At 51.1% G+C, this 57,671-nt stretch carries 44 protein-coding genes and 1 pseudogene (1 of these 45 running past the window's edge); 21 read left to right on the forward strand and 24 right to left on the reverse strand.

Going from position 1 to position 57,671, the window contains the following annotated elements; all coding sequences use genetic code 11:
* The 4 genes and pseudogenes from VB741_RS16540 to VB741_RS16550 form a co-directional block, all read left to right on the forward strand.
* Positions 1-486 (forward strand): annotated as a pseudogene (locus VB741_RS16540) (IS1 family transposase); the annotation flags it as partial.
* 286 nt (positions 487-772) lie between these two features.
* Entirely contained in the window at positions 773-1,318 is a 546-nt protein-coding gene (locus tag VB741_RS26455; protein WP_442786381.1) for a prepilin-type N-terminal cleavage/methylation domain-containing protein, read from the forward strand.
* A gap of 38 nt (positions 1,319-1,356) precedes the next feature.
* A complete protein-coding gene (locus VB741_RS16545) occupies positions 1,357-2,001 on the forward strand; it encodes an HAD family hydrolase (protein ID WP_323366291.1) in 645 nt (214 codons plus the stop codon).
* A gap of 68 nt (positions 2,002-2,069) precedes the next feature.
* On the forward strand, positions 2,070-2,882 hold the full coding sequence (locus VB741_RS16550; RefSeq protein WP_323366292.1) for a sulfite exporter TauE/SafE family protein: 813 nt from the start codon (positions 2,070-2,072) through the stop codon (positions 2,880-2,882).
* Between the two features lie 25 nt (positions 2,883-2,907).
* Here the strand turns inward: VB741_RS16550 and VB741_RS16555 are convergent, their stop codons facing one another.
* From VB741_RS16555 to tmk, 10 genes are all read right to left on the reverse strand, one after another.
* Positions 2,908-3,483: a Uma2 family endonuclease gene (locus VB741_RS16555; RefSeq protein ID WP_323366293.1), complete on the reverse strand. Its 576-nt coding sequence runs from the start codon at positions 3,481-3,483 to the stop codon at positions 2,908-2,910.
* A 111-nt stretch (positions 3,484-3,594) separates the two neighbouring features.
* Positions 3,595-5,622 (reverse strand): elongation factor G, encoded by a 2,028-nt coding sequence (locus tag VB741_RS16560; protein WP_323366294.1) that lies wholly within the window; start codon positions 5,620-5,622, stop codon positions 3,595-3,597.
* 526 nt (positions 5,623-6,148) lie between these two features.
* Positions 6,149-6,619 carry a hypothetical protein gene (locus VB741_RS16565; protein WP_323366295.1) on the reverse strand — a complete coding sequence of 157 codons (471 nt, stop codon included), beginning with the start codon at positions 6,617-6,619 and terminating at the stop codon, positions 6,149-6,151.
* A gap of 19 nt (positions 6,620-6,638) precedes the next feature.
* A complete protein-coding gene (locus VB741_RS16570) occupies positions 6,639-7,427 on the reverse strand; it encodes an ATP-binding cassette domain-containing protein (protein ID WP_323366296.1) in 789 nt (262 codons plus the stop codon).
* A 9-nt stretch (positions 7,428-7,436) separates the two neighbouring features.
* The gene (locus VB741_RS16575; protein WP_323366297.1) at positions 7,437-7,580 is read right to left on the reverse strand and encodes a hypothetical protein; all 144 of its coding nucleotides are present in this window, start codon (positions 7,578-7,580) and stop codon (positions 7,437-7,439) included.
* Complete coding sequence (gene devC / locus VB741_RS16580) at positions 7,570-8,739, reverse strand: ABC transporter permease DevC (RefSeq protein ID WP_323366298.1); 1,170 nt, start codon at positions 8,737-8,739, stop codon at positions 7,570-7,572. The genes VB741_RS16575 and devC (VB741_RS16580) overlap by 11 nt, the downstream gene beginning before the upstream one ends.
* A gap of 12 nt (positions 8,740-8,751) precedes the next feature.
* Positions 8,752-9,897, reverse strand: coding sequence for an ABC transporter permease DevC (gene devC / locus VB741_RS16585; RefSeq protein WP_323366299.1), 1,146 nt, complete (start codon positions 9,895-9,897; stop codon positions 8,752-8,754).
* Between the two features lie 2 nt (positions 9,898-9,899).
* Entirely contained in the window at positions 9,900-11,114 is a 1,215-nt protein-coding gene (locus tag VB741_RS16590; RefSeq protein ID WP_323366300.1) for an efflux RND transporter periplasmic adaptor subunit, read from the reverse strand.
* A gap of 146 nt (positions 11,115-11,260) precedes the next feature.
* On the reverse strand, positions 11,261-12,229 hold the full coding sequence (locus tag VB741_RS16595; RefSeq protein ID WP_323366301.1) for a DNA polymerase III subunit delta': 969 nt from the start codon (positions 12,227-12,229) through the stop codon (positions 11,261-11,263).
* A gap of 44 nt (positions 12,230-12,273) precedes the next feature.
* A complete protein-coding gene (gene tmk / locus VB741_RS16600; protein ID WP_323366302.1) occupies positions 12,274-12,939 on the reverse strand; it encodes a dTMP kinase in 666 nt (221 codons plus the stop codon).
* A gap of 414 nt (positions 12,940-13,353) precedes the next feature.
* Here tmk and VB741_RS16605 point away from each other — a divergent pair, with 414 nt between their 5' ends.
* Positions 13,354-13,689 carry a hypothetical protein gene (locus VB741_RS16605; protein WP_323366303.1) on the forward strand — a complete coding sequence of 112 codons (336 nt, stop codon included), beginning with the start codon at positions 13,354-13,356 and terminating at the stop codon, positions 13,687-13,689.
* 257 nt (positions 13,690-13,946) lie between these two features.
* On the opposite strand, the gene VB741_RS16610 is transcribed toward VB741_RS16605, so the two are convergent.
* Both VB741_RS16610 and VB741_RS16615 read right to left on the reverse strand, forming a co-directional pair.
* A complete protein-coding gene (locus VB741_RS16610; protein WP_323366304.1) occupies positions 13,947-14,408 on the reverse strand; it encodes an FHA domain-containing protein in 462 nt (153 codons plus the stop codon).
* Between the two features lie 475 nt (positions 14,409-14,883).
* Complete coding sequence (locus VB741_RS16615) at positions 14,884-15,891, reverse strand: phosphoribulokinase (RefSeq protein WP_323366305.1); 1,008 nt, start codon at positions 15,889-15,891, stop codon at positions 14,884-14,886.
* Positions 15,892-16,368: 477 nt separating this feature from the next.
* On the opposite strand from VB741_RS16615, the gene VB741_RS16620 reads away from it, so the two are divergent.
* From VB741_RS16620 to ftsH, 4 genes are all read left to right on the forward strand, one after another.
* The gene (locus tag VB741_RS16620) at positions 16,369-16,950 is read left to right on the forward strand and encodes a photosystem I assembly protein Ycf4 (RefSeq protein ID WP_323366306.1); all 582 of its coding nucleotides are present in this window, start codon (positions 16,369-16,371) and stop codon (positions 16,948-16,950) included.
* A 129-nt stretch (positions 16,951-17,079) separates the two neighbouring features.
* A complete protein-coding gene (locus VB741_RS16625; RefSeq protein ID WP_323366307.1) occupies positions 17,080-17,832 on the forward strand; it encodes a peptidylprolyl isomerase in 753 nt (250 codons plus the stop codon).
* 53 nt (positions 17,833-17,885) lie between these two features.
* Positions 17,886-19,067 carry a beta-ketoacyl-ACP synthase gene (locus tag VB741_RS16630; RefSeq protein ID WP_323366308.1) on the forward strand — a complete coding sequence of 394 codons (1,182 nt, stop codon included), beginning with the start codon at positions 17,886-17,888 and terminating at the stop codon, positions 19,065-19,067.
* Positions 19,068-19,234: 167 nt separating this feature from the next.
* On the forward strand, positions 19,235-21,151 hold the full coding sequence (ftsH, locus tag VB741_RS16635; protein ID WP_323366309.1) for an ATP-dependent zinc metalloprotease FtsH: 1,917 nt from the start codon (positions 19,235-19,237) through the stop codon (positions 21,149-21,151).
* A 209-nt stretch (positions 21,152-21,360) separates the two neighbouring features.
* Here the strand turns inward: ftsH and VB741_RS16640 are convergent, their stop codons facing one another.
* Positions 21,361-21,651 carry a hypothetical protein gene (locus VB741_RS16640; protein WP_323366310.1) on the reverse strand — a complete coding sequence of 97 codons (291 nt, stop codon included), beginning with the start codon at positions 21,649-21,651 and terminating at the stop codon, positions 21,361-21,363.
* A gap of 240 nt (positions 21,652-21,891) precedes the next feature.
* Positions 21,892-22,542, reverse strand: coding sequence for a M23 family metallopeptidase (locus tag VB741_RS16645; RefSeq protein ID WP_323366311.1), 651 nt, complete (start codon positions 22,540-22,542; stop codon positions 21,892-21,894).
* 440 nt (positions 22,543-22,982) lie between these two features.
* Here VB741_RS16645 and VB741_RS16650 point away from each other — a divergent pair, with 440 nt between their 5' ends.
* The 3 genes from VB741_RS16650 (at position 22,983) to mnmH (ending at position 26,916) form a co-directional block, all read left to right on the forward strand.
* Positions 22,983-23,390 carry a tetratricopeptide repeat protein gene (locus VB741_RS16650; RefSeq protein WP_323366312.1) on the forward strand — a complete coding sequence of 136 codons (408 nt, stop codon included), beginning with the start codon at positions 22,983-22,985 and terminating at the stop codon, positions 23,388-23,390.
* 103 nt (positions 23,391-23,493) lie between these two features.
* Entirely contained in the window at positions 23,494-25,803 is a 2,310-nt protein-coding gene (selD, locus tag VB741_RS16655; protein WP_323366313.1) for a selenide, water dikinase SelD, read from the forward strand.
* Between the two features lie 75 nt (positions 25,804-25,878).
* Positions 25,879-26,916: a tRNA 2-selenouridine(34) synthase MnmH gene (mnmH, locus tag VB741_RS16660; protein WP_323366314.1), complete on the forward strand. Its 1,038-nt coding sequence runs from the start codon at positions 25,879-25,881 to the stop codon at positions 26,914-26,916.
* Between the two features lie 316 nt (positions 26,917-27,232).
* Here the strand turns inward: mnmH and VB741_RS16665 are convergent, their stop codons facing one another.
* Positions 27,233-28,900, reverse strand: a complete 1,668-nt coding sequence (locus VB741_RS16665) for a B12-binding domain-containing radical SAM protein (RefSeq protein WP_323366315.1) — start codon at positions 28,898-28,900, stop codon at positions 27,233-27,235.
* A gap of 143 nt (positions 28,901-29,043) precedes the next feature.
* A complete protein-coding gene (locus tag VB741_RS16670) occupies positions 29,044-30,060 on the reverse strand; it encodes a type I glyceraldehyde-3-phosphate dehydrogenase (RefSeq protein ID WP_323366316.1) in 1,017 nt (338 codons plus the stop codon).
* A gap of 443 nt (positions 30,061-30,503) precedes the next feature.
* On the opposite strand from VB741_RS16670, the gene murC reads away from it, so the two are divergent.
* The 4 genes from murC (at position 30,504) to VB741_RS16690 (ending at position 33,984) form a co-directional block, all read left to right on the forward strand.
* A complete protein-coding gene (gene murC / locus VB741_RS16675; protein WP_323366317.1) occupies positions 30,504-31,955 on the forward strand; it encodes a UDP-N-acetylmuramate--L-alanine ligase in 1,452 nt (483 codons plus the stop codon).
* A gap of 32 nt (positions 31,956-31,987) precedes the next feature.
* Positions 31,988-32,893, forward strand: coding sequence for a UDP-N-acetylmuramate dehydrogenase (gene murB / locus VB741_RS16680; protein ID WP_323366318.1), 906 nt, complete (start codon positions 31,988-31,990; stop codon positions 32,891-32,893).
* A 148-nt stretch (positions 32,894-33,041) separates the two neighbouring features.
* Positions 33,042-33,386, forward strand: coding sequence for a YbaB/EbfC family nucleoid-associated protein (locus VB741_RS16685; RefSeq protein ID WP_323366319.1), 345 nt, complete (start codon positions 33,042-33,044; stop codon positions 33,384-33,386).
* 130 nt (positions 33,387-33,516) lie between these two features.
* Positions 33,517-33,984: a low molecular weight protein-tyrosine-phosphatase gene (locus tag VB741_RS16690; protein WP_323366320.1), complete on the forward strand. Its 468-nt coding sequence runs from the start codon at positions 33,517-33,519 to the stop codon at positions 33,982-33,984.
* A gap of 163 nt (positions 33,985-34,147) precedes the next feature.
* Here the strand turns inward: VB741_RS16690 and VB741_RS16695 are convergent, their stop codons facing one another.
* Positions 34,148-34,687, reverse strand: coding sequence for a hypothetical protein (locus VB741_RS16695; protein ID WP_323366321.1), 540 nt, complete (start codon positions 34,685-34,687; stop codon positions 34,148-34,150).
* A 251-nt stretch (positions 34,688-34,938) separates the two neighbouring features.
* On the opposite strand from VB741_RS16695, the gene VB741_RS16700 reads away from it, so the two are divergent.
* The 5 genes from VB741_RS16700 (at position 34,939) to VB741_RS16720 (ending at position 44,503) form a co-directional block, all read left to right on the forward strand.
* Positions 34,939-36,579, forward strand: coding sequence for an FAD-binding domain-containing protein (locus tag VB741_RS16700; protein ID WP_323366322.1), 1,641 nt, complete (start codon positions 34,939-34,941; stop codon positions 36,577-36,579).
* Positions 36,580-36,677: 98 nt separating this feature from the next.
* The gene (locus tag VB741_RS16705; RefSeq protein ID WP_323366323.1) at positions 36,678-38,279 is read left to right on the forward strand and encodes a glycosyltransferase family 39 protein; all 1,602 of its coding nucleotides are present in this window, start codon (positions 36,678-36,680) and stop codon (positions 38,277-38,279) included.
* A 210-nt stretch (positions 38,280-38,489) separates the two neighbouring features.
* A complete protein-coding gene (locus VB741_RS16710) occupies positions 38,490-39,554 on the forward strand; it encodes a hypothetical protein (protein ID WP_323366324.1) in 1,065 nt (354 codons plus the stop codon).
* 1,129 nt (positions 39,555-40,683) lie between these two features.
* Entirely contained in the window at positions 40,684-43,119 is a 2,436-nt protein-coding gene (locus VB741_RS16715) for a phosphoketolase family protein (RefSeq protein ID WP_323366325.1), read from the forward strand.
* A 118-nt stretch (positions 43,120-43,237) separates the two neighbouring features.
* Positions 43,238-44,503 carry an acetate kinase gene (locus VB741_RS16720; protein WP_323366326.1) on the forward strand — a complete coding sequence of 422 codons (1,266 nt, stop codon included), beginning with the start codon at positions 43,238-43,240 and terminating at the stop codon, positions 44,501-44,503.
* On the opposite strand, the gene glsA is transcribed toward VB741_RS16720, so the two are convergent.
* The 7 genes from glsA to VB741_RS16755 form a co-directional block, all read right to left on the reverse strand.
* Positions 44,471-45,421 (reverse strand): glutaminase A, encoded by a 951-nt coding sequence (gene glsA, locus VB741_RS16725; protein ID WP_323366327.1) that lies wholly within the window; start codon positions 45,419-45,421, stop codon positions 44,471-44,473. The genes VB741_RS16720 and glsA overlap by 33 nt on opposite strands.
* A gap of 141 nt (positions 45,422-45,562) precedes the next feature.
* On the reverse strand, positions 45,563-47,314 hold the full coding sequence (locus VB741_RS16730; RefSeq protein WP_323366328.1) for a ShlB/FhaC/HecB family hemolysin secretion/activation protein: 1,752 nt from the start codon (positions 47,312-47,314) through the stop codon (positions 45,563-45,565).
* A 276-nt stretch (positions 47,315-47,590) separates the two neighbouring features.
* The gene (locus VB741_RS16735; RefSeq protein ID WP_323366329.1) at positions 47,591-49,009 is read right to left on the reverse strand and encodes a sensor histidine kinase; all 1,419 of its coding nucleotides are present in this window, start codon (positions 49,007-49,009) and stop codon (positions 47,591-47,593) included.
* Positions 49,006-51,741 carry a CHASE2 domain-containing protein gene (locus tag VB741_RS16740; protein ID WP_323366330.1) on the reverse strand — a complete coding sequence of 912 codons (2,736 nt, stop codon included), beginning with the start codon at positions 51,739-51,741 and terminating at the stop codon, positions 49,006-49,008. Before VB741_RS16740 ends, VB741_RS16735 begins: the two co-directional genes overlap by 4 nt.
* A gap of 225 nt (positions 51,742-51,966) precedes the next feature.
* On the reverse strand, positions 51,967-52,938 hold the full coding sequence (locus VB741_RS16745; protein WP_323366331.1) for a DUF928 domain-containing protein: 972 nt from the start codon (positions 52,936-52,938) through the stop codon (positions 51,967-51,969).
* 318 nt (positions 52,939-53,256) lie between these two features.
* Positions 53,257-55,845, reverse strand: a complete 2,589-nt coding sequence (locus VB741_RS16750; RefSeq protein ID WP_323366332.1) for a CHAT domain-containing protein — start codon at positions 55,843-55,845, stop codon at positions 53,257-53,259.
* Between the two features lie 85 nt (positions 55,846-55,930).
* A protein-coding gene (locus VB741_RS16755; RefSeq protein ID WP_323366333.1) for an S-layer family protein crosses the window boundary here: on the reverse strand, positions 55,931-57,671 show its 3' portion. It continues 935 nt past the right edge of the window; the window shows 1,741 of its 2,676 coding nt (coding positions 936-2,676); the start codon falls outside the window, past its right edge; its stop codon occupies positions 55,931-55,933.

Below are 57,671 nucleotides of genomic sequence, written 5' to 3' on the forward strand. Positions count from 1 at the left end.
ACGGGCAGCATCAGTCTCTTAACCGATGGAGAACGTCGCTATGGCAACCTCTTGTTTGAGATTTGTCATGACGTGATCCGCAATGGCAAACCCGGACGACCGTCGAAGCGATTACCCAAAGGTGTGAGAGTGCGATTGAAAAACAAAGGGTCCAAAAAACGCCCAGGTCGTCGTCGAAAAAAGTATCAAGCGCCAGTCCCTGAACACCCTCAAACAGAGCATCAGGTCAAAGACAGTAGCATCCATGCCAATCATGTTGAGGCCTTTAATGCCTCTATTAGAAGGCGCAATGCTGCCTTTCGACGCAAAACCAACACCTATGCTAAATCTCGAATACACTTACAAAGAACCCTTAATCTCTACTGGGTGGTGCACAACTTTGTTCGGGTTCATTTCACCACTAAACAGGTCCCTGCTGTGAAGTTAGGAATTTTGGAGGCAGGGATATCTTGGTCGCAGTTATTTTCTATTCGATATGCTGTCTAGCCCACTGAAGCCAAGTGTTTCAAGGCACCCAGTCGACGGAACCAGTGCCTCTTTTAACAAACTTGAATTAATCGAGGTGCCCTTAAGCCTACAGTAATTGAGGGCGTATTTTCAAGCCTGCAATCCTTGTGAAAAATGTTTTCCTCTTGCAGGTTGGAATCCTTATAGAAACTGGATTGTTGCTTAAGGCTTATATTGTCGGATTAATAATTGGTTTTATTAATAGCCAATTTAATGATTCTTCTGGGAATTTTAAAAGTGTTGCTGGCTGATATTTGACAAACCCATGAGAGCATTTAAGAGATTTTCAAAATCTGCTGTTAGAGAATCTGGTTTTACATTATTAGAAATAATAGTAGTTCTCGTTATTGTTGGGATTCTAAGTGCCTTAGTTTTACCAACCTGGAATGGGTCTCAGGAACGATGGCGAGTTTCTGAAGCTCAGAGTAAAGCCTATAGTGCGATCCGTAAGACTCAAGCTATGGCGATGCGTCATAACACGACCTGGCAATTTAGCATTCGTGAATCACTATCGGGTGAGGTAGAGTGGGCCATGCACCCAGTGTCAGGAGTACCTGCTGACTGGGAAACTTTGGGTGATAAAGCTCTAGATCTTGACTTGGCGGATACCACATTGCATAAGCACAATGGGAATTACTATATACGCTTCGACTATAAGGGACGATTGGCCTCACAGACGCGGACGCTTACATTCACTAGTACTAGAGTGCCATCAGTGAAAAACTGTATCGTAATGTCCACACTATTGGGAGCTATCCGTCAATCCCAGGGGCAACCAACACCTAACGCTAGAGGACGGTATTGTTATTAGGTAGGGTAATTTGTATTTAAGTTGCTGGGGAGATATCAATGGATCAATACTCTTATGCTCAAATTGACAGCATAGTTTTTGATCTAGGTGGTGTAATTGTCAATTTGGATTATGGTCTTACCATTCAAGCTTTTAGTAAGTTAGCTGGCTACGATATTACTCAGCAGTATAGTCAGCAGAGTCAAGCGGAGGTTTTTTCAAAGTTTGAGATAGGCAGTATCACTGCCAACGAATTTCGTCAAGGTTTAACACAGCTCTTGCGCTTTGAAGCGAAAGAGCATGATATCGATCAAGCTTGGAGTGCGCTGATTCTGGATTTTCCGCCAGAACGGGTGGAGCTGCTACGACAGCTGGGGCAACAAAAGCGAATATTTTTACTGTCCAATATTAATGAGCTGCATTTGGCGACGAGCGATCGCAAGTTCACCGAAGCCATGGGGACCGATATCGGCACCCTAGCCGATCAGTTTGAGCGGGCTTACTATTCACATTTAGTGGGCGATCGCAAACCCAACGCCAGCATTTTCCAACGGGTGATCGATGAAAATAACCTAGACCCAGCCCGCACCCTGTTCCTAGACGACACCGCCCATAACTTAGTGGGAGCGCAGCAGGTGGGGTTACAAACGATTCACGTGACCCAGGATCGCCCCATCGAAAGCCTGAATTTGCTCAATTTGTAGTGATTCCACACCCTTGGAGCACCATGAAAAAGATAAAATAAGTAAAGACCTTTGGACGTTGTGAGCCCATGAGCTATCTGGATTTTGCCCTGTTTGCCCTATTAGGCATTGGTGCTGGCACCATGTCCGGTATGCTGGGCATCGGCGGTGGCATGATCATTGTGCCTGGGTTGTTTTATCTATTTTCAGTCATAGATTTACCCAGCTATAGCCTGATGCATTTGGCGGCAGGTAGTGCCATGTGCATTATGATTTTTACCTCAGCATCCTCCACCTTTTCCCATCATGTACGGGGCGATGTGCAGTGGGGAATTTTTGGCCGCATTATCGCCGCCATTGGATTTGGCGTAGTGTTGGGAAATGTCCTATCCAACCACCTAGATACTGATTGGCTAGAGATTATTTTTGGTCTATTTCTGCTGGCCATCTCCGTCAAAATTTTGCTTGACTGGAAACCGGCCTTTGAAGAAACCACCATGCCACCCATCTGGGTATTTGCCACTGTGGGAACGCTGATTGGCTTCAAATCGGGCGTTTTAGGTATCGGCGGCGGTGCCATCAGTGTCCCGTTTTTGCTGTACTGCGGTTTACCCATGAGCAAAGCCAGTGGCACCTCCGCCTCATTTACCTTGCCCATTGCCATCGTCGGTACGCTGTCGTTTTTGCTATTGTCTCCAGGCTATGGGAATATCACCTGGTCCACGGGCTACATCTATTGGCCCGCCGTTGCGTTAGTTGCCCCATTCACCATGATCGGAGCCCCCATCGGTACCCAGCTGTCCCACATCATTTCCCCCCAGCAGCTCAGACGGATCTTTGGTTGGTTGCTGGTGGTGATTGGTTTACGCATGTTTAGCGGTGGCATTCAGTTTTTGGCCTAAATGGCCATATCTCCTGACAGTTTTACTACCAAGCTACAAGCATAGCGGCAGCCGTCATTGTCCAATCGCGAAATGTAGGCGACTTGATCAGCTCATCTCCCACAAAAATACCCTCTTCGTAACCACTGTCGCTTAAGGAGAGTACACTGACCTGCTCTTTAATGGGATCTAAAATCCAATATTCAGGAATGCCACGCCATTCGTACTGATTTCGTTTTTCGACATAATCTCGTCTGCTATTTTCTGCCCCAGGACTGACCACTTCCACTACTAGCAGGGGTGGCTCCATATCCAATTTGATCGCAGCTTGCCCCAGCAGACGCATCTGTTCTGGATGTTCTGGACGCAAAACGGTCAAGTCAGGATATCGGTTTTTGGGTTGTCCTGGCATAGCCAGAGCCAGACCCTGCAATCGAATCTGCCGCATATCCACCCATGCCTTGAGAGCTTCATAAAGCTTAAGGGCTCGGTACAGATTTTCATCTGACTCAGGCGGCATTTCAATCAGTTCCCCATTGGTAAGTTCGTAGGCAGCATCGGTACCATGGGCATAGGCAAGATAGTCCTCAAATGTATTTAGTTTTGGTTTTACCTGCACCATGGGGATGACCAATGGAGTTCAGAAACAATCAGATTATAACGCTGGGCAAATTCCTGTAGGGGCGAAACGCCCCGACAGGAATTTGAGCTCCCGCCCTTTGGCATCTCTTACCTAATGGCTGCCGACTTCAGCCACGATCTTTTGCTTGAGTTGTTCTGGCACAGTACTGAGATGGTCATACTGCCACCTAAAGAAGCCCACCCCCATGCTGAGGGAGCGCAACTCTAGAATTAGGGTTTGCATTTCCGCCACGGGTAGCTGGGCCGATACTTCATCCCAGCCGGGCCAGCCGGCTTTGCCGTCGTATCCCATCACCTGCCCCCGACGACCGTTGATCAGGGTGAGGATATTGGAGGTAAAGCGATTGGGTACGGATACCGATAGGGATGCGATGGGCTCCAACAGGGTGGGTTTGCACTCGGGTAGTCCGGTTTGCATTGCTATGCGGGCGGCCTGTTTAAAGGCCTGATCCGAACTATCCACGTGGTGATAGGACCCGTTTTTGAGGGTGACCGATACATCCACGACGGGGAATCCCAGGGGACCTTGCTTGAGGAATTCCCGCACGCCTGTTTCAACACTGGGAATATATTGTCTGGGCACTACGCCACCGACAATTTTTTGATCAAACTTAAAGCCTTCCCCTCGGGGGAGGGGCTGAATGTCGATGTATATATCGCCAAATTGGCCGTGGCCACCGGTTTGGTGCTTGTACCGGCCGCGAATGTCTTCCTTGGCATGGCGGATGGTTTCCTTGTAGGGCACCTGGGGTAGATGGGTGGTCATGGCCAGGTTGTACTTGCGGCTGAGCAAGTCCATGGCGATTTTGAGATGGACATCTCCCTGACCCCACAAAATGACTTCGTGGGTGTCGCCGTGCTGTTCCCAGTGCAGGGCGGGGTCTTCGTCCACTAGCTTATTTAGGGCACCGCTGAGTTTTACTTCGTCATCGCGCTTTTCGGCGGCAATGGCGAGGGAGTAAACCGCTGGCAGAATGTCAGCGGTGGGTAGGGTTTCAGAGGTGTCGACCGTGCTCAAGGTGTCGCCGGTTTTGGCATGTTCTAGGCGTGCGATCGCAACCACACTACCCGCCTCGGCTGCACTGAGGGCCTGCTGCTGATTGCCCATCAAAGAATAGAGACCACCTATGCGATCCCCCCCAAGGCTGGCCCCATCCTTGAGGGTGCCGCGCCACAGTCTTGCTAGGGAGAGCTTGCCCCCTTGGGGACTGTAATAGGTTTTGAGAATTTGGACTAACGGTTCGCTGGAACTGAGATCAATGCCGCGCCGTTCAGCGGTGACCTGGGGTTCGGGAGTTTCCCGCACTAAGGCATCTAACAAGGGCCGGACGCCATAGTCACTGGAGGCTACACCGAGAAAAACGGGTACCACCAGGTCTGCCCCCAGTTCCATTTTTAGATCCTGAATAATCTCCTCTTCTGGTGGCTCGATCTCTTCCAACAGTTCTTCTAATAGATGATCGTCAAAGTCCGCCAGGGTTTCTAACATTTCTCTCCGGGCTGCCTTTTCCTCTGCGGCCAGGCCCTCTGGCAGGGGCACCGGGTCGGCGGCGGCTCCATCGTGGTAGTGATAGGCCTGTTCACTCACCAAATCGATGAATCCCACCAGGTCTTCGCTAGCCCCAATGGGATACTGATGGGGCACCAGGGGACGGCTGGACACCGACTTGAGGGCCTCTAACACCTCGGCAAATGGGGCACTGGCCCGGTCCATTTTGTTGAGGTAGACCACGTGGGGAATTTCCCACTTATCGAGAAAGTGCAGTAATGGCGATACGGTAAGCACCCGACTGGGGTCCGGTTCGCACACCACAATGGCGGCATCTACCCCCATCAAGATATGGAGCGGTTCTTGCAGTAGCTCGATGGAACCAGGACAGTCAAGGAATGTAAAACGAATGCCGCCGTACTCAGTACAGGCGGCATTCGTTTCCACGGTCATTTGGCGATTGCGGGCTTCAGGCGTATGGTCCCCAACTGTACTTCCCTCAGCAATGGAACCTTTACGAGAGATGGTATTAGTGACCGAAAGCAGACTCTCAAGCAGGGTGGTTTTACCACTTGAGTATGGGCCTACAATCGCCACGTTTCGTGAACGAGATATAGCGGCTTTAGCCATAGGTTTACCCCTTTTTCTAAAGAGAAGAAAATTGGCCAAGTTCAGATTGGGGATTTTAGGTTGTAGGGCGTCTGAACTTATCGGTCAGGGGACGCTACCTCTTAACGAACATTGTGGGCGAAATCTTGGGTTAAGAAGGTCTGCTTCCCTGGGTTATATAGCTAGCGTAGCGTTGCTATAAACTCCTAACGACAAGGGGTTTGGAAAAATTTACGAGTTTAAGAAGGGTAAGGCAGGGTTAAGTTTTACGTTTTGACTGTTGAGTTTTGAATAAGGCGAAGTTTGGTTATTTAGGGGGCAATCGTGCTATGTGGGGGATGTCTTCATGGGGGTGATTAGCCCATACAACTCAACACTGCGAACTTAAAACTCAAAATTACGTAACTATTTCCAGTTGTCATTCACGCCAATGAGATTGCCAAACAGCATGATGAAACCACTGATCGTAATGATGATGGCTAGAACTACAAAAATGCCGTCGTAAGCTGCGATATCTTCCATGGAGCAAAAATTGTTTTTTCTACTTTTATAGTTTAGAGGTTAGGGCCCGTTGTCCGTCAAATTTATCGATCATCAGGTCACTGTATCGGGTGGCGATGACACCCACCGATAGCAAACATATTTCCAACTCCGTCGGATCCATGTGTTCCCCACCCAAAATACGATTGACAAAAAATACCGCGCCTGAATCATCGGTCTGAAACGAGCCAAATCGGATCTTTCGATTTTCATCCAGTAAAAATCGCAATAAATCTAACTCGGGGCCGCAACCAATGGCGACACAGCTACTGGCCCGCACGATGGCCAACTCCTTATCTGGGTAGGGATGGGTTTCCCAAGGCAATACCTGTAACTCAATAAATGTGGTGTCTTGGTATAGCAAGTCGAACTGGGGATGTTCTGGGTTGGTCCGTACGGTTTGCTTAAACAGGCTGCTGTTCAGATAATTTTGCACCCTGCCATAGGTCAGTTCCTGACTGCTGTTGGCAAATATCATAAGACTATGGGCATTGGACCTACATGATAAACATTTCGGCACTCACATTTGTGGGACCACTGTTCATTTTGCTTTGGGCAAATGCTTGGGGGCTGCTGTCCGACTCCAGTCGTCCATCCACTAAATTAATAATCCGGTCGGCCACGTCCAGAATGCGATTGTCATGGGTGACCATCAGGACGGTGCAGCCTTCTTCCCGAGATAGATTATGGAGATAGGTGACGACATCTCGACCCGACTTTTTATCTAGGGCAGCGGTGGGTTCGTCGGCCAAAATTAGTTTGGGATGGTTGACTAACGCTCGGGCGATGGCCACCCGCTGTTTTTGGCCACCGGAGAGGGATTTGGGTTTGTAGTCTACCCGGTCGGCCAGTCCCAGGGTACTGAGCATGGTTACGGCCTGGTCCCGTTTGGAGGAAAAATTGCCCGTTAGTTCTACGGCCATTTCCACATTTTGACTGGCGGTGAGGGATTCGAATAAATTGTGGGATTGAAAGATAAAACCGATGTTGCGGCGGACAGTGACTAACGCCCGATCGCCTAGGCCGACTAATTCGTTGCCCAATACCTGTAAACTGCCGTCTTGGAGGCGTCGTAACGCTCCGGCCAGGGTGAGTAGGGTGGTTTTGCCAGAGCCGGAGGGGCCGGTGAGAATGACGATCTGTCCCTTGAATAATTCGAGGGAAATATCAAACAGCACCTGCTTGCTCAGGTCCCCCTCACCAAAGAAGTAGTTGAGATTTTGGATGTGAACCGCGAGGTCATCCCTGGGGGGAGCAACGGTGGATTGTGGTTGAGGTTTAAACATGGTCCTACCCTAGCTCCACACCAGCATACAGTCGTTCGATGGCGGCGGTCGGTATTCGTGGCGCATGGGACTGGCTCGCTCGAGGGCGAAATAGTCTGCGGGGGTGAAGTAGGCGTAGTTGGCGATCATCGGTTTTTCGTTCCTAAAATACATCTGCCGGGTCGGTGGTTTGGACTTTGCGCACTGCGATCGCACCCGACACCAAACACATCAAAAAGGTGGCCATCAACAGGTTCACCACCCGTTCCGGCGTCATTTGAAAAAATAAACCCGTGGCATTTCCTGCTGCCCTATAGAGCAGCTGACTGACACAGACACCAGGGATAAAACCCAACACCGAAAGAATGACCGCTTCCTGCATAACCACCCCCAGCAGGTAGATATTTTTGTATCCCATGGCCTTGAGGGTGGCGTATTCGGCCCAATGGTCAGCCACATCGGTGTAGAGAATTTGGTAGACCAAAATGATACCGACAAAAAAGCCCATGCTGGTGAGCAGGGAAAACACAAAGCCAATGTTGGTGTTCTCCTGCCAATATTTACGCTCCCGAATCACAAAGCCATTGTCTCCATCACGAGCCATCACCAGCACATCATTGGGCAGATTCTGCTGCAGGGTGTTCACCATGCGCTCCACATTGGTACCGGGTTCCAGCTTCACCACCCCCACATCCACCGTGGCAAAGCTGCGCTGATCTTCCTCCGGTCCCCGATCGGCAAAGTAACGCAGAAAGTTCTGATCGCTCATGATCAAATTGCCATTGCCCGAGGCAAAGTCCGTCCCCATAGTAAAGGTGCCCACCAAGCGAATTTGGCGGTCGGCGAGTTCACTTTCCACTCCAGCTTCAATGGGACCCACCTCTGCACGAGACTGGCTATCCATTAGGGCGGTTTCCGGCAGCTTAAGGGCCTGACGATGGGTGACCAATTCAGGAATATTGAGCACCGGCTCATCGGGATTGATGGCAATCACCCGAACAACGCGAGACTTGCGACTGTCGGGATTTTTCCAGTTCACTTCGCTGATGTATAGGGCGTAGGCATCCTTTACTCCGTCGAAGGCACGGACCTGGTATAGCCGTCTGCGGGCAAAGGATCGGGGCACGAACATATTGGTGCGCAGCCGATTGACGATAATCACCTCGCCATTGAACCGATTCAGCAGCTGCAGCTGACTGTCGTACAGGGCATTCATAAACCCGTTAAACATAAACATCAGCAGCACCGCAAACCCTACGCCTGCCAGAGATGTGACAAATCGACGGCGGTCGTGGGTGAGGTTGAGCCAGGCTAGGGGAATACGTTTAATCAAACCCTGGACCTCCTAAAAGATTTCGGCGGGGTCAGCGGTGACGGCTTTTCTGACGGAAATCAGACCCGATAGGCTGCACATGAGCAGGGTGAGAATCAGAACAAAAATAACGCGACCGCCGTTCATGGCCACGGGTAAGGTGCCAGCGGTGGCCTTAGCAGTCAGGTGATAGAGTCCCAAGGCGGCGGCCAGACCAGGAATATAGCCCAGCACCGCCAGGAAAATGGCTTCTTGTAAGACAATTTTGAACAAATATTGGGAGCGGTATCCCATGGCCTTCATGGTGGCGTATTCGGGCAGATGCTCACGAATGTCGGTAAATAAAATTTGATAGACGATCACAGCCCCTACCACAAACGAGACGGCCACCCCCATGCTAAAGATAAAGCCGATGGAGGTGGATTCTAGCCAGTAGGCGGCATCGTGGTCGATGATGCCTGCTTTGGTATAGATTTCCACATCGGCGGGCAGCAGGTTGTCCATAGTTTCGGCTACTTTTTCGGGGGAGGTGCCGGGTTTCAGTTTGACCAGCCCCATATTGATCAAACTGAGGGGCCGAGGCTCTAAATACCGGACAAAATTTTGATCGCTCATGATCAGGGTGCCGTCGGCGGCAAACCCGCCCCCTAGAAAATAGGTACCGCCGATGGTGGCGCTGCGGCGGTCAGCTTCGGTGGTGGTGCCAATGGCCTGGGGACCAAATTCGGGTCGGGAAAATCGGTCGAAAAATACGGTATTGGGCTGACTGAGCAGACGGCGAGCTTCGTTGCCCTGGAATTCGGGCATTAGAAATACGGGGTCATGGGGGTTAATGCCGTAGGTGAAGATGGCCCGGCTTTCTCCGGTTTCTGGATTGCGCCACAGCAGATATTCGCTGTAGAGGGGCATGACGCGATCCACCCCGGCCACCCCAGCCACTTGGTACAGCCGTTCCCGAGGAAAGGCGGTGGAGGTGCTGATTTCTAGGGTTTCTGGTGAGATGATGAATAGCTCTGCGTTGAACTCATCGTAAAAGTTGGTGGCGGTGGCAATTAGCGCCCCCATAAAGCCCAGATTCATGAAAATGAGGATGACGGCGAAGGAGACGCCTGCGATCGCAACCATCAGCCGCGTCCGCTCATGCATCAAATTCGACCAAGCCACCGATACCCTAGCCATGGCTAGCTCTCCCCAGAGTTGTCATGGGATGGGTCCTGGGACTGGCCATCGGCCTTGATATCGATCAGCACATCCACCTGGAGATTGGTCAGCATTGCCACCGCTTCATCCTGGTCCACCGCGACCCGCACCTCCACAATGCGGGCATCGGCATTGGCCGCTGGGTCATCGTCCAACACGTCATTCTTAAAAATCTGCAGGCCGATGGTTTCGACGGTGCCGCTGAGGGAGCCTTCAAAGGCCCCATTGCGGCTGGTAATGGTCACTTTCTGCCCCGGTTTGACCAACCCCACATCGGTTTCATAGACCTCCGCCACCACGTACATTTCAGCCGTATTGCCCAGGGACAGCAGCCGATTATCTGATACGGCTTCTCCGGGGCGGACGTAAATATCCAGAATTTGCCCTGGGGACGGTGCTTTGATCACCGCGCGGTCAAGGCGGGCCTCCGCTAGGGCCAGATTCTGCTGGGCCGACTCTACGCCAGCTTCGACCGCCGATAGCTGTAAATCGGCCTCGGCCATGGATACCTGGGCCTGGGCATTATCCAGCCCCGTATTTCGGGCTAACTCTAGTTGGTTTTTGGTGGCTTCCCCACTGGCAATGTCGCTGAGCAGCTGATCCACCTGTGTTTGTTGACGGTCCAGCTCCTGACGGGTAATGGCACCCTGGCTAAACAGGTCCTGAAAGCGAGCTAAGTCTGTTTCGGCTAGGCTTAAACGGGCTTCGAGGCTGCGAATGGTAGCCGCTTGGGCCTCAATGGCCTGCAACTGGGGCTGATCGATCTGCCCTGCTTTGGTATTGGCTTCGGCAATGCGAGCCGAACCCAACCCCTGTTCCGCCGCCAGGGTTTGCTGGGCCTCCGCCAACTCACTGGCGGCAAAGTTCCGTTCCGCCTGGCGAATTTCGTACATGTCTAGCTCCGCTAGGACCTGCCCCTTCTGTACCTGGGTGCCTTCCTCCACCAGCAGTCGGGCTAAAACACCAGTTTCGGCAGCGGCAATGTCAATCACTTGATCCTTCGGTTCAATCCGCCCCAGTGCGGCCACATGGACGCGTTCGGGGGGTGGTTGGGCGGCCTCTTCCAGGGCGGCCTGTCGGGATTGCTGGGCAGAGCGGAGGGCTAGGAGCGATGCCCCACCAGCCGTTAAAAGCAGCGCCATGCCAATCCAAAAACGGGTCTTTTTCCAAGGGCTTTGGGCCGTTTGTGAAACCATGCTGTATCTATGGTGTGTCCGTAGTGCTGATGTCCGACTTAAACTGAATTAACCATATCTGTTTAGTTTAAGTCTTCTAGAGAGAACCATGGGTCGTAGGAATTGTGTTGACCATTTCCCGGGGTTCTCTACCCATTAGGTTAAATTCATCCAGCTAAATTCATCAACGTCACTTCCCACACCAAACGCGGTTGGACATAGCGAATCAGCTGCTTACGGGCCAGTTCTAGCTGCTCCATGCCTTGCCGATGGCCTTGCTGCCAGCGGCTTTGCTGCAGGTAGTCGAGGAGCCAGAGCTGGGATTCTGGTTCTAAGGTCTGGGCAATTTGACGGGCCAGGGCTAAGGCGCTGTACAGGTTAGGGATGGGTTGGTTAATTTGCTGCAGTAATTCAGTGGGAATGGTTTGAAGCTGTTGCCAACTTGCGATCGCACTGCCCGGACTACCCTGGGCCAAGGACAGAACTTCGGGATAGTTCAAAATTTCCCCCTGACCCAGCTGGGTCAGGACTTGGGCCATGTCAGTGGGGCCTAAGCGCCGAAAGGGAATGGTTTGACACCGGGAAATAAGGGTGGGCAGAAGAGCCTGTTGGTCGGGGACTAGCAGCACTAGGGTAGCCTTGCCGGGCTCTTCTAGGGTTTTTAATAGGCCGTTAGCGGCGGCCTCCGCAATCAGATCAGCGGCCTCGATGACCACAACGGCCCGGGTGGCTTCCAGGGGGGGACGACTGAGAAATCGGGCGATCTCGCGAATTTGCTCCAGCCGGACCTGGGGCCTGCCGCGCCGTTTAATGCCCGCCTCCTGGGCTTCTGCCATGGTCAGTAACTTACCCTGGTGCAGGTAGGTAGGCTCAACCCATAGCAAATCGGGGTGATTGCGAGACTGAATTCGCCGGTTGAGATTTTCTGGCGTTTCACGATTATTGTTCAACAGTATGCTGGCAAAGGTTTCTGCCACCAAGCTACGACCGATGCCAGGGGGACCTACAAATAGATAACCCGGGGCGATGCGCTGCCGGACAACAGCTTGAACCAGCAGCTCAATCGCCTGGGGCTGCCCAAGAATATGGTCAAAGCTTTGGGCAAAGTTCTGGCTGGTCTGCTGCTGGTCTGCCATGGAGTAGAGGATATATGTTCGGGGACGTACTAGGGTTGCCGTACCTAGGGGGCATACCACTGCTGCAAGTAGGTGGAGACGATGGCCTGAATTTGTTCCGCCACGACCGTTTCGGTGGGACTGCCATCCACTGCAATAAAGCCTTCCTGCTGTTGGGCCTGGGCGGCAAATCCGGCATGGACCCGGCGATGAAATTCAATGCCCGCCTGCTCAATGCGGTCAGCTTGCCCCCGGGCGGCCATGCGCCCTAAGCCTTGCTTCACATCCAACTTAATCCATAGGGTCAGATCACTGGTTAATCCTTGGGTAGCAATGGTGTTTAGGGTGTTGATCAAGCCTAGATCGAGTTTTCGGCCATAGCCTTGGTAGGCAACGGTGGAGGCAGTGTAGCGATCGCACAGAACCAAATGCCCGGTCTCAAGGGCTGGGAGTAGTATCCGCTCGACATGCTGGGCACGGTCGGCAGCATAGAGCAATAACTCCGATGTGCTAGTTAGACTCTCCATACCCGTGGATGGCTGCAGCAAAACCTGTCTAATCTGCTGACCCATAGTCGTGCCCCCCGGCTGGCGGGTCACGATCACCCCTGTTGGCCCGTTCCCCAGTCTCCCGTTAACAAGGGTATGCTCTAACCATTGGCGCAAATACTGGATTTGTGTGGTTTTACCAGAGCCCTCAATCCCTTCAAACACAATCAGCTTACCGCGCATCTTTATCCCCAATCGTTGTGAGCCTAATGCCTGGGTCTATGCTATCCCAGTCCCTTAAACCAAAGGAATAACAAACAATTGACCGCCGAACATCACCCTAAATAGGACGAAGTGAGTTACGGACAAACCTAAATAAAATGCACCTTTTCACTTAAATACGACCTGGGACGGTACTATTGACATTAAACTTAATGGTGTTTCCAGTTATCGATCTATTTATCCTGAAAACCCTATTGTTCCGTAGAAGGGTAAAAGCGGATGCAGATTTGTCCATAGGACTATTGAAATAATAACCCTATAAAAAATCCAACTTCCCAGCTTATGGTTTAGGCTGGGTCCATTGTTTCTCTCTTTCGCCACTGTAAACTTCAAACTGTAAATTCCAAACCTGTGTAGTAGCTCTAGCGTTTTTTTATGGCCCGCTATACCAATCTTTTCGTCAGCGTTCTTCCCGCCAATAACCTCCGAGAAGCACTGCCAGATATACTCCAGGATTGTGGTCTCCACCTGGTTTATCAGGATGGAGATTATATGATGGCAAAAGAGCCGCCTGGTATGGTTTCCTACAGTCAGTTAGCTACGGTTGAAGTGCTGATCGGCTCTACTGATGAAACCGAATTAATCGTTCAGTCCTCCGCTGCCACCGTCAATCTGGTGGTGAAGAATGAAGAGCTACCCTTGAAGACCAATAACCATTGCCATAGAGTTTTTCAACAGGTTAACCAGGCCATTGAACGTAAGGCGAGCTAATCAATGTTCGGCTACTTGCCTTCCAGCATCTACCATGGCCTGCTCCAGATATTGCAGCCTAAAACCTAGTTTAGCCTCGACATTGGCTCAGGTGACTTCAGGGGTTTTGGGCGCTGAAGAACCGCCGGAAGTGATGGATTAAACCAGCCTGCTCTACCTTCAAAGGGGGCATTTGGCTGTACTAGAACCCACCCCTTTCAACTTGGGGTCAACTTGGGTGTGGTGTAGATGTCATTTTTGACTCTTAAGCTTTTACCCTACGAGTTTTCTTTGTCCTGATCATTTTCTTCGTCCTGATCAATGTCGTCCTCATCAATCATGTTGGGGCTGATGAGGGTAATGTCAAATTCATCCGGGGGGACCGTGGATGTGGTATCCCGTTTCAGTTGGTAATAAATAGCCCGTGCCTGGGGGCCAAAAACGATTTCATCCTCGTTTTTCAAGTCATGGGCCTGGAGCTTGCGGCCGTTGATTAACATGCCATTGGCGCTGGGCTTACCCTTGAGATTACCGTCAACAATTCGGTAATAGTAGGTTTCATCGTCCTTAGGCAGTTGTACTAACGTGGCGTGATGCCTGGAAACAAACTGTGAAGCCAAACGAATGTCACACTTCACATCCCGACCCACTGAATAGACAGAACTATCTAGGACAATTTCCCGTCGACCTTGACTATCTTCGACGATAAGAATACTGCTAAGGTGAGAACCTGAAGCCATGCTAACCATGAAATGATAAATCTTGGAAAAAAATCAGGCCGTCAATAGATTGGTTATTGTCACTATTCTGTCAGTAACCAAGGCCTTCAGGATTTTCCCTTGCTATTCAGCTTTATGCAATGGGGCTAACCTCTTTTTCTAGAGCCTTTTTGCTCTCTGAGCAGAAGCCTAAACAACTGTAGCCACCATGGCCACTACATTAATTTCTATAAAGTCACGGCAGTCAATATAGCATTCCCACCTAAATACTAGAGCATTACAGTGTTCTGGGCACTGATCTACGCAGGGGTCTGTCAACCTGCCAACTCACTAATATATGGCCCACATAATGGCCCATATTAAAACTACTACCCTGATAAGTTCTGAAATATTTGCTTGACCAGCTTAAGCATGGGAGTCAAAAATCCGTTTTGCTACAAAGTAGCAAAACGGATTTTTGATTAATCCTACTATTTAATCGCCTTAATCGCCGTACTTAGGCTACGACGGCTACTTGGCCTGCTACTGAGCTGGTTAAGCGCTCATAGGCAGCCCTCATTTTGAGGCCTACCAGCACTTGAAACAATCCTGTACCGTTATTGGAGCCGGGATATTCCCGATGCTTCAACAGCAGTTCAGTCATTTCACCGTAACTGCGGGTAGAGATGTTACTGAGGTGCTCTTCAACATAGATCAGCTCCTCCAGCTTCTCGAACTGGCCATCAATTTCGAGAATTGAGACTTCGTTACCCATGTAGCTATCGGGACCGTAGGCCAAGCGAATGCCAGGGTAGGAGCAGGTGAGTTTCCGCCCACAGGGCACCCAGTTGATGGTGGAGCCCTCATCAAATAGGTAGGCAGGTTCTAGACCTTCTACACCTTCCTTCTGAATCATTTGAACCCGTAAAATCTTGCGATCTGTGTCGTCCTTGATTAGGTTAGTGGGCAGAACCTGTAGAACGATATCAGCGTACTGTCTCTGGACGTCGATATAAGCCTCAAAATCCGGCTTGCGGGCTTGGATAGAGGCCAAGATATCTTCGTAGGTGTGACCCCGCTCGGCCATATCGCGCTGAATTTTCCAGGCAATTTTGACTTCGTCGCTAATGTCGAGATAGACGCTGAAGTCCAGCAGTCCCCGTACACGCTCATCGTAGAGAGGATGTAGACCTTCAATCACAATGACGTGATTGGGCTCAATGCGTTCGGGTGGATCAAGTAAACCGGTTTCGTGGTTATAAATCGGCTTATCAATCGCATGCCCTGCTTTTAGATCTTTGATTTGTTCGTACATCAAATCAAAGTTGTTTGCTTTAGGGTTGAGAGCCGTCACCCCAGCTACTTTGCGCTGCTTACGATCTAAACTGTGGTAGTCATCTAGGCAGATGACAGTCATGAATTCTTCGCCGAAAAGATCGCTGAGGCGCTTCAAAAATGTAGATTTTCCACATCCTGAATCACCGGCAACACCAATTAGAACCACGCGGTCGGGCTGACTGGTCATGGAGTCCTCTTATTAAAACAGTTAACAGATATATGCGAAACCAATCAACGAGCCTATGAACCCTGGCTCAGTTGGGTATCAGCAGCGGGTTTTGAACGTTGCAAAAGTTAAAGTGATCCTATCAGAATCTGTAGACTTTTGAAAGACTGGGTACAGGGCTGTTTTTGCTTTTTGTTTAGATAAAATTATTAAGGTGAACAGCCAAGGTGAAGATATTTGTAGTAAAGAGGTTGATTGACCTAAAAAGCTTGATAGCCTGATAAAACATTGGGCTGTTAAAACGGAGAGGTGGGCGGCTAGCCCAGTCCTTGGTCACCGTTTGCCCCAAGGGGATAACTTTTACGGTTTAGAGTCATGCTGTTTGCTACTCTAATTGCCTAGGCTGATTTGATGTCCTCTGAATCTAAGTTGATGGCTGGGCCGTACTGACCATGGTTCAGTATGCCAGGCCTGTACAACACAATTTTTCTAATTAACATGGCTGTTTCCAAAGCAACTGTCTCTGACGCAACTGATCAAGATACTGTGCTGCGTCGTGAAATTTTAGGTTCACGCCGTTGGAGCAATTACTGGTGGGCGTTAGTGACGACCATTGGGGGCACCGGTTTTGTCCTAGCAGGCATCTCTAGCTATACAGGGATGAATCTGCTGCCCTTTGCTGACCCTACCCAGCTGATCTTTATTCCCCAGGGTATTGTGATGTGTTTCTATGGCACAGCGGCTCTGTTGCTGTCGCTGTACCTCTGGCTCATATCTTTTTGGAATGTGGGGGGTGGCTTCAACCAATTTGACAAGGAAGCTGAGGAAGCCCAGATCTTTCGCTGGGGATTTCCAGGTAAGAATCGCACGATTGACTTTAGATATCCACTGTCATCGATTACGGCGGTTCGGGTGGATATTCGAGAAGGCTTGAGTCCTAAACGGGCACTTTACCTGAAGGTTAAGGGCAAGGGCGATATCCCCCTGACCCGTGTTGGTCAACCGATGTCCCTGGCGGCTTTGGAAAACCAGGGAGCTGAACTGGCTCGTTTTTTGCAGGTTCCCCTAGAGGGCTTGTAGAGCAGGCCTTGCAGCGGGCGGCCGTCGAGCCGTCGTTATTATTTTGGTCTGGTGCTATCCCTCTTGAACGGGCCGTTTGCCTGTTACAAGATATGGTGCCTTTAAATAAAAATGAAGGGAGTAATCATCATGATTTTGGGTTTCCGCATCAGATGGGCCATTGGGTTGGTTGTGGGATTGTTGATGGTGAGCTGTACGGCTGGGGTGAGCGAGCCATCGGAGTCAGTCGCTGCGCCCACGGAAGCTGCTGCCCCCCCAGCCGAGCTGACGGCAACAGCCATACCGTCCGGCCTGGCACAGCTTCAGGGCAAGGCTACGGTGGAGTTTGTGATCAACGGAGAGCGGGTTGTGGTTGAGGTGGATGGGACCCAAGCACCGATTACGGCGGGTAATTTTGTGGATTTGGTAGAGCGGGGTGTCTACGATGGCACGGTGTTTCATCGGGTAGTTCGTGAACCTCAACCGTTTGTGGTGCAGGGGGGAGATCCCCAAAGTACGGATCCATCGGTGCCGGTTCAGCAGCTGGGAACCGGTGGTTTTGTTGATCCGGATACCCAGGAAAAGCGCTTTATTCCCTTAGAAATTACGCCAGCGGGCGCAGATCAGCCAATCTATAGTCAAACCTTTGAGGCTGCTGGTGAATCGGCTAAACCGGCCCTGCAGCATACCCATGGTGCCTTGGCGATGGCTCGGTCCCAATTTCCGGATTCGGCCTCAGCTCAGTTTTATTTTGCCCTGGCGGATCTACCTTTTTTGGATGGTAGCTATGCCGTCTTTGGGTACGTGACTGAAGGACTGGATGTGGTGGATGCGATTCAGCAAGGCGATGTGATTGAGTCAGCTACGGTGACTGAGGGGTTGGATAAGCTGGTGACCCAGTAGCTCTGGGTCTGGTTGCTGGGGTGGTGCTGTGATTTAGCCCATGGTTGATGCCGATGGTTGATGTCGTTGTGACCGGCATTGGTTTGCGGACGGCCTTGGGGGCTACGGCCCAGGCTACTTGGTCCGGTTTATTGGCGGGGAAAAGTGCGATCGCACTACGCCAACCCTTCCCCTCCCTGCCGCCAGTACCTCTGGCCATGACGGATAAACTGCCCGCCGATCCGGACAGCTTAATTTTGGCGGCGGTGGCTGCTGCCCTAGCCGATGCTGGGTTGATGTCACCGGTATCGGATGGTCTTAAGCCTGATCTTAAGGCCGCGCTTGAGCCTGGTCTTGACTGTGGGGTGGTGGTGGGTTCCAGCCGCAGCTATTTGAACCGTTGGGAGGCCATGGGCCGGGGAGATCTGTCCCTAGACCATTGGCTGACGGCGTTGCCCTGCAGTTTGTCGAGACAAGTGGCCCAGATGGTAGGCAGTCGGGGGCCGGTGCTGGCCCCGATGGCAGCCTGTGCCACAGGGCTCTGGGCGCTGTTTCAGGGCTACATGCTCTTGCAGGCGGGACAATGTGACCGGGTGGTGGTGGCGGCGGTGGATGCGCCCATTACTCCCCTAACGCTGACGGGCTTTCGGCGGATGGGGGCGATGGCGACCCAGGGGTGCTATCCGTTTGATTGCGATCGCAACGGTTTAGTCCTGGGGGAAGGCGCAGCGGCTGTAGTTCTAGAAACTAAGGCCATGGCCTCAGGTAGGACTTTTGGTAAGTCCGCCTATGGTCGAATACTGGGGTTTGGCCTCAGCAATGACGCCTATCACATTAGTTCTTCCCGTCCAGAAGATACCGTGGCCGTGGCCCGTCAATGTCTGCAGCGTAGCGGTTTACACCCAAAAGATATTGACTATGTCCATACCCATGGCACCGGCACCCGATTAAATGATGCCAACGAGGCCCACATGATCCAGCAGTTGTTTCCGGCGGCTGCCATTAGCTCCACCAAGGGAGCCACTGGCCATACCCTGGGCGCAGCGGGGCTCATCGGTACCGTTTTTAGTTTGCTCAGCCTGCAGCAGCAGTGTTTGCCCCCCAGTGTGGGACTGCATCAGCCGGAGTATGACCTCAATTTTGTCCTGAACTCTGCCCAAGGGAGCGGCCACCCCCCCAGGACCATAAACCATGTGCTATGCAGTAGCTTCGGGTTTGGCGGCCAAAATGCCGTTGTGGCACTTGGGGGTTGCTGACTAGCAGCCTAGGCACTAGAACGCCATTGCAGCGCTTGGGCATGTTAACAGGCACATGCCAACTAACAGACTAGGGCGCTAAACTGAGAACATTGATTTAGCAAATCTTGTCAAGCCGTTAGCAGCCATATCCCCTAAGTTAATTTCTAGTCGTACGTTTCTTTTGTATGAATAAATCCACCCACCCCTCCGCCACCCCATCCCTATTTAGTCGCCGGGCGACCCGCACCTTAGCCATTGGCTGGTTTGTGCTGCAAAGTCTAATAGCCGCTCCTTTGGTAGGGGCGCTGCCCGCATCGGCTCAGGAGGGGGAGGGGGAGGAGGTACCCCAAATTACCTATGGACAACTGCTAGAAAAGCTCGACCAGGGCGAGGTACAGCGGGTAGAGCTAGATAACCTGCGGAGGGTGGCTAATGTTCGACTGAAGGGGCAGGAAGACAGTGACCCCCTACAGCCTGTCACCCTGTTTGCCAACGATGTGGACAATCAGAACCTGTTACAAAAGCTGCGCAGTAGCGGTGTTGACTACGAAGTATTAGAAAGCTCAGACAATAGTGCCCTAACCGGTTTAGCCGTCAATGCTTTGCTGGCCCTGGTGGTAGTATTTGCCCTATTGATGATTCTGCGCCGATCTGCCAATTCCGCCAACGGTGCCATGAACTTTGGCCGTTCTCGAGCCCGCTTCCAGATGGATGCCAAAACCGGGGTGATGTTTGACGATGTGGCCGGGATTGAAGAGGCAAAGGAAGAATTGCAGGAAGTGGTTACATTTCTCAAAAATCCTGAAAAATTTACTGCCATTGGCGCCCGCATTCCTAAAGGGGTACTCCTGATTGGGCAGCCCGGAACGGGCAAAACCCTCCTAGCCAAGGCGATTGCCGGAGAAGCGGGGGTGCCGTTCTTTAGTATTTCGGGCTCTGAGTTTGTCGAAATGTTTGTCGGTGTGGGGGCTTCCCGGGTCCGTGACCTGTTTAAAAAAGCCAAGGAAAACTCCCCCTGTATCGTTTTTATTGATGAAATTGATGCAGTGGGTCGGCAGCGTGGCGCTGGCATTGGCGGTGGAAATGACGAACGGGAACAAACCCTGAACCAGTTGCTGACCGAAATGGATGGCTTTGAGGGGAACGGTGGCACCATTGTAATTGCCGCAACTAACCGCCCCGATGTCTTGGATGCTGCATTGTTACGCCCCGGCCGATTTGATCGTCAAATCACCGTTGATTTGCCCAGCTATAAAGGCCGTCTGGGTATTTTGGATGTCCATGCGCGGGATAAAAAAATAGCCGATGATGTGAATCTGGATGCCATTGCTCGGCGGACGCCGGGGTTCTCGGGGGCCCAGTTGGCTAACCTGCTGAATGAGGCGGCCATTCTAACGGCCCGTCGTCGTAAAGATGCTGTCACCATGGAGGAAATTGATGACGCCATCGATCGCCTCACCATTGGTCTGACCCTTACTCCTCTACTGGATACCAAGAAGAAACGGTTGATTGCCTACCACGAAGTGGGCCATGCCTTGGTGAGCACCATGTTGAAGCATTCGGACCCACTGGCCAAGGTGACCATTATTCCTCGCTCCGGCGGTATAGGAGGATTTGCCAGCTATCTGCCCAAGGAGGACCGGGTGGACGACGGGTTGATTTCCTATGGTGAGCTAATTGACCGCATTACCATGGCCCTGGGGGGGAGGGCGGCCGAAGAAATCGTGTTTGGTGCGGATGAAGTGACCCAGGGTGCGGCTAACGATATCCAACAGGTGACCAATATTGCCCGTCAGATGATTACCCGGTTTGGCATGTCGGAACTGGGGGTATTTGCGATGGAATCCCCCAGCAGTGCCGTGTTCCTTGGGCGTAGTGACCTGATGCAGCGCTCAGAATATTCGGAAGAGATGGCAGCCAAGATCGATCAGCAGGTGCGAGAGCTCGCCATGGCATCCTATGCCAAAGCCCGTTCAATGTTGAAAAATAACCGCCCGCTATTAGATCGCTTAGTAGATCGACTAGTGGAAAAAGAAACCATCGACGGTGAAGAGTTCCGTGGCATCGTGGGCGAGTATATCAATATCCCCTCGGCCAAGTAGTCGGTGGTTTTTGGGTGAGGTGCGTCGGTCCAGCGGTTTCGTTACCAAGTTAGCCAATGGTTTCCACTAAACGTTAAAACCAACAATATTGCCCTTGCTTTTGGCCGGGGCAATATTGTTGGTTTTAACGTTATTTAGCCACGTTAGTTAGCTACTAGTTTCCAGTCCTGGCTGCTGAACGGCCTGAGGACGATGATTATGGGTGGCGGCTATTCGAGGGGTTCACCATCCAGGAGTTCAATACTGCCGGAAGAACGCACGCATTCTAAGCGCCAGCGCTGACCTGAAACCCGGCCTGGTAAAAATCCTGAAATGGTCAAGTGATTCTCACCGTGGTCAGTTTGGACTTTGACCAGCAGATCACTCTTACTTTGACTGACAATGAGGGCTTCTATCTCGAACTCGCCTTCACGGTTCCAAGGAAGTTCGAACTGTGATTCTGGCTCTTGGGAGCGAAGAACAGCGCGAGTGTTTTCAGATTCAGACGTTGGAGCAGTCATAGGTAGTTAGGAGGTTGTCGAACAGGGGTACGGCTGTAATGTACTCAGCAAGCGTGTGGTTGTAATGTACCCAGCCACTCGCAAGGATGGCTTTACGTAGACGATAACATTTTGGCTGGCCCATGGATTGTGCTGCAGATCATAACGCCTAGACAGTTCAGATCATCACACTGGGCAGAGGCGAAACCCTGATGGGAAAGTCTATTGCCCCCGATGAACTGCGAGTAATCTGCTGGGGATCTATCGGATAGTCTGTTGGTCGTCATACATGGCTCGTAGCACCATGGCGGGATCTACCCAGCTACTCTCAAACTTGAGACCCCAGTGGAGATGGGGACCTGTGGTGCGTCCGGTCATACCCACCCGCCCAATGGGTTGGCCGGTGCTGATGCTGGCCCCTTCCCAAATGCGTATGTTGCCGTCGGGATCCACCATCACCCGTCTGCCGCTTTCTTGGGTGACATAGCCTTGCATGTGGCAGTAGATGTGGACCCAGTCACCCGATGCAATCACCACGGATGTTCCACAGGCGCTGTCATCTGAAACTTCGATCACTTCGCCTTCCCACCAGTTGCGGATATAGCTACCGAGGGGAGCAGCAATGTCTAACCCGTAATGAAACTGTTCTCCACCGTAGGGGGATTGGCGATAGCCAAAGGGAGAGGTGTAGGCTTGGAAATTTTCTACTGGAAATGAGGCAAAACTCCAGGGACTGGTCGCTCTAGCTAGCTGAATCTCAGCTGCTTTGGCGGATTTACGCTGGGCGGGTAGGACCAGACCTGTGATCGTCCATAGGGATAGCCCCCCTAGCAACAAGCACCTGACATAGATGCTTGAACGGTTCCCTGGACGTTGCCGACGGGACTGCCGACCACGTTGCCAATAATCCATGAGAGCCCGGGTAAACCCTCTGATAGAAGTGGATTTTGCAGAACTCTGATGCATATATCTACTGTCTAGAAAACTAAAAAGGGTGGGTGGTTTAAACTTTTTCTAGCCTGGTGGCAATAGTCGGGGAGATTGATGTAATTGGAGCTGTGATTGGCTGGGCTGTGGGACAGCGGAGATAAGAGGGCCATTCTTAGAGCCATTTGCCAATGACTGGTACGGTGAACGACGAATTTGTAGCCTTCTGAACTGATGGTTCCCTGGGGCGCTTGGGTGGCGCTGGGGGCCTGGTTGCGACATTGCTCGATAATGTACATCAATTTGTTTAGATTGCCTATAACTTCTCTAAAGTAAACACAACGTTATTTTTTGTTGACTGTAATAAATAGAGATGGCAGTCTGGGGTGTCTTGGCTATGGAGGCGTTTGGTTTGGATGGGACCGATGAATGAACAGTTGCAGGATCCGGATCAGTGGTATCGCCAGGGGATGGCGTTTGATGAGCAGGGACAGTCGCAAAACGCGATCGCATGTTACGACAAAGTAATTGAGCTACAGGCAGATTATTGCGCAGCCTGGGTGCGGCGAGGATTGGCGCTGATGATGTTGGCGGATTTTCAGCCTGCGATCGCAAATTTTAACCAAGCCGTGGCCCTCAACATGGAGCTGGATTTAGCCTGGTATCTCAAGGCTTACTGCCATGCCCAGATGCAGGTGGATGAATTTGCCCTGCTGGCATTGCAAAAAGCGGTGGCCCTCAACCCTGATCAATGGATTGCCATGGCCAGTCAGGAAGTGACCTTTAACCACTTAAAGGACGATCCACGCTTTCAAGAACTGGTGACGGGATAAATTTCTCAGGAAAAAATCACCCATCCTCCAGGGTTTTCTGTTATCTCTAATGGGCGCGGCTGGTACCGTTGAGAATTGCCCCGTTATAGACATCCCAGGTAGCATGCAGGCCGCAAGATCGATTCATACGGATTTATTTTTTGTCGGGGGCGGACACACCCATGCCATTGTGCTACGGAAAATTGGCATGGGGGGGCTGCCCCCAGGGGTAAGGCTGACGCTGATTACTAACCTGGTGGATACCCCCTATTCAGGTATGTTGCCCTGTCATATCTCGGGGCTGTACGACTTTGACCAGTCCCACATCGATCTGCGGCCCCTCACCCGGTTTGCCAACTGCCGGTTGATCATGGATGAGGTGGTGAATATTGATGCGGATCAGCAGCTCATCCACTGCCGCCACCATCCGCCCATGGGTTACGATGCCCTTTCAATTGATATTGGGAGTACGCCGGGAACGGTGGCGGTGCCAGGGGCTAAGGAGTATGCCATTGCAGCCAAGCCGGTGCCCCATTTACTGCGGGCTTGGCACACCTATTTGCAAAGCCTAGAGGGGGCGGAATCCGCCACCATTGGCATTGTGGGCGGCGGGGTGGGGGGAGTGGAACTGGCCCTCAATATGCAGGTGCGGCTGCAGCAGCTGGTGGGGCAGGGGACGGAGGTACATATATTCCATCGGCGGGGCCAGTTGGCCACGGGGCGTAGCCGTGCCACCCAGCGTCAGTTGGCTCAGATTTTTCGCGATCGCAATATCCACACCCACCTGTCAGAATCCGTCTGTGCCCTGGAGCCCTTGGCCCCTGACTTGGCAGCTGCACCGGGCCTAGGCCCCTGCCCAGAAAAAGTTCAGGTGTGCTGTGAGTCAGGGTTGCGGGTGCAGTGCGATCGCGTGTTCTGGGTGACCAATGCCAGCGCGGCCCCCTGGCTGGCCCACACCGGTCTGACCACGGACAAAGACGGCTTCATTTTGGTCGGAGATACCCTCCAAACCCTTTCCCATGCCAACGTATTTGCCGTGGGGGATGTGGCCACCATGGCGAACCATCCCCGACCCAAGGCTGGGGTGTTTGCCGTGCGTCAGGGGCCTCCCCTCTATCACAACCTGCAGCGCTACCTGTCGGGGCAGCCCCTCAAGCCCTTTAAGCCCCAGCGTCAGTTCCTCAACATTATCGATCTTGGCACCGGGGGGGCCATTGCCTCCCGAGGGCGGTGGTCGGCCGAGTCCATCTGGTTTCGCCGCTGGAAACATAAAATCGACGCCAATTTTATGGCGCTGTTTGAGCGATTTCCAGCCATGGAGAGCAGCGGCCCCCAATCATCGCCAAAATTATCGGCCTCGGCCCCATCCCAGGGAACCATGGCCCCCCCCTGTGCGGGATGTGGGTCAAAAGTCAGTAGCTCGGTGCTGAGCCGTGCCTTAGGTCGGGCTAGGGCAGATTTTCCCCAGATGGATCAGTGGCCTAACCCAGTGCAGGTGGGGCTGGAGACCCCCGATGATGCGGCGGTGGTGGCGTTACCGGCAGGTAAGTTGGCAGTCCACACCGTAGATCAGTTTCGCGCCCTAGTGGACGACCCCTATGTCTTCGCCCAAATCTGTGTCAATCACTGCCTGAGTGACCTCTATGCCATGGGGGCCACCCCCCAAACCGTGCTGGCCCTGGCCACCTTACCCTATGGCACAGATGCCATCCAAACCGAGACCCTGTATCAGCTGATGTCCGGGACCTACCGCGCCTTGGCCCCGTCCCAAACCTGGCTGGTGGGAGGCCATACCACCGAAGGGCCAGAGCTGTCCCTAGGCTTTGCCTGCAACGGATGGGTGGCTCCGGACCAGGTGTTAACCAAGCAAAATCTGCGCCCTGGCCTCAGTCTGATTTTGACCAAGCCCCTAGGGACTGGAGTGCTGTTCACTGCGGATATGCAGCGGGCGGCCAAGGGCCGTTGGATCGACACTGCCGTTGCCAGTATGGTGCAGTCCAACCATTTGGCCGCCCAGTGTTTCCGTGCCCATGGTGTCGTGGCCTGTACTGATGTCACGGGGTTTGGTCTGTTGGGCCATTTGAATGAAATGCTGCCTCCGGGGCAGGGTCTGGGGATGACCCTGAGTCTAGACACCTTACCCGTGCTACCGGGAGTTGAGGCTTGTTTGGGATGGGGCTATCGCAGTTCCCTCCACCAGCGTAATCAACAGATCGAACGCCAACTACACAATGCCCAGGCCCATGGGACCCACCCCCTCTATCCCCTATTATTTGACCCCCAAACGTCGGGCGGTCTGTTGGCGGCCATTCCCCAATCAAATGCCAGTCACTGTTTAGCGGCCCTACAGCGCCAGGGATATGTCCATAGCTGTGCCATTGGCGATGTGGTCCCTGTGGTCGGGGGGCAAGGACCTTTTACAATCAAAGGGTGATATAACTAGGCGTTAAGCCCCGTGGGGATGCCCTGGTTTTTAGGGTTTTGAGTTTTTTCTTTACGCAATACCACGGTGACCCAGCTACTCCCTATTGATGATTTCTGGCAGGCCCAGGGGCCAATTTTGGATGTCCGTAGTCCGGGAGAGTATGGCCAAGGCCATTTGCCCAGTGCCGTGAGCTTTCCCCTGTTTTCTGATGCAGAACGGGCGCAAGTCGGGACCTGTTACAAACAGCAGGGTAAGGAGACGGCCATTGAGCTGGGTCTGGAGCTGGTGGGGCCTAAAATGGTCAAGCTGGTAAAGCAGGCCAAGGCCTTAGCGCCTGAACGCCAGGTGCGGGTCCACTGCTGGCGGGGGGGGATGCGCAGTGGGTCCGTAGGCTGGCTGTTGGAGACCAGTGGTTTGGAGGTCAGCCTGCTGGCCGGGGGGTACAAGTCTTTTCGGCAATGGGTGAGGACCACCCTGGCCACCCCTCGATCGGTGATTGTAGTCGGGGGCATGACTGGCACCGGTAAAACCGATATTCTCCATGCCCTTAAAGGCTTAGGGGAACAGGTTTTAGACTTGGAAGGCTTGGCGAACCATCGCGGCAGCAGCTATGGTGCCCTCATGATGCCTCCCCAGCCCAGTACGGAGCACTATGAAAATCTGATTGCTGAGCAGTGGGTGGGGTTTGACCCGCACCGCACCGTGTGGATTGAAGCGGAAAGCTCTCAGGTGGGGACCTGTCGGGTGCCGCCGGAAACCATGGCCCAGATGGAAGCGGCCCCTACCCTGGAGGTGATTCGTTCCAAGGCCGAGCGTTTAGAGATCTTGGTGGATGTTTATGGTCAGGCTATGCCAGCGGAGCTAATTGCCGCTACGGAGCGCCTACAAAAGCGCTTAGGGGGGCTGCGTACCCAGGAAGCTGTGGAACATATTAAGAGGGGTGAACTTGCCGCCGCTGCCGCCATTATCTTGATGTACTATGATCAGACCTATCGTCATGACTTAGTTCGTCGCGGCAAAGACATCCTTACCATTGATGTATCCCAGATGTCAGCTTTACAGGCGGCACAGTCTTTGAGATATAAAGTAAGAACATGGAATTGGCTCCCAGCTCCTCCTTAATTAGGTCTGGAAAGTGTGATGTAAGAAGCCTTTTTACGTTTGTGTGTTTGAACTCTTGATCTTTATCTAGGCTTTGGGCTGATTGATTATGAGCTACCTCTACTACGTATTGCCTGCTGCTGCAACCTTTTTAATTGCAATTTCCGCGTTTTTTAGGGATACAGCTGCTTCAAAGACGAGTGTCATCAATTGGGTATTTATCGTTGTGACTACCGTCTTGTGGCCCATTACCCTGCCATTTATCCTTTGGAAAAAGATATCGTCGGTGCTTTTTACTCAAAGCGTCTATGCTGGGCTGCATTCAAGCGAAGCCACATCATTTAGTCGATGAGCCACTGAGTCTGGGCTCGTCCATGTGATGTTCAGCATCTTGTAAATGCTTGATTAGGGTGGCCTTGGGCAGGGGGCCTTCTAGGTGGTCCCAAGGTAGTGGCTGATCTGTCGGCCAGTCTGCATGGACATAAAAGTCTAGGGGGGGCAGTTTCCCCTTCAGTTCTTTGAAGGCACGGCGATAGCTGCCTAGGGAGTCGCCGTAGTAACGGGTGAGTTCTAAGAGCTGGCTAATGCGGCGATCGCCTCGGGAAATTAGGGTTTGAATAACAGACCAGCTATAGCTTTCGGGTCTAAAGTCGATGCCCTGCGATCGCAAAGCCTTTTGCAAAAATTTTAGGCGTTTTTCAGCCTTTGAATTTACGCCGTACCACTGAAATGGCGTATGGGCCTTGGGCACAAAGGTGCTGCAGCCGAGGGTGAGGCGTAGACCCTGAGCCGCTTTTTTAAGCTGTAACATCATGGCGGCGGTGGCCTCCAGGTCCGCCTCAGTTTCGCCAGGGATTCCCGCCATGCCATAGAGCTTGACGCTGCTCAACCCGCCTGCTTTAGCATTGACCACAGCCTTTTCGATATCAGCGGTGGCCAGTTTTTTATTAATGGTTTCCCGCACCCGTTCCGAGCCACTTTCCACCGCAATGGTGATGGATTTGGTGCCATGGTGGACCAGGGTTTTGGCCAGTTTTTCATGCACAGTGTTAGTGCGGACAGAGGCAATGCTCAAGCGCACATCGTCGTAGGCCGGTTGGTTGATGTAGTCTAATAGGTCATCAAATTCTGGGTGTTGGGTGACCGATGCCCCGAGTAACCCCAAGCGTTTGGTCACCCGTAGCCCCCGCTCGATGGCGGGAATCAGGGATTCATCCAGGCTAGCGGTACGAAACGGCAGGGTCAGGTAGCTGGCCAGGCAAAAGCGACACATTTCTGGGCAACTGCGCACCACTTCCACCATAAAAATATTTTCCCAGGCGGCTTTTTCGGTGACCACGGTGGAGGCCAGTAGCACATTGCCCCGGTAGGTTTGTTTTTTCACTAGGGCCGGTACGCCGTTGGCGGGTTCCACCCGGCTCAGGGGACCGGTGGGGGTGTCGTACACCGGCTGATACAGGCTAGGGATGTAGATGCCGGGGACTTGGGCCAGGGCCAATAGCTGGGCCGGGCGGCTGGCGGACCGGACCGACTGATAGGTGTCAATAAAGGTGGGAATCAGATCTTCCCCATCCCCTAGCAGCACCACATCGAAGAAGTCGGCGAAGGGTTCGGGGTTAGCGGTGAGGACGGGGCCGCCGCCAAAGATGAGGGGGTGATGCTGGGTGCGATCGCAACTCCGGATGGGAATCTGCTGCTGCTCTAGCAGATTCAAAATATTGATATAGTCCAATTCCCACGACACCGAGAACCCCATCAGCTCAGGATCGGCGGGCAGGCTATCGGCAGTATCAGTAAACAAACGACCCACGGCCAGATCCCGACGCTGGGCCAGCATCGCCCAAATTACCTGGTAGCCCAAGCTAGTAATGCCAACCGTATATTCATTGGGAAAGGCAAACACCACCGGAGTAGCATCGGCATTGGATGCAGTGGGGGTAAAAAGCAGGCGTTCTGCTGAAAAGACAGAGGAGGCGGTCAAAGTATAGATTTGGCCCCATGGCATAGGGCAATGACTAAAATCACGGATATTTCTGGCCGAGTATGCCCATATCCTAATGTATTAAGCAGACAGATTAAAAAAGCTCCCAGGCACCTCAGTCCCTGGGAGCTTGTTAGCGAGTGAAGAGACTCACTTACCCACGTCACTTAGCCAGGCCACTTAGCCGCAACAAGCTCAGCTAGGTCAACAACACGCTGGCTGTAACCCCACTCGTTGTCATACCAAGCAACAATCTTAACCATGTCACCATCCATCACCAAGGTGAGGCTGGAGTCAACGATGGAAGAATCATCGGTTTTCCGATAGTCAATGGACACTAGGGGCTCTTCGGTATAGCCTAGAACACCCTTCATGTGCCCCGCAGCAGCGGACTTCAGGACCTCATTGACTTCTTCTTGGATGGTCTTTTTCTCCACCTGAACCACTAAGTCCACAACAGATACGTTGGGGGTGGGTACACGCATGGCAATACCGTTCAGCTTGCCCTTCATGGCAGGGATCACCAAGGCAACAGCCTTGGCCGCACCGGTGGAGGTGGGAACGATGTTAATGGCAGCGGCCCGGGCACGACGCAGGTCGCGGTGGCTAGCATCTAGAATGCGCTGGTCGCCAGTGTAGCTGTGGGTGGTGGTCATGGTGCCTTTGATGATGCCAAAGGAATCGTGAATCACCTTAACCACTGGGGCTAAGCAGTTGGTTGTGCAGCTAGCGTTGCTAATAATGGGGTTCTTCCCATGAACATAATCGTCGGAATTAACGCCGATAACATAGGTATCGATGTTGGCACCCTTTCCGGGGGCCGTAATCAGCACCTGCTTAGCACCCGCTTCGAGATGACGACCAGCGCCTTCTTGGCTGACAAAAACACCTGTAGATTCAATCACTAGGTCAATGTCCCAAGCACCCCAGGGAAGATTGCTGGGGTTACGGTCAGAACAACACTTGATAGTCTTATTACCGACGGTAATTGTGTCGTCGGTAAAGGTTACATCTTCATCCAGACGACCCAGCAAGGAGTCATACTTGAGCAAATGACAGGCTGTTTTAGGATCGGAAGTGTTGTTGATAGCAACAATATCGAAGCCTGAATTTTCTCTGGTCAACCAACACCGTAGGAAGTTACGTCCAATACGTCCAAAACCGTTGATAGCTACTCTAATCACTGCGCTTACCCTCTGTCGTACAACTGCGTCAAACTAGCGTTTGCATGTGCAAACCCAATGATATCCCATTGCCTGGACCACCTGAGGTCAGAAGTGCCACAGTCAAATCTGTGGGATCAGTTAACCCCGAAGCCCAAACAATTGGATGATCGTCCTACTGTTGAGATTAAGTATAATTGCTCACGGTATTGGCTTACAAGTCCGTCTTGGGAATACCTGAATAAAATTCTGATAAACCCTACAGGGGGCTGATCCCCAGGGAAAGATCCGGCGGGCTGAGGGATTTTGAGTTGATTGTTGGGTAGGAATACGCGATTAGCTACGTGAAAGGTTCAGTTCAGCTGCGCAAAACGATGGAGGCTGATGGTCGGATGTATAGCCATCCCATAAATTCCTGGTATTATACGCCTGAAATATCTGTATGTGGTGTGTGAGGTGAGTTTATGCCAAGGGCAGTAGATTTTAGTGGCAGGCAATTTCACTTTATTGGTATTGGTGGTATTGGGATGTCAGCCTTGGCCTATGTCTTGGCAAAGCGGCAACTCCCAGTGTCTGGGTCTGACCGGCGCTTAACCCACATTACCCGACGCCTTCAGGACCATGGGGTGCGCATTTTTTGGAGCCAAGAGGCGGAAAATATTGCCCAGGTAACCCGCTCCAATTCTGAAAACACTCGGATTTTGCCTCAGGTGGTCTGTTCTACGGCCATTGGTCCGAGCAATCCTGAATATAAGGCGGCCCTGGATGCGGGCTGTCCCATGTTCCATCGATCTGACATTTTGGCGGCGTTGATGAATGACGCCCAGGGGATTGCGGTGGCGGGGACCCATGGCAAGACCACCACCAGCAGCATGGTGGGCTATTTATTGCTGAAGGCCGGGATTGATCCATCCATTGTGATCGGCGGTGAGGTGGCGGCTTGGCAGGGGAATGCCTATGTGGGTACGAGTGACTATATGGTGGCCGAGGCGGATGAGTCCGATGGCTCCCTGGTCAAGCTGTCAGCTGCCATTGGCATCATTACTAATATTGAGCTCGATCATCCCGATCACTACAGCACCTTGGAGGAAGTCGTTGGAATTTTCCAGCACTTTGCCACCCAGTGTGATGTGGTGATTGGCAGTGCAGATTGTGAGACGGTGCTGCGGCAAATTCAGCCTAAGGTGACCTATAGCCTGCGCCAGGAGTCGGGGGCTGACTACATTGCCACGGATATATGTGAAACGGCCCAATGCACCACCGCTGAAATTTGGGAGCGGGGGGAGCGGCTGGGGACGTTACGCCTGCCTATTTTGGGGCGACACAATCTGAGTAATGCCCTGGCGGCCATTGCTGTGGCTCGTCGGTTAGGGGTAGAATTTGGTGCGATCGCAACCATCATGACCACCTTTGGCGGTGCTAAACGCCGGTTTGACCATCGCGGCTATCACAACAATATTCTGTTTGTCGATGACTATGCCCACCACCCCAGCGAAATTAAAGTTACCTTAGCAGCGGCCAAGATCAAAAGCTCCGAGGTGTTGCCTAATGTCAGCCAACGGCGGGTGGTGGCTGTGTTCCAGCCCCATCGCTACAGTCGCATTACCACCCTGCTCCAGGAGTTTGCCACGGCCTTTGCCGATGCGGATCAGGTAATTGTCACCGATGTCTACAGTGCCGGAGAGGCCAATGCCTCGGGTATTACAGGGGAAGATATCACCAGTACCATTGGCGAGCACCATACCCAGGTGACCTATGGAGCCACCCTAGACGACGTGAAATCTAAACTGGCGGACATTTTGCAACCCGGCGATCTGGTGATTTTCCTCACGGCGGGCAACTTAAATCAGGTGATTCCAGAGGCCATGGAGTACCAAGCCCACCAGGCTGAAAAAGCTGCCCTGACCAGTGTTTAGGATGACCCCACACCACCGTTCAAATGTCCTCAATGGAAATACAACTCACCAGTACAGGCTGTGTCGCTAAGGCTCAGTTTTCCCTGGCCAATCTGACCACATTTAAGGTGGGTGGCCCCGCCGAGTGGTTTGCTGCCCCCAAAAGCATCGATGAGCTTCAGGCCTGTGTCCAATGGGCCGGGGCTGAAGGGTTACCCATCACCCGGTTGGGGGCGGGGTCTAATTTACTGATTAGCGATCGCGGGTTACCGGGGCTAGTAATCTGTACCCGCTATTTACGGCACATAGAGTTTGACGAAACGGGGGGAGTGACCGTTGCTGCAGGCATGCCCATGGCCACCTTGGCCTGGAAAGTGGCCAAGCGCGGTTGGGCCGGTCTCGTTTGGAGCGTGGGAATTCCGGGGACCGTGGGAGGGGCCGTCGTGATGAATGCCGGTGCCCACGGCAGTGATACCCAGACCATTTTAGTCAGCACCCAAGTTCTCAATCCCGATGGGTCTTTAGAAACCCTCACCCCCGACCAGCTGCAGTTTAAGTACCGCACCTCGATCCTGCAAGCAGATTCACGGATCGTCACCCAAGCCACTTTCCAGTTAGAACCCGGTCATGATCCAGCGGAGGTGCGGGCCGAGACCGCTGCAGATTTAGAACAGCGTCGCACCACCCAGCCCTATCATCTACCCAGCTGCGGCAGTGTGTTTCGCAACCCCCAACCGAAAAGTGCTGGCTGGCTGATCGAACAATCTGGCCTGAAGGGATATAAAGTGGGCCAAGCCCAAGTGGCGGAGCGCCATGCCAACTTTATTCTGAACTGCGGTGGGGCCACCGCTAGCGATATTTTCAACCTAATTCGTCATATCCAAGGCATTGTGGAAGACAAGTGGTCCCTACAGCTGAGACCCGAAGTGCAAATTTTAGGAGACTTTCAAATGGTTTAAGCAAAGGCCTTGGGGGAGTCGATCCTGGGCCATGGCCGCCATACTCCAAATCGAGTGCCCAGCATCAGTACCTCTGACCAATGATTGCAATTCCTGTCAAGGCGACGTATAGTTTGACAGTTAATTTAGTAAAATCAGGCCGCCAGTTATGAACAAAGGGCAAGGTTTTGGCTTCGGTCTTGGAAAAATGAAAGAGCTGAGCGAAGCGTTTAAAAAGGCTCAGCAGGTTCAAGAGGGAGCGAAGAAACTCCAGGAAGAGCTTGAACTGATGGAAATTGAAGGCCAGTCAGGTGGTGGCTTGGTTAAGGTCGTTCTAAGTGGAAACCAGGAACCCAAGCGGGTTTCCATTTCCCCTGAGGCGATGAATGAAGGTCCCGAGGTGCTTTCTGACCTGGTGTCAGCCGCCATGCGCGATGCTTATCTGAAGTCGACGGAGACCATGCGTGAGCGGATGGAGGAGTTGACCGGTGGCCTACAGCTGCCAGGGTTGTAACTCGCTCGAACTGAGGTTGACCTGAAGGCGATTAGCGGATTAGCCGCTGATCGCCTTTGACATGGCTGCTTTTTGTGCTCTAGGTTGCTGTATTTCTGTGTTCCGTTTTTCTGCTGAGTGAGTTTCTGCGATGACAACCCGACTGTTGTTTGTGTGCCTAGGAAATATCTGCCGTTCTCCATCAGCGGAGAACATCATGAACTATTTGCTAGAACAGCGAGGTCTGCAAACACAGGTGAGTTGTGACTCCGCAGGGACATCCAGCTATCACATCGGTAGCCCCCCCGACAGTCGCATGGCAGCGGCGGCTAAAAAGCGGGGCATTAAGCTGGTTGGTCGGGCGCGGCAGTTTACCGTCGATGACTTTGAGCAGTTCGATTTGATTTTGGCGATGGATGATAGCAACTATCGCAATATTTTGGCCCTAGCCCCATCGGAACAGTACGCAGCCAAGGTGAAACGCATGTGCGATTTTAGCCATGATTATCCCGACCGCGAGGTGCCCGATCCTTACTATGGGGGCACCGATGGGTTTGACTATGTGATTGGTTTACTGATGGATGCCTGTGATGGGCTACTTCAGGAGATTGCAGTTTGAGGTTAAGGGGGCAGGTCATCAAGGCATCAGACATTGAACCCTGGGTCTGGGGAAATTAGATCTGGAGTGAAGTCTCAATTTTGGGTTTTGTTTGGGTTTTGAAGGTTGAGTCTGGGGATGCTCAAACCGCAAAACTGAGACTTCAAGCTCAATGGCATCTGAGCTATTTTCGAAAAACAAAGTCATAGCCTTGGTAACTCTCCCCATCGTAATTGACAACAAACCAAGTATCTGGGTCGAAGGCCAGGGGATAGGCTTCGTCTTGTTTGGGTTGATGGGCTTTGGACAGGGTGCAATAGGGCGGAGCGATGGCTTCGTGGATGGCGGCCCGGGAAGTCTCCTGGGGGATGGATAGAAATTGAGTCAGCTGGTCGCGGGAAAGACGCTGGTCGGCATTGAGCATCGATTGACAGGTGGGGGCGATGGCAGCGGTTCGGTTAAAGAGCCCTGGCTGGATGGACTCTTGCTGGGTGGGTTGGGGGGATAGGGACATGGAGAAGCGGGGCCATAGATCTTTGGGGACGAGGGCTATGGCCGATAGGGCGATACTGCTCAGGATCCAGGCTAGGGGTGGCTGAGAACGATGTGTCCTGGGCCTTCTGGGGGGATGGGCTGGGGGTGGCTGAGGGGAAACTGGCTGATGGGTTGGAGCATGTTGGGTTCGAGCATGTTGGCTGGGAACACCCAGAGGGGAATGAGTCATGGTACAAACGTTCTAGAGACTGTGGATTTATGATAGTACAAATTTAGTTCATATGTACTATTTATTTGATGGATTTGTACTGATTTTGTACTAAATTTGGTCAGCTGTTAGGCCAGCCAGTCAGAAACTTTCTATGATTGAACAGGAATTGATTGAAGTGGGGATTGCCATGGCTGGAGCTCCTGGTGTTGCTCCTGGCAGTGTTTTTTCCGGTGGTCTGTATGGAACTTAAGAGAAGGGTCCGGTGAGTGATGGTGGGCCTAACGCTGGTGTGGTTTCGCCGCGATTTGCGGACCTCTGATCATGAGCCTCTATATCGGGCGGCCAAGCGTGGAGCCGTTATCCCAGTTTTTGTGTTTGATCGGGCGTTGCTGCTGCATCCTGAGACGGGGGCGGCTCGGGTGGCGTTTATGGTGGACTGTCTACGCCATCTTGACCAAGACCTGCGGCGTCTGGGGGGACGATTAATTTTGCGCCAGGGGGATCCGGTGGAGGTGTTGCCCCAGCTGATTGTTGCTACCCAGGCTGATGGTATTTATTGCCATACCGACTGTGAGCGCATTTATGGTCGGGTGCGCGATGCCAAGCTGACTCAGGTGTTAGCTGAGCGGCAGATGAAAATTCGTTGGTTTGAGCCCGCCGCTAGCAGTTCTGAGCTGATGGCCTATCCCCAGTATCGTCAGTGGTGGTACCAGGAGATGGTGACCCCGATGGTACCGGCACCCCCTCGGGTGGAGGTGCCGACCGACTTGGTGAGTGATCCTCTGCCTGACTTGGCTCAGTTGGGGCATCGGGCCGATGGAAAACCGTTGCCTACGGGGAGTACCCAGGCGGCGCGTCAATTGCTGCAGCGATTTCTGGTGGAAAAGGCCGAGCGCTATTATTGGCAGCTGTCTTATCCCAGTGCTGAAGTGACCACCGGGCTGAGTCCCCATATTAAATTTGGTGTTATTTCCGTGCGCGATTGCGTACAGACTATCCAACGGGCGGAGGATCGGGGTGATCAGCGGGTGCAGCGGAGTTTTTATCAGCTGATTTCCCGACTGCGGTGGGGGAATGGGTTTACTCAGCGCTTTCGCTATTTGCCTCAGCTGGAGTTGCGATCGCTCTATTGCCTGTTTGACGAAGACGGCTGGGAGTTTGACGACGGGTTGTACCAGGCTTGGCAGCAAGGGGAAACCGGCTTTCCCATAGTGGATGCGGCGGCCCGCTGTCTTCAAGCCACAGGCGGTTACCTAGCCCTTAACTTTCGGACCAGGGCCATCTATGCCAGCTTTCTGAGCAATCTGATGGGTATGGATTGGCGCTATGGGGCGTTACACTTTATGCGCCACCTGATTGACGGAGACTGTCCGATTGATCATTATCAGTGGGCAATGCAGGCTGGGGTGACCCATTGTTTGAATAAAACCTGGACTAGGATTTATAACCCCCAGCAGGTGGCGGTGGACCGCTGTGATCCGGAGGGGGCATTTATTAAACGCTGGGTGCCGGAGCTGGCCCATCTGTCTCCAGGACAGCTAGGGACACCGCCGCCCACCCCAGGCTATCCAGCTCCGATTTTGAACTATCAGCAGATGCGATCGCAGCGGGTACGCCAGCTGGAGCAGCAACGGAGTCAGTTGTTGACCAGCGATAATGTTGTGCCCTACCTGGGACGGTTACCGGACGACGTGACGCCTTTCGGTGCTGAGCGCTATGGTAGTGACGTCGGCTGGGCAGCGGTTAAATCTCCCAAGTTATTCCCAGCCCCGCTAGATCTAGACAGTCTGGAGCCCAAGCAACATCTCGACTTGCGTACATGGTTTGTGGCCCATGGCAGGATAATATCGGCCAAAAATCGTCAACCAAAAACGTTATCGTCAGATGTGGACCAGTTGAGTTTGTTATAGAGCCAGAAATGGCATCCCTGTACCTGCATGCCCCGGAAAAGTAGCGTATGCTTAATAACTTGATTATTAATGGTTGCAGCCAACTGCATAACTAAGCCGTGGTTAGCTCTCGTTCGATTGCAGCAGTTAAAAAGCGATTACAAATTTTGTTGATTGTCTGTTTGCTAGTGGGCATCGGCCTACGCTGCACCAATGTTGCCCATAAAGTTTACTGGCACGACGAAGTGTTTACCACTATTCGGGTGCTGGGACATTCTGGCCCCAACCTTGAACAACAATTAATTCAGGAGACCGTGGTGGTGTCCGCGGCCGATCTACAGGCATTTCAGCAGTTTCCCCAGCCTAGGCGTTGGAGCGATACCTGGGCCGCCCTGGTGGATCATCCTGAACATCCACCGTTGTTTTACCTGTTAGAGCGACTGTGGGTAGGAGTTTTTTCCCCTTCAGTTACCTCGTTTCGAGCCTTGGCGGTGGTGTTTGGCCTAGGGCTATTGCCCTTGACCTATTGGATGTCTCAGCAGCTATGGCAAGATCGCTGGGCCAGCGTGATTGCCACCTGTTTAATGGCCCTTTCTCCGGTCCAGTTACTCTATGCTCAAGAAGCTCGGGAGTATAGCTTATGGACCTGTTTGATTCTGTTGAGCAGTGGCTGTTTACTAGGAGCAATGCGGAGTTCTGTCCGATATTCTAGCGATGCTGTGGTGGTGCGTTCTCCCCGGGAGAGGGCCCTGCGCCAGTGGGGGCTCTACAGTGCGGGACTGACGCTGATGCTATACACTACGCTCCTAAGTGTTTTGGTGGTGATCGCCCATGGACTCTATGTGTTGATCAGTGGTTCTCGTCAACATTGGCAACGGTGGGCCATAGCGTTGGGGGGGGCGCTGGTGCTCTTTTCTCCTTGGATGTTTGTCATTCTGAACAACCAGGCCAATCTAAATTCAGCCACTGAGTGGACGTCATTTCGTCAGCCCCTGGGGCAGCTGATTCAGTTTTGGGGACTGCATCTTAGCTCAGCGGTGATTGATCTAGGATTGCCTCTGGAAACCCTGTATACCTATCTCGTGCCGCTTGGCGTTTTGGCATTGTTGTTGGTTGGCCTGTGGCAGTTGTTATTGGTGACTCCCCCGACCACCCTGGCTTTTTGTATTGTGCTGCTGATGGTGCCTGGGTTAGGGCTGATTATACCTGACTTGATCAATGGTGGGCAGTTATCGATCAGCACCCGTTACTTTATGCCGTCATTGCTGATGGTGACGGTCATCCTAGCCGGATGGCTGCGACAGCTAGTACTTTCGGATCGGGGTGTTTATCGCTTTTGGGGCCAGGGAATTTTGGCGATCCTGTTGGCGGTGGGGTTGGTGTCTGGAACCCTCAGCGCCGCGTCATTTACTTGGTGGAATAAGAACATTAGCTATCACGTCAACACCATGGGTGAGGTGATTCGTCGAGCCGAGCGTCCTTTGGTGATGGCTGAAATTGATCCAACAGGGTTGGGAAATACTATTTCCCTAAGCTATGCGGTGGCTCCTGATACTGCATTTATGTTGTTTAAGTCTGACAAAATGCCTGAGATTCCTACAGGCTATAGCGATTACTTTATTGCCAATGCGAATGGAGAGCTTTTAGATGCGATCGCATCTAAAACCGGTCGATCCACTGTCTTGGCTGGTGGAGACTATCCCCTATGGCGACTAGATTAGCAGTGGGGTAGAGAATGAATTTTGCGTAAACTCGGACCACCCAATTTGAAAAATGGACTATATTAAGACTTGTTTCTAACCAAAACAGTCGCTTTACCGTAAGAGCATCAGCAGGTTTCAACTAGGGTTTGACTCCATCCGTTGGCTTACCTTCTGCTCCGTTTCCAATGCTGAGTACCTTTAAAGCACTTTAAGGCTGCACAATTTCCTATGGTGAACCGCTTCCAGACATCCGAACTCCCTATTTCTGAGCATCTGGTTAACGTTTGGACCGCTCGTTACCTATCTAACAGTGTCATTTATTCCCACAACAGCTCCCCTGGCAACACGGCTAATCCCAGCTCCTATGCCCTAGAGGACTTCGCTTCAGCCCAGGGACGACGCCAGACCTGTGGGAGCTTTAGTGGCTATGTAACTCAGCAATCTTGTAAACGAGCTGCCCTTAGAACAAAGGAGTTGTATACCAACCACGCAGACTTAGACCTCACGAATGTGGCTGATTTAGCCAAGTTTTCCATCGAGGTTTATCCGGTGCTCTTGAGTTTTTATCAAGCCCACACACCGATTGTTGTAACTACCCAGGTCAGTCAACCAACTCTACGTAATCAGCAGACAAAAGTTTTTGCCATTCCCGAGATTACTAAGTTAGCCCAGACACTGGACCCATTTTTATCTGCATTCAAAACCCAGCATGCCATTGATACTGACTGGCAAACGCGGAGTTTTCTTTCCACCCAGCTTAACCTAGGTAATGGACTGTTGCTTGAAACCCTGAGCATTGCAGAAAAAATATTGCTGGCACCCTATTTCTACTTTCTAGAAGAATATGCGGCCATTCCCTGGTCGCAGTTCTTTGCCACCGTTGCAAACCATGAACCAGCATCGCCAACCTTGAGAGTGGTGGAGCGACTTTTACCCAAAGTGACAGAGATATCCCATGCGGTTTATGATCAATGGAGTCGTCTGTTTAAGCTCTATTACAGCCGTCGGGGGTCGTTGGATAATCCAGCTGTGAAGCATTCTTCAGTCAGAGACTTTAGCATGTTTCAGGTTTATCTATGGCTGTGTGTATTGCAAGGTAATCTAGGAGCCATGGAGCGGGAGCTACTGGTTTTATCGCGCCTGATGTACGGAGGCATAGGTATTCCCTGGGAGATGACGGTTAAAGGCACTAAGCTGTTGGCGAAGGAGATAATCGATGCTCTGGAACCCCATGAGCAAGCCTTAGTCTCTCCCTATACTGACGGGATGGTTCAGCTTTTTGCAAGTCAGTAACATTCTCTTTGAGAAGACCTTACATTGCTAATCAACTAGAAGCATGTTTCTCAGAGTTTAAATCACAACATTTGGCGTCAGAAAATTGGTTGGTTCAATGTTTTTTGACGACTCAAATTAACATGACGACTACTTCTCCGTTGGCTGTTTTAGATCCTGTGGAACGAGCCATGATCAAGCCCTATGATGAATGCTTTTCTGGAAGCAGGCTGACCTATTGATCGCTATAGGCGATTATATGGGTGAACTATGGGTACAAAGCAAGATTACGGTGGCACGAGAGTGGGTTTGATCTGTGTGGGCCGGTCACATTGTGTGGGACCGGCCCATAATGTTGATTCGTGGCTGTAGTCTCGATTACTTTCTGTAAATGAACGCTCATCATAGCATTTGGTATTAAAAGAGACTGCTTTTATCACTAATGTAAGTGTATCGCTGCACACTTTCGAAAAGTGGATAGGAACAGACCCTAGGATAAATTTTGGGGATATTAAATCATTGAAAAGCCTAATGGGTAACCATATTTATAGCTATACTCGATAATTCAAAGCGCCTCTCCTCCTGATAAACATTGATTTCCCATCACATCTAAGTTCAGCCAATGAATAGTATTAAACGTATTCATAAGCTAAAAACCAGATCAATTTTAAGAGGTTGAACTAAGATAAAGAAAGAGTTAGTCAATCTTCTCAGATTTTACTAGGGAGAGGTTCGATGGTGTTCATTCGTCATAGGATTGTCCAATGTCATACCCCAAAGAGCCTCAGTTCAAAGGCTCTTGAGACTTTATTCCTTGTGTATTACTAGCTAGTTTTTGGTTCATAAACCACTTCTTTTTGGGCTTTTATTAGATTCGTTGCGATACAAGCATCAATTACATTTAAGAACTTGGTCAATCATAGAGTCCAAACATTTCTTGAAAATCTAAATCCACTGTTATCGAAGGGATAGAGCTATGTTGTTTCCTCTATTCCCAAAACCTCTATCAAGTCTGAGTTCCTGCTAATTAACATGGATTTTAAAGACTCAACTTTGGAATTCTAAAAGAAGTAAAAGAGAATTTTAGAAATATCCAAATACCAGATCTGAAGCACTTATTGGTTGATTCACTTTAAGAAGGAGTGTCATTATGGTTCAGGCCCCGATTCAATCAACGGTTTCCCCCTCCTTTGTCCTGACAGACGATGAAATTTTCGCCATAGATGCTTACTGGCGAGCGTGTAATTACCTTGCTGTCGGCATGATTTATCTGCGTGACAACCCCCTGCTCAAAACACCTCTCAAAGCAGAACACATTAAGCACCGTTTGCTAGGGCACTGGGGAGCATCTCCCGCCCTTAGCTTTATCTACATTCACTGCAATCGACTAATTAAAAAGTTTGATCTAGACATGATATTTGTCGCTGGGCCCGGTCATGGCGCCCCTGGCGTACTAGGACCCGTTTATTTAGAGGGAACTTACTCAGAATTCTATCCTGACAAAAGTGAAGATGCTGAAGGGATGCAGCTCTTTTTTAAGCAGTTTTCTTTTCCTGGCTTTATTGGTAGTCATGTGACACCTGAAACGCCGGGATCAATCCACGAAGGGGGTGAATTAGGCTACAGTGTTGCCCATGCCTACGGTGCTGTGTTAGATAACCCGGACCTAATTGTCACCTGTGTTGTGGGCGATGGTGAAGCAGAGACTGGCCCCCTGGCTACAGCTTGGCATTCCAATAAGTTTATTAACCCTGCCCGTGACGGAGCTGTACTACCGGTTTTGAACCTGAATGGTTATAAAATTGCCAATCCCACCATTCTGGCTCGTATTTCCCATGAGGAGCTGGAGTGTTTATTCCGAGGTTATGGCTATATTCCCTACTTTGTTGAGGGCCGAGATCCTAAAGAGATGCACCAGCGGATGGCCTCAACAATGGAAGAGTGTATCCTGAAAATCCGAGAAATTCAGCAAGCAGCTCGAGCGGGGGGTAAGATTGAGCGCCCCCGGTGGCCCATGATCGTGCTGCGTACGCCCAAGGGCTGGACTGGTCCAGTTGAAGTGGATGGGAAAAAGGTCGAAGCCTTTTGGCGGTCTCACCAGGTACCCATAGGGGGCATGCACGACAATGCCGATCACCTGCGCCAGCTAGAAGTATGGATGCGTAGCTACAAGCCTGAGGAACTGTTTGATCAGACGGGAGCCTTAATACCAGAACTTAAAGCACTGGCTCCAACGGGGAACCGTCGCATGGGGGCTAATCCCCACGCTAACGGTGGGTTACTACGTAAGGCCCTGAAGATGCCTGATTTCCGTGACTACGCCATTGAGATGACGCACCGTGGCACCGAAGAGTTCGAAAATACTAAGGCGCTAGGCCTGTTGATGCGAGACATCATGCGCAATAACCCCAATAATTTTCGCTTAATGGGGCCAGATGAAACGGCCTCTAACCGCCTGCAAGACGTCTACCAAGTGACTAAAAAGGTGTGGATGGCAGACATCTACCCTGAAGATGAGGGGGGCACTGAACTGTCCCGCGATGGTCGGGTGATGGAGATGCTTAGTGAGCACACCCTACAGGGCTGGCTAGAGGCCTATTTGCTTACCGGACGTCATGGTCTTTTCCATACCTATGAAGCCTTTGCCCATGTTGTGGACTCCATGTTCAACCAACATGCTAAATGGCTCGATATCTCTCGTAACCATGTGCCCTGGCGACAGTCGGTATCTTCCCTAAATATTTTGCTGTCATCCCTAGTGTGGCGACAGGACCACAACGGTTTTAGCCATCAAGATCCTGGCTATGTGGATTTGGTCACCAATAAAAGCCCTGATGTGGTGAGGGTTTACTTTCCGCCGGATGCTAACTGTTTACTGTCCGTGGCCGATCATTGCTTCCGCAGTGTGGATTACATCAATGTAATCATTGCAGATAAACAAAATCATCTACAGTATCTGCCCATGGCTGAGGCTATTGTCCATTGTACTAAGGGCATTGGTATTTGGGCCTGGGCCAGTAACGATGCCAGTAATAATGATTCTGGCACAGCCCTTAATGAACCAGATGTGGTGATGGCGTCCTGTGGAGATATTCCTACCATGGAGTCGTTGGCGGCTACCTCAATCTTGCGGGAAGAATTTCCTGAGTTGAAGGTGCGTTTTATTAATGTTGTGGATTTGTTTAAGTTGGTGTCAGCAGGGGAGCACCCCCACGGTCTATCAGATTGGGATTTTGATACGCTGTTTACATCGGACAAGCCAGTGATCTTTAACTTCCACGGTTATCCCTGGCTAATTCATAAACTGGTTTACCGCCGCTCTAACCAAGACCGCATCCATGTGCGGGGTTACAAGGAGAAGGGTAATATCAACACGCCACTGGAGTTGGCAATTAACAATGAGGTAGATCGCTTCAACTTGGTGATTGATGTGATTAATCGAGTGCCTAAGCTGGGGGCTGCTGCAGGCCATGTAAAAGAACGTATGAAAAATCACATTATCGAATGTCTTGCCTATGCCCATGAGCATGGTCGAGATGATGATGCGATTGTCGACTGGACATGGCCCTACAAAACTGAGGGCTAGGATCTAGGGTCTTCAGCGCTCGCCTTTGGTGTGAATTCTGTGCGCCAAAGGCGAGTGCCGAACTTGTGCGCCAAACTATAGTTTCGCACTGAGGTAGTGGAACAGAACTTGTATCCCTATGAAAATTCTCGTCCTTAATGCCGGCTCTAGCAGCCACAAGCTCTGTCTGTATATCTTAGATAATGGTTTGCCCAAGCAGGCACCGACGCCTGCTTGGGCAGCACAGATTGATTGGTATCCTGACCAAGCTGCCCTAACGGTCGAGGCCCAGACCGGTGTATCCTTGAATCGCACATTAGAGTTTACCTCACGTCGAGAAATTCTCTCCAAGACGCTGAGTACCCTATGGCAGGGGGCAACCCAAGTGCTCCATAACCCAGATGAGATTGACATCGTTGGCCACCGGGTTGTCCATGGTGGTCAGATTTATCAAGCTAGCACCGTTGTTACCCCTGGAGTAAAAGCAGACATTGAGCGGTTGCGCCAGTTAGCCCCAAACCACAATCCGGCCAACCTTGAAGGTATTGAACTGATGGAAGAGCTGCTGGGAGAAGTGCCCCAAGTAGCGGTATTCGATACGGCTTTCCATAGTTCTATGCCCGATGTCGCAGCAGTTTATCCTGGCCCCTACGCCTGGGTGCAGCAGGGTATTCGTCGCTACGGGTTCCACGGCATTAGTCATCAGTACTGCAGTCAGCGAGCGGCTCAAATTTTGAGTCGTGATGATCTACGCCTCATCATCTGCCATCTGGGTAATGGGGGTTCCCTGTGTGCCGTACACCATGGTCGCAGTATTGACACCACCATGGGGTTTACTCCCCTAGATGGATTGATGATGGGCACCCGTTCGGGAGCTGTTGATCCCGGCATTTTGATTTATCTGATGCGGCAAGGATACAGCGTCGATCAGTTAGACCACCTGCTCAATCAAGAATCTGGTCTCAAGGGTATTTCTGGGATCTCCCATGATCTACGTCAGATTAGACAGGCTATTGCTGTTGGAAATCAACAGGCTCAACTGGCCCAAGATATTTATCTTCACCGCCTCAAAGCCATGATTGGCAGTATGCTGATGGCTTTAGGTGGCGTAGATGCCATCGTTTTTACCGGTGGGATTGGGGAACATGCAGTATCGATCAGGGCCACTACATGTGAAGCAATGAACTTTTTAGGTTTAACCCTGGACCATAGTCAAAATGCCAACAATCCGATCGATCAGGATGTTGCCACCGCCGATTCTAAAATTCGAGTGTTGGTCATCCATACCCAGGAAGATTGGGCCATTGCCCAAGACTGTTGGCGCTATCTACAGAAGCATCAGACCATTGAAGCAAGAAGTATTGACGACGGATCAAATACAAAAATTGCATCGTCCCAGGGATAGGTCAAACATGTGCAGGTTATATTCCTGGGACAGGGCCTCAAACACCTGCAACCCCCTCACGCTGTTGCCATTGGCATCAATTGGTGGCGAAAAAGTAGCAATGCCTGCTTTTCCTGGAATCACCGCTAGAATACCGCCAGACACGCCACTTTTGGCCGGAATTCCCACCCGATAGGCCCATTCCCCAGCTCGGTTATACATGCCACAGGTGTACATAATACTCAGGATGTCCCGCACATAGTCTTCATTCACCGCCTGAACCTGGGTAATGGGATTTTTGCCGCGGTTGGCGAGGGTTGCGGCCATGGTGGCTAGATCGCCGTTGGTGACCATGACGGAACATTGTTGAAAATATAAATCGAGGGCGGCATCAATATCTTTGTCAATCATGCCAAAATTGAGCATGAGATGGGCCATGGCCCGATTGCGATGGCCCGTGATTCGTTCTGACATAAACGTGGGCATATCGATAAACACATCCTGCCCGGTATAGCGCTTAAACATTTTTAATAGGCGGTGGAGCCTCTCGGTGGAGCCATCGCCTTTAAGTAGGCTGGTGGTGGCAATGGCCCCCGCATTAATCATCGGGTTATAGGGGCGGTGGGAGCCTTCATCTAAACGGATGATGGAGTTAAATGGATCACCAGTGGGTTCTACGCCCACTTTTTCTAATAAGACCTCACGGCCATGATCCTCTAGAGCTAAGCCATAGGAAAAGATTTTAGAAATTGATTGGATCGTAAATTTCTGAGCTGTATCACCGACGTTAAATACCTGGCCATCGATGGTAACAACACTAATGCCAAACCAGTCTGGGTTAGCCTTCGATAACTCAGGGATATAGGAGGCCACCTGGCCCTCATCCATTGGCCCATAGGTGTGGTGCAGTTTTTCAATAAAGGCCTGTAATTGCGTCATAATTGATGGTTACCCAACGCCTGCTCGATAGCATCATAACGCTGGAAGTAGTCTTGGCAGATCGGATTCTCAGGTTTACTAGAGAACAATCCCATCAGATCATCCAGGACGTTCTGCACCACTAATGACATTTTAAGGGCATTAAAACGGGGTGTATTGGACTGAAAAATGTAGCCCACTGTCCTGCAGACCACCATCATCCGTCTCCAGATCCACCAAGGGGATGCCCCAGTCTAACCGAGCTGAAAAGTTGTTGCTTTGCTGCCACAGGAGACCAAAACCAGTGCCCACTAGGGTGTCTGGCCCAGGATTGTCGCCATTGTGATTCCACACGGTGCCCACATCAATAAAAGGTGTGACCTGTAATACTCCATCCAGTTCAGGCACCCTGGCGATGGGCCAGCGCAACTCCGCTGAGAGCATGGCTCCACTATCTCTTCGCAGGGCATCCTGGCGATAGCCGCGAATGCTTTGCCCCCCGCCGAGGCTAAATTCCTCCTGGGAGAGTAGATCATCCGCTGCGATCTGTATATCTCCCCGCAGGAAAAATAGCTGATCGGCTTTGCCTAAAAGCTTTACCCACTGCCCCTGACCACGCCAGGAAAAGAATTGACTATCGGGGCCATCGTCATTGACGGTGGCATTCAGCAGGTCTAAGCCGAGGTTAAACTGCGATCGCAACGCAAACACATGGCTCCGACTCCGCTGGGTCCATTCCTGGGAAAACCGCAACGCACTGATGCGGGTCCGACCATTCTCATCCGCTCCGGGGGAAAGGGGAAACGGACCAATGTCATCGAGTCCTAAGCGGGTCTGGCTAGACTGATGGGACAGGACAAGCCCCAGGGCAGCGGCCTGGGTAGTAGTTTCAATCAGGGGTCGGTGATAGCCCAGCTCATAATAAACACTGTCAGAAGAAATATCCAACACCGAAAAATCAGAATTAATCACCCGGCTGTCGGCGTAGCCAGCGCTAATCCGGAGGGTGTCATTGTTGGGACTCACCGGTAGCGTATAGCTAAAATCCACCCCATCGCTACCTTCGGTATGTTTATAGTTCACCGTGATGCGGTCACCGATGCCCAAAAGGTTACCTTCATCCACCCCGAGGGCGACCTGGGTGCCACCAATATTGGGGGAGCGATCATTGGCTAGACCAGTGGTGACGGCAAAGGAATCAGCCTCAACCACATCCACCACCAGCAGGCTAGTGCCCGGCTCTACCCCCGCCTGCAAATCCGCCGACACCGTTTCAATCAGTGGATTTAACTGTAGTCGCTGTAATGCTGCTAAAAGCGTTTCGACATGGAGGGGGGGCTGGGCTCCTAAACCGATGCGGCTGCGAATATAGGCCGAGTCTAAACGTCGATTGCCTTTAACAACAATATCCTCCAGCCGACCCTCTATGATTTGAATAGTCACAGTATCATCAATCACCGTCTGGGGAGGGATCAGCGCCCCCGATGTGACATAGCCTGCGTCTACGTAAAGCTGGGTGATAGCCGAGCGCAGCTGTAAAAGGTCATTAAAACTAATCTGGCGATTGCGATATTGATCCAGTAATTCAGCTAAATCCTCTTCGTCAAAAATGGTACTTCCTATCACCTCAATATTCGCCACATAAAATGCGGCGTCTCCCTCACCGACTCCATCCTCTGGTAACAGTGGCTCATCAGGGGAAAGGAGAAGTTCATCGGGAGAGGGCAAGGATGGTGGCAAGGGTTCATCCGGCAAGGGTATCTCTGGCCGATTATCGGGGGGGAGCGGCGAAGACTGCGCCATGAGAGCGCTTACAGACATTAGGCCCATGGCTGGATAAACCAGCAAAAAGCCACATTGCCCTAGACCAACCAATAACTTTGCAAATACATAGGATTCATCTATCAATGCCATAATTTTGACTAATATTCCACACGGCCAAGTTGGAAACGATAAGCTGTCCCAGGATGCCCCTAAATTCAGAAAAACCTAACTTTTTCAGCGGTATAAGTACGTAATGACGCGGTCTAGGATAACAGAAAAGCCGTATCAACACATTTCTTCACATAATGTGTAATATTGTCGACCAACGGCGGCAAGTAGGAGATTGTATGCCAAAAGTCTCCAGCAAGAACGATGGCTGAGCAGATGGGGGAATGAGTTGGCGGGAAGTCATGTAGCCGCAAAGACTTAATGTCTGGTGTCCATTGGCAAATCCGTTACAGTTTGAATCGGCAGCGTAATGGTAAAAGAGGTTCCTTTGCCTAGGGTAGATGCCACCTCAATAGACCCACGGTGCTTGTCAACTATAATTTGTTGCACAATGGTCAACCCTAACCCCGTCCCCCGTCCCACCTCTTTAGTGGTAAATAAATAGTCAAAAATACGTGCTCTAACCGACTCATCAATACCGGCACCGTTATCCTCAATCTTAATCACAATGTTTGCCCCATCTGCCGCTAAACCAGTGCTAACAGTTATGACATTTGAACTAGCTTGGAGCGATTCAAAGCTCGATGACTGACTAACGTCATCGAGAGTATCAATCGCATTGGCCAACAGATTCATAAAAACCTGATTGAGCTGGCCAGCAAAGCAGGCAATTTCTGGAATATCTTGATAATGTTTCAGAACTGTGATTTCTGGTCTATTTTCATTTGCCTTGAGCCGATGCTTTAAAATCAGCAACGTACTGTCAAGACCATCACGCACATCAAACAACACCTTGTGTTCTTTATCTGCCCGTGAAAATGTGCGAAGACTATCGCTAATATTGTAAATACGCTCCATGGCCGTGGACCAAGAAGACAAAATCTTTTCTAAATCTTGACTTAAAAAATCCAAATCAATGGCATTAATTTGGTTCTGAATGGCTTGTCCGGGATCTGGGAAAGTCTTTTGGTATGATTTAACCAACCCTAACAGCTCCTGAATATACTCCCGGAGGGGTTCTAAATTACCTTGCAAAAAACTAATGGGATTATTCAGTTCATGGGCTACGCCTGCCACCAAATTTCCCAATGCCGACATTTTTTCGCTTTGCACTAGCTGTAGCTGAGTCTGTTGCAATTGTTCTAAAGAATGTGATAACTCAGCCGTACGTTGCTCAACTCTATGTTCAAGTTCTTGGGCTAATTGTTGCAGCCGAGATTCCGCCGCAGTTTTCTCAGCAATCTCCTGGGTTAGCAATTCATTCTTTTCTGCTAACTCTTGCGCTAGAAATTTCAAATGTAAATGAAGTTTGACGCGGGCGATAACTTCTTTTTGTTGAAAGGGTTTAGTGATATAGTCCACAGCTCCCATCTCTAAACCACGCACCTTATATTCAGCATCCGAGAGGGCGGTCATAAAAATAATCGGTATTGCCTGGGTGTTGCCATGGGCTTTTAGCCTTTGGCAGGTCTCAAAACCATCAATACCTGGCATCATTACATCCAACAAAATCAGGCTGGGTTGAGCATATTGAGCCTGTTCAATAGCCGATACTCCATCGGTAGCAACCAGCATCGTCCAACCATGGCCTTTAAGGGTGTCAGACAGTACTTTTAAGTTTGTGGGATTGTCATCCACTAGCAATATTCGGACTGGCTGATCAAAGGAACTAGTCATAGGGATTTTTGGGATTTTCGCAATGAAGCATGGGCCTGTAACAGTTGCTTGATTTCGGCAATCTGAAAATTTGCAGCCAGTGCCTGCAATGAATTGACCAGCTGTTGTGATTGAGCATCGGCCACTACAATTGTCTCGAGCTTAGTTTCGATGTCCTGAATATTCCCCATCATCGCCCAGTGGTAAAGCTCATCCAATATAGTATCAGCTATTAAAACAGGTGTATCCGTCATTAAATTAATGGGTGGATTTAGGTCAATTTCAGCATGATTAACATCGTTTTGATCGTATAGCCACTCAAGCTGAAGGAGTGTTTCCAAAGCTTTGGCTAGGTTTTTTAAATCAATGGGTTTAGGCAAAAAGACATTAGCTCCAGCGGCTAAACTTTGTTGACGATCCGTTTCAAAAGCACTAGCACTAATCACAATGGTGGGGGTATCTTTAATCCCTTCTGTCTGCCGTAGCCGCTGAAGCAACTCAATGCCATTGAGTGTGGGCATGACTAAGTCAGTAATAATCAGATCTGACTGATATTGTGCGGCCCACTCTAAACCAGCCAGCCCATCCTTGGTACTATGGACATGAAATCCTATGGAGCCGAGAAAATCTAATAGCAGTTTAGAATCTTCTGCACTGTCGTCGATGACTAAAATACTGGGAGTTTTCTCTTTGATGCCAACAATTATTTGGTCTGAGGGTATCGGACGAGAGCTATGGCCATATTCCAGCACAGGAATTTCCAAATCCATCCAAAATAGGCTGCCCTCTCCAAGGGTGCTGCGTACTTGGATTTGACTACCGATTAAATTGACAATTTGTTGGCTAATGGCTAAGCCTAAACCTGTGCCCTCTGACTTACGCTGACGATTACCAACCTGTTCAAATGGGTTGAAAATTCGTTCCAATTGGTGTTCAGCAATGCCCATTCCCGTATCTTTAACCGATATGCGCAATCGACAACAGGGGTTTGGCTGAGAGAGTCCATTCGATGGATTCTGTTCTAGCCGCTTCACACTAAAAGTTATGCTACCTTGATCGGTGAATTTTACCGCGTTGCCAATTAGGTTAATTAAGACTTGACGAAAGCGTTTTTCGTCAAGCTTCACTATCTGAGGTAGAGAATTATCAAAGTCAAGATTTAAAGCCAGGCCTTTGGCATTAGCCCGCATCTGGCACATCTCAGCCACCCCCAACAGTAAGGGTTCCAGCACAACATCTTGGGGAAACAGTTCCAGCTTACGGGCTTCAATTTTAGCCAGGTCCAAAACATCATTGATCAGTGTGAGCAGATGATCACCACATTGATGAATAACTGATACTTTATTGTGTTCGTCGTCATTTAATGTGCGTGAGTTTTGCAAAATTTGGGCATATCCTAAAATGCCATTCAGGGGGGTGCGCAGCTCATGGCTCATGTTAGCTAAAAACTCACTTTTGGCCTGATTAGCACTATCGGCCGCCTGTTTTGCTTGGGCCAACTCTTGGGTGCGCTCTTGTACCCTGGTCTCCAGGGTAAGGGTATAGTCTAAAAGTTGTTGGTTAGAAAATTCTAACTGCTGATTGGTTAGCTTTAATCGATGTTTTTTAAAGCAGCTGGTGGTTGCGATCGCACTTCCCACCAAGGCCACCATAGGTGGCACCACAGGGACTACCCACCCCATCAACAAGCTGACATAGCCTCCCCCCAGCAGCACCACAGCAGCCGTGCCGGTAACAAAACTAGGCATTAACAGCCACCGTTTCCGACGGTTTTCCTGATGGTTATGATTTTCCAAACACCAATTAGCCACGGTCCCAAACAAGGTCCATAGGATAATCCATCCCCATTGATACTCCCAGGTCCAGCCCTTTAATACAGGCTGCTGTCCCAGAGCAGTACTCAACACATAGCTGGTAATGTTGGCATGGACGAATACACCCGCCATACGTTGGTCTGTGGGCCTCAAACCACCACTGTAGGGCGTGGCGAAAAAGTCCTTGGTACTGACGGCGCTAGACCCAATATAGACAATGCGATCGCGCATCAAATTGTCAGGAATCTCACCTGCCAGCACATCCCTAATGGAAATTTGCGGATAACGGTGCTCCGGACCATACCAACCCATTAAAATTTGATAGCCCCCCAGGGCATCATTAGCATAGCCCGCCGCCCGCCGCACCATCGGCAGAAACAGCGCCTGGCCCAACCGATACTTTTGCCGGTCAGGGTTTACAGATTCGAGGACAATGCCGTCCTGCTCCAAATAATCCAGGGCAACCTGAGTACCCAAACCCGTTTTAATCGTAGAGGTCCGCTGATCTTCAGCAACGATTAAAATACGCCGGATGTTTTGATCGTTGTCTAACAAAAGATCAGCAACAGCAACTTGGCCAGTGTCTGCCAAAACCGGAGGAGGGGCTACCTGTGGATTAGTCACCGTTTCAACGCCAATCAGTTGGGGTGTGGTTTCAAACACCTCCAATAATTGTTGGTGGCCCGGTTCTTCCGGTAAATCCCGATAAAGATCTACCCCAATCACCCGAGGCTTTTGTGCCCGAATCTCAGTCAATGCCTGGGCCAGCGTTTCATCCGTAATTGGCCAATTACCTAATGCCTGAATATCAGACTCATCAATGGTGACTACCACTATCCGCTCATCAACAGGTGCTAACCCCCTACGACGAAAAAACTCATCACGGAGCGACCATTCCAGTAAGTTGAGTAGCCCAAACCCATTAGCAATAATCACCATAGCAGCCACACTAGGTACAACAAGCCAAACGGGTCTAGCTTGTTGAAGAAACTGTTTTATAGCAACTAAAAACACGTACTGACTACTCTATATGCAAATGATACCCATCTAAAAATACAAACTACCTAGGGACTTCCCAGCTAAGTCAGCCAGAAATAGAATCACCTGTACCATTTAAAAAAGCAGTTTAGAGGCATGCCTAACAACTCATTGAACGGGCTTTACTCAAAGGAAAGACTGCTCTATGAGCCCAGCTAAGCCCGCGGATGTCAGAAATTCAGCCCAATCAGCTGTCGTATCCCGTTGCGTCTGAGGATCGATGTGTAGCTCAGCCAACCGCTCAGCCGCATCGTACCAAATACCCGCCTGGGCCAATACTGTGGCCTGAGTTAAACCATCTTGAGCAGAAAAATCTGCTCGATCGATTACTGAGGCTACATCAACTCGCTTAATCCAGGCAGTCACATAGGGACTACCTGGGGTCATGTAATCCTCAGCTTGTAATGTTATGAACCATTGATAATATTCGCCAACAGTTAATTCCGGAGCATCTGCTGGCAGACTAATCTTTAAAATGCCAGCAGCTCCCTCCAAAGGAACTAATTGTTGATAAACCACTGATTGGCTCTCATCCTTCAGGGTAAAAATAGCCGTGTGAGCCCTTGTTTCCGGCAAATAAGCCATAATTGAAGGCCGGGCTGAAACAGTCAAACCATAGAGATCTGAAGGCACCACTGCCGTCATAACAGGGGCGTTGCCAGCCATAACCGGATCAATACCATCAGTATCGGCCAAAAGCAGGGTAATATCTCCAGCCCCCCCTTCCCGGGACCCTCCATTGGCCGATTGATTAGGCGTAGGGCTCTCGGGTGGTGGAGTAAAGCCAATACGAGACCCACCCCCTGTGGCCCTCTGGGGCATGGGATTCTCTGGTGGTGGAGTAAAGCCAATGCGAGACCCGCCCCCTGTGGCCCTCTGGGGCATGGGATTCTTGGGTGGTGGAGTAAAGCCAATACGAGACCCACCCCCTGTGGCCCTCTGGGGCGCAGTATTATCCCTCGGAGGAACAAAACTTACCCCCCGGCGGGATGCACCACCATCGCTTCGAGCAGGGGTTGCATTATCCTCTGGAGGGACAAACATCACGGCTGGGCTGGGCAATAGTGTGGCTAGCCACACCCCTAGGGAAGCAGACATAAATCCAACTAGATTGAGCCACAAGCCATGCTTCATAAAAATCAGCCTCACTAAACCCTAAGGAAACTTTTTGCATGCAGTAGCCAGGGACAAATAATGGAAAAATACCACCGCTGCTATGGGCATAAAACAAGCTTCTGCTAATTCTAGTAGAAAAACAATCAGCCAGTTCTCTTTAAATTAATTCACAACTTTATAGGGTTCAGCAGCCAGCAATCAGCCAATATTATTTTTATCTTGGTTTTTACCGTAGTTTTACGGAGATTTTTTTGCGAGCCTCTGAGGCCTGTTGCGTAATTTCACGGAAGTTTTTTGAGCTTAGAGCCAATTGCCAATGAGTACATAGGCTGACCAGAAAAAGGGATCAGCGAAGTCTTTACTGTTTAATAGCTCTAGTTGTGCCTGACGAAGAGCTTTCGCCTTAGTCATTCCAGCCTGTCCTAAGTTTGTATAAACATCCGTCATCAGCTGCTTGGCAACTTCATCCTTAACAGACCAAAGGGTGGCCAGTGTCGATCGGGCCCCCGAACGAACGGCTAATCCGGCCAAGCCGAGCCAAGCCCGATCATCCCCTGTGGCAGTTTCACAGGCACTCAGGGTTAGCAGCTCAATCGCCTCACTCTGATTCGTTTCTCTCTGTTTCAGCAATTCTGATAGCTCATTGATATTCATCGCCCCATCCCAGGTCAGAAAAAAGGTCTGGCTAAAGTCAGAACTAAACTGACCATGACTGGCCAGATGGAGTATGTTGACTCGCTGATCGCTCAAGCCGTTACGTAGAGCTTGACGCGTAAACTGCTGATCTAATAATCGGGAGGAAGGAAACAGCTTACTGATACTGTTTACTTCTTCTTTCACGGCAGGCAACGCCATAAAATTGCCCCGAGCTTGACTAATACCAGCCACAATAGCTCTAGTATTTTGCTGAGTTAAGGCCTTGGCTGGGAGCAACTGTAGGCCAGGGGATAGGGCAACAGCATATTTTTCTATTAGGTACCGCTGGCCATCGTGCAGAGCGGCCATGGGTAAATTGCGCAGTAACCCATCCAGCACAAATACTAAGGTTTGATCCGGCTGGAGCAGACCGGCCACTTCCGCCGGACGGATGAGCCAATCGTATAGGGTTTGAGCATAGTTTAACTGTTGCCGACGATCAGTAGATGGATGCAAACTAGCCAGAAAAGAACGGAGTGTGGTGTTTAAGGTGGCAGCTTCAATCGGGGTTTCGTACGCTTGCAGCGATTGATCTGGCTGAGAATAAATCACCGCTAGGCGATCATCTAGCACGATGGCGTAGATGACCGTAGCGTTGGGATCAATTTGATCAACTTTGTCACTCTCAAGGTCTATACAAGCGGCCCGAAAGAAATTATCTAATTCGGCTATTTGTAGGTTTTCTAAGACCACACGGGCTTTTTTGAGGGAATCCTGGCTCCCCTCTCGCAATAGCTGTGAAACAAGGTCTCGATAAACCGGCTCTACCTGTTCTCGATAGGAAAACTGCACGTCCTGGTTGATCGCCAACAGATCCCCCCGCAAACTCTGAAGCGCATCCACGGACTTCGTATAGGCATCAATCGATGGTTGTAATTTTCCCTGTTGCTCTAATAAATTTCCCAACTGCCAGGCTGCCTGGGAAATAATGTCTGCTGACTGGATTGATTCGGCCAGAGTCAGGGATTGTTGAGTCAGGGTAAGGGCGTCATGGGGTTGTTGGTTATGACGATAGAGTTGCCCTAGTTGATAGAGGGCGTAAGCCTCTGCTCGCTGATCGTTGAGCGTTTTTGCTGCGTTCACTCCCTGGACCAATAGCTGATTTATCTGAGTTTTGGCTAAAGGCTGATGCCCAGGGGGGAGTCGGGATAAACTGTGGGCAAAATTAACAACACTGTATACGGTCGTACGGCTGGCGGGTAATGTGGTGAGCTGCTTTTGAATTTGAGCCGTGAGCTGTGGAATGACTGTAGTATCTTCGAGATCAATTTCGAGATCAATATAGGTGGCCAGTTTATCCAAACGGGCCTGGAGCTGATCAAGGGGGTTGAGGGCAGCGTCCTCTGCCGCCTGAAAGTAGTCCAGCGCTGCTTGGGGTGACTCCACCCTGGTAGCCAGCTTACCTATGCTGAGGAAAATAGAACTCAGTTCGGGTTGAGCATCTAAATTAAGGGCTATTTCAAGGCTTTGGGCCAAGACGTCATAACTTTCCTGGGGTGAGCCAATGCGCTGTAGCACTTGTCCCAAACTGCGTAGAGCTGAAATTTTTAGCTCGTTATCGGGCATCGTATTCAGCTGTTGGGTCAGGGTTTGCAGTTGCTGCTCAGCTCGTCGATAAAAGCCCAGGGTTTGCCAGGCTTGGGTCTGGTTAATTTGTGCCCCCAAGGCTCCTACGGTATCACCCGCCTGACGATAGTAGGTCTCGGCTGCTTGCCAAAGCTCCAGGGCTGTTTGGGCCTGTCCGCCGTGGGTGAGCGCTAGATTAGCCTGGGTGTTAAGGGTTTGGGCCCACAGGATCGGTTCTGCCCGATCAGAGGTTTCCAGCAACGCTCGACTATGTTCAACCGCTTGATGAGCCTGGTCCCAGTGATTGAGCACTTGCTGGGCAGAGGCGATGCTATTCCAGCCCATGATCTGACGGACTAGATCTCCCTGTCGGGAAGCTTGCTGAACGGCCGTTTGCCACTGTTCAATGGCGGCGGCGAATTGTCCTGCCTGGTAATAGGTCCGTCCGGCTGCCAATGGATCGGTCCCTGGGGCAGCCTGCTCTGTGGCGGCTAGATCGGATGGGTCGGTAGTGGCTGGAGCCGGTAGAGAGAGGGGACCAAGTGCGATCGCAACCGCCATCAGAAGACCCAATCCCCCTATGGCTAAAAACCGTAGCCTTTTGAGTTGGAAAGGTAACCGCATCATCGTCTACCCCTTAACACACAATAAGAATCAACAGCAAGAATCGACAGCCAGTCCGTTTAACTACAGTTGCAATCTTCTCCCATGCCTAGTTGAGAGACCTGGCAGAGACAGCACAGGTAGCCGTGGCAACGGATGAAACAGCAGCAGCATCCTGGGCAACTAACTCAACTTGCCCATGCTCATTGGTATACCAGCCATAGGCCTCCGTCAACACCCGATCTGCTGGATGCCCAGATACCTCAGTATGGGAATTGTTCAGAAAAGGCGTGAGGTCACGAATATCGGTCCAGGTGCGATCGCGACTCATAATCTCCGTCGGATCCATAGGTACTCCCCCACGCCCTGTGGCAATAAATCGATTACTCCCACCCGTGCATTCCTGGGCAACCTGGTTACTGGCATCGGCCAAATTTGTCGGGAGTTCTACCAGTCCTGAATCCGTTTGTACATTAAAGTTATTGATGGCCACTGTCCCACTGAGACCAAACTCAGAACTCGCAGTAATGTCGTTGTTTGGGGTGAGTTGTTCACGGAATACCAACCCAAACAACCCCTCGGTCGTAATCTGAATATTACCACCACTCCCAAACTCTGCATTGGCAACAATATCACTATTCTCTAGACCAATCACTATTGGAGCCGTTAGGGTCATGTTTCCTCCCGTTGCCATACCAGTGGCACTGGTGATAATTTGACTATTCTGGCGTAGCACTATAAAGTCAGTTGCCGTAAGATTAAGATCCCCTTCACTACCGCCAGTCACCTTTGCCTGAAGCGTTCCATTGTCCAGGGAGAGTCTCCCAGTGGAAATCGTTAAGTTGCCAGCAGCCCCCCCGTTGAGACTATTGACGGATACGCTAGCCCCATCCCGAATCGTAATCTGATTACCAATGAGATTAACCGAACCGGCATCAGCGCTGGTCCTCGAACTTGACATAATCCCACTGTTAAACAGACCATCACTCGATTGTCCCGAAACATCAATTTCATCGGCACGAATGGTTACGGTTCCCGCATTACCCACACCATCGGTAGACGCTGTAATTTGGCCGCCGTTATAAACCGTTAAGCGGTTGGCTGCAATATCTAACGAGCCACCCTTACCCGTCGAACCCGTGACCGCATTGGCCACTAAACCACTGATCGCCCCTCCAAAATCGACGATTGGATCGGCTACTTCTATTTCTTCAGCTCGAATAGTAATACTCCCTCCATTGCCTTCTCCCACTGTGTTGACGGCAACTTTCCCCCCCTGCACAACGCTTAATCGAGGTGTGGTAATGCTCAAATTACCAGCGTTGCCAGTAGAGCCAGGTTCAGCGGAGGAAAACAAACCACTTGAAAAAGCCCCCTCTATAAATGTGTTAAATCCAGTGATTAACACGAAATCTGTCGCCACCACCACTAAATCACCAGAATCACCGCCTGCGCCTGTCAACGGGCCTGTGCCTATTTGGGCTCCGTCCCGTAGCACTAATGCCCCAACATTAAGTCTCAAATCACCACCATTTCCAGCATCAGGTCCTACTCCCAACGCATCATTAGTCAACCGCGCCGTACCCTGAACCATGAGTCGCTCAGCAGTAATTTCGATATTTCCGCCTTGCCCACGGTCAAAGGTACTTGAAGCCAGAACAGTTGCAGCTCCATTTCCGTCAGGATTCCCTAAGAGAAGAACCTCACTTGCGTTGATAGTCATCCCCCCATTAGCACCTTGAGCAAAGGTATCGGTGGTGATCAAAGCGGCTTGACTCAGCAATAACTGGTCTACCTCAATCACCAAATGGTTACCTAGACCCTCACCATAGACATCGACGAAGATAGCG

Origin of the sequence: Leptothoe sp. PORK10 BA2, assembly GCF_034932105.1 — a bacterium.
Classification (GTDB): Bacteria; Cyanobacteriota; Cyanobacteriia; order Phormidesmidales; family Phormidesmidaceae; genus Leptothoe.

Coding starts and splice junctions, on each gene's coding strand:
- murC (WP_323366317.1), top strand. CDS start 30,504: ATGCCAAGGGCAGTAGATTTTAGTGGCAGGCAATTTCACTTTATTGGT.
- VB741_RS16640 (WP_323366310.1), bottom strand. CDS start 21,651: ATGACTGCTCCAACGTCTGAATCTGAAAACACTCGCGCTGTTCTTCGC.
- tmk (WP_323366302.1), bottom strand. CDS start 12,939: ATGCGCGGTAAGCTGATTGTGTTTGAAGGGATTGAGGGCTCTGGTAAA.
- VB741_RS16630 (WP_323366308.1), top strand. CDS start 17,886: ATGGTTGATGTCGTTGTGACCGGCATTGGTTTGCGGACGGCCTTGGGG.
- VB741_RS16740 (WP_323366330.1), bottom strand. CDS start 51,741: ATGGTGATTATTGCTAATGGGTTTGGGCTACTCAACTTACTGGAATGG.
- VB741_RS16595 (WP_323366301.1), bottom strand. CDS start 12,229: ATGGCAGACCAGCAGCAGACCAGCCAGAACTTTGCCCAAAGCTTTGAC.
- VB741_RS16715 (WP_323366325.1), top strand. CDS start 40,684: ATGGTTCAGGCCCCGATTCAATCAACGGTTTCCCCCTCCTTTGTCCTG.
- VB741_RS16570 (WP_323366296.1), bottom strand. CDS start 7,427: ATGTTTAAACCTCAACCACAATCCACCGTTGCTCCCCCCAGGGATGAC.
- ftsH (WP_323366309.1), top strand. CDS start 19,235: ATGAATAAATCCACCCACCCCTCCGCCACCCCATCCCTATTTAGTCGC.
- VB741_RS16620 (WP_323366306.1), top strand. CDS start 16,369: ATGGCTGTTTCCAAAGCAACTGTCTCTGACGCAACTGATCAAGATACT.
- VB741_RS16710 (WP_323366324.1), top strand. CDS start 38,490: ATGGTGAACCGCTTCCAGACATCCGAACTCCCTATTTCTGAGCATCTG.
- VB741_RS16555 (WP_323366293.1), bottom strand. CDS start 3,483: ATGGTGCAGGTAAAACCAAAACTAAATACATTTGAGGACTATCTTGCC.
- devC (WP_323366299.1), bottom strand. CDS start 9,897: ATGGCTAGGGTATCGGTGGCTTGGTCGAATTTGATGCATGAGCGGACG.
- murB (WP_323366318.1), top strand. CDS start 31,988: ATGGAAATACAACTCACCAGTACAGGCTGTGTCGCTAAGGCTCAGTTT.
- VB741_RS16720 (WP_323366326.1), top strand. CDS start 43,238: ATGAAAATTCTCGTCCTTAATGCCGGCTCTAGCAGCCACAAGCTCTGT.
- VB741_RS16695 (WP_323366321.1), bottom strand. CDS start 34,687: ATGACTCATTCCCCTCTGGGTGTTCCCAGCCAACATGCTCGAACCCAA.
- VB741_RS16610 (WP_323366304.1), bottom strand. CDS start 14,408: ATGGCTTCAGGTTCTCACCTTAGCAGTATTCTTATCGTCGAAGATAGT.
- VB741_RS16645 (WP_323366311.1), bottom strand. CDS start 22,542: ATGGATTATTGGCAACGTGGTCGGCAGTCCCGTCGGCAACGTCCAGGG.
- VB741_RS16550 (WP_323366292.1), top strand. CDS start 2,070: ATGAGCTATCTGGATTTTGCCCTGTTTGCCCTATTAGGCATTGGTGCT.
- VB741_RS16605 (WP_323366303.1), top strand. CDS start 13,354: ATGGCCCGCTATACCAATCTTTTCGTCAGCGTTCTTCCCGCCAATAAC.
- glsA (WP_323366327.1), bottom strand. CDS start 45,421: ATGACGCAATTACAGGCCTTTATTGAAAAACTGCACCACACCTATGGG.
- VB741_RS16735 (WP_323366329.1), bottom strand. CDS start 49,009: ATGACTAGTTCCTTTGATCAGCCAGTCCGAATATTGCTAGTGGATGAC.
- VB741_RS16615 (WP_323366305.1), bottom strand. CDS start 15,891: ATGACCAGTCAGCCCGACCGCGTGGTTCTAATTGGTGTTGCCGGTGAT.
- VB741_RS16665 (WP_323366315.1), bottom strand. CDS start 28,900: ATGCCATGGGGCCAAATCTATACTTTGACCGCCTCCTCTGTCTTTTCA.
- VB741_RS16545 (WP_323366291.1), top strand. CDS start 1,357: ATGGATCAATACTCTTATGCTCAAATTGACAGCATAGTTTTTGATCTA.
- selD (WP_323366313.1), top strand. CDS start 23,494: ATGCAGGCCGCAAGATCGATTCATACGGATTTATTTTTTGTCGGGGGC.
- VB741_RS16575 (WP_323366297.1), bottom strand. CDS start 7,580: ATGTATTTTAGGAACGAAAAACCGATGATCGCCAACTACGCCTACTTC.
- VB741_RS16685 (WP_323366319.1), top strand. CDS start 33,042: ATGAACAAAGGGCAAGGTTTTGGCTTCGGTCTTGGAAAAATGAAAGAG.
- VB741_RS16700 (WP_323366322.1), top strand. CDS start 34,939: ATGGTGGGCCTAACGCTGGTGTGGTTTCGCCGCGATTTGCGGACCTCT.
- VB741_RS16745 (WP_323366331.1), bottom strand. CDS start 52,938: ATGTCTGCTTCCCTAGGGGTGTGGCTAGCCACACTATTGCCCAGCCCA.
- VB741_RS16560 (WP_323366294.1), bottom strand. CDS start 5,622: ATGGCTAAAGCCGCTATATCTCGTTCACGAAACGTGGCGATTGTAGGC.
- VB741_RS26455 (WP_442786381.1), top strand. CDS start 773: ATGAGAGCATTTAAGAGATTTTCAAAATCTGCTGTTAGAGAATCTGGT.
- VB741_RS16625 (WP_323366307.1), top strand. CDS start 17,080: ATGATTTTGGGTTTCCGCATCAGATGGGCCATTGGGTTGGTTGTGGGA.
- VB741_RS16650 (WP_323366312.1), top strand. CDS start 22,983: ATGAATGAACAGTTGCAGGATCCGGATCAGTGGTATCGCCAGGGGATG.
- VB741_RS16565 (WP_323366295.1), bottom strand. CDS start 6,619: ATGATATTTGCCAACAGCAGTCAGGAACTGACCTATGGCAGGGTGCAA.
- VB741_RS16750 (WP_323366332.1), bottom strand. CDS start 55,845: ATGATGCGGTTACCTTTCCAACTCAAAAGGCTACGGTTTTTAGCCATA.
- VB741_RS16690 (WP_323366320.1), top strand. CDS start 33,517: ATGACAACCCGACTGTTGTTTGTGTGCCTAGGAAATATCTGCCGTTCT.
- VB741_RS16590 (WP_323366300.1), bottom strand. CDS start 11,114: ATGGTTTCACAAACGGCCCAAAGCCCTTGGAAAAAGACCCGTTTTTGG.
- VB741_RS16730 (WP_323366328.1), bottom strand. CDS start 47,314: ATGGCATTGATAGATGAATCCTATGTATTTGCAAAGTTATTGGTTGGT.